Genomic DNA, 41,666 nt, shown 5'->3' with positions numbered 1-41,666 from the left:
CCGCAATCCGGGCTACCTCGAAGGCCACGCCCAGCGTGTCCTGCGCCATCGCGCCATCCTCCGACTCCCGGCCCCCTCCGACCACCGATCGGCGGCACCGAACGACAAGGGTTCACGCAGGCACAGCCAGTCGAGGGGACACCCAGCTGGCTGAGCCAGTCGTGGGTCAGCCGCTCCACTCCGCCGCCCTTCAGCCCGACCACTGCGCCGCTGTCGCCAGCACTGCGATATCGAGATTCCGGGCGCGTCGGCGGAGGAGGAGGACCGCAGGCGATGACGCCCACCACCACAGCGGCCAAGCTCCCCGCCAAGGACTGGACGCCGCGAGAGCTACGGCACAGCTTCGTGTCGCTGCTCTCCGACGGCGGCATGCCCATCGAACAGATCTCACGCCTCGTCGGTCACAGCGGGACCTCAGTCACCGAGCTGATCTACCGCAAACAGATCCGTCCGGTGGTCGAGAACGGGGCGACGGCCATGGACCTCATCTTCCCGACCGCAGGGACATAGTCACTCAGATAGTCACGCACAACGCCAGAGGCCCTGTCCGATGATCTCGGACAGGGCCTCTGACCTGCGTGGGCGATACTGGGATCGAACCAGTGACCTCTTCGGTGTGAACGCGGATGCAGCGTCTTAGCCGCGGCCGGCTGGTGTCAGCTCGTGTCGTCTGATCTGCGGTTTCCTGACATCTAGTGTCAGCTGGCGTCGGCCGGGCCCATCAGGCCCGCTCCGGAAATGCTCCGCGCCCAGGCTCGCTGACGACGTCGGCACCACTCGGCCGAGATGCCCTGAAGATGGTCGTCTACCGAAACCACCTACCCGAACGGCAAGATCTACATCGGCCAGGCTTGGACCGTGAAGCTGAACTATGTCGGGAGCGCGGACAGCGTGGAGTGATAGCCCGCTCGGGGATCGTCGAGGTGGCGCACCACGCCCCCAACCTAGGAATCGCACCAGCCCCCGACCTTGCACCTCTTGCAGACCTGCCGCCGGGCGGGGCATGCCCTGGTCGTCCAGAACTGTCGGACCCCGTCACTACGCTCTGGCACGTGCCGTCGACAACATCAGCGATGCCTACCGCGGCGTTCGTTCTCGCCCTGATCAGCCTTGTGGTGGCGGTCGCGGCTCTGACCTGGAACGTCGTGCAGTTCTTGCTCACGGGCAGCCGCCCCCGAGTGCTCCTGCTGGTGGGCGCGATCACCGGCAATGGAACAGGACTAGTCACGTGGCCACCCTCTAAGGGAGGCGCAAGCAACATCAGGCACCTAGCAGAGCAGGGTATGAAGCCTACGCCAGCCTTAGCGGTCAAGGTCGTGAATCACGGACGGGCGCCCCTCCGGGTTGAACGCTGGTCTGTCAAAGAGGAGCCCTCCGGCATCAAGTACACGCCCCTCGCTGGAGGGTTCGTCGGCCCAGAACTGCCGCATGATCTGCCGGCAGGTGCCAATGCCATTTTCGCCCTCGATATGGAGGTGGTCCAGAGAGGCGCGTACGCGTCGGCGGCGACCTTTGGTACCAAGAACGCATCAGTTGTCGTGCAGGTCGAACTGGGCACTGGAAAGATGTTGACCGCCAAAGGACGGCTTCCAGTAGGACTGCCGGCCGCAACATCGTAAATGGCGCGCTCGGGTGTCTGCGGCGCCGCGAACCGTTCCCACCGTGCCCTCCGCCAAGGAACAGTGCAGCCCGCCGGTCACCAACGGTCGATCACGGCCCTGAGCAGCCGCTGTCGTTCGGCTACGGTCGGGCACGGACGGCACGGTTGCTGTACTTCGCTGCTGTACAGCAGCAGTCGCCACCTGCGCTCCGAGTGCCATCCCGTCGACCTGCTGCAAGCCGACCGCGCGGGCGTCCGTGGGCGGCCCTCGACGCCACCGCCGGCTGACCTACGCCCGCTCCGCCCACGGGCGTCCGTGCGGTAGCCCTCCGGGAGGTCGGCGGGATGGCACGGGCCGCCATCCTGTTGATCTGCCCGCCCGGCGAGGGCATATCAGTTTGCTTCTCGACTCCAAAGTGCGCGCATTGGGGCGAGATCCTCTTCTGACATACCCGTCGACCCGTTCATTGCAAATAGAGTTGTATCCCACCGGCGCCCGTCATTCCGGCGAGGTGTCAATATTAACGCAACGGTCCATTTTTCGCTCTTCGCTACGTTGCCCGCTTCGACAAAATCATGATGCCTGACGATGGTGCGCTGTCTAAACGCTTCGCGGTGGAGGTCCGTAAACTCGGAGCATGCGCCAAATCCGAGCTGTAGCAATCCACCGTCCTGGACAACCCACCGAAACTTCCAGAGTGTCGTTCCCGATTCAGCGCTGGAAGCATCTTCTAGGTGAGCCATCAGTAGCCGACCCAGCTCGGACCGGTAGCCCACGCTGAAGCGATCAATCAGGCTCAGGATGCGAAGCCGGTCTTCTTCAGCCCCTCCGAATTGACTTAGGGCTATGTCGTCGAGCAGAACCCTGAAGATGGCGTGGCCCGCCTCGTCCGCGCTCGAAACCGGGGCTTTCGGTAGAAGCGGATGAGAGAAGTGCTGACCTTCTAGCCCATCCATCCATTCTGGACTGGCTCCGCCAGTTGAGAGTTCGTCGGCGTCAGCCAGCTCGAAATATCGAACGGGCTCGTCACCCAGCTCGCATGCCTCCTCCCGAGCGACTCGATGGAGATAGTCGGTAACGGCTGAGACTGAACGCAGCTGATCGAACAGAAAGTCCCAATCTCGGCGGAGTATCGCTACAACGGGAGGATCGACAGAGTCGAACTCAGGAGTGACTCCATTGGGAGGCGAGTCGTGATCTATAACAACAACTCTCGTCCAGTCAATTGACTCACCAGCCAGCGAGATGGAGCGGCCGCGGCCATTCTTCAGAGACGCCCCGACTCTCGTGATCGTGCGAATAGTTCCGGACGCTTGGCGCGCCGCTTTAGCCACCCTCTTCTTGATCCAAGTGCGCTCACGATCAGGGTCGGCGCCCGGCGCATCTCGCGATTTGACCTGAATAGCAAGGCCTCGTTGCCCTACAACGATCGTGCCGTCTCCAATCTCACGATTCCTCGATGCCTCCGAAACCTTTTCCGGATAGAGGACAAAATCCGGAAGGCCCCAGATCTCGGCCGACTTCAGCGTCGCATCCTCCGCCGCCTCACCCCGCCCACGAGTCAGATCGAGTCCGGACGCCGGAGCAACAGTGCGACCAAAGATCTCAGACCCGCCAGCGCCCTTGACAAGCAGCATCATGTTGCCGTCGTCGTCCCTGTAAACTGCAAGACCAATGTCCGATCCTGCCATAGCCTCTTGCACTTGGTCCCGCAATATGCTGTCAGGAATTTCGAGCGGCGCCCAGGTTGGCTCCGAATCATCGAGCTGGATTGTGAATTGATCGCGCGCACCTTCATCTAGGGGCGCTCGGAGCCCTACGGACCGCTCGCAGCCTCGAATGAATTCCGATGCCAACGCCACGAGCAGGGCTGATCTGCTGGCGAAATTGTCATCAGGATTGACCGGCTCGGGAGACACATCCAAGGCCAGGTCGAACGCAACGTTCGGGTTGGTTGTTATCTGATCGTCAGGCTCCGCATCAACGATCGCAAACCTTGCTAGCTCCACAGCGTCCCTTAGATAGCAATCCTGTTCCCATGAGATGTCTTGTATCGATCTTGGCGGGTCCGTACGCACCTCAGGCGACGCAGAGTGCATCCAGACTGCAACACGATTCGCTGAACCTGGCTCAACTTCTTCCACTCCAATAAGGCCGCCCAATTGTGTCATCGATCGTGCGATCTCTTGTGAGAATTCTCCAGGCGCCTCAGCGCGAGTGAACGGCTGGAAAAACCTCACCATCTCAACATGGTCCGGCCTGACTCCTTGAAAATTACGCCGCGAATGCCGCTCAAACTCGGCTGCACTCTGAAGTATAGGCATTCGGTAGTCCTCCATCCGGAGGGAAATGATCACTCCGGATGTAAGCTCTGCGACTCGATGCAATGCGCTACTAAACGCGCCTATAATGCTCTGCCCGAACTGCAATGCGCTAGCTTCTGCACGCCGCCGGAGTTCACTAGGCCAAGACACCTCGACCCAGATTGATCCGCCGCTGCGGTCGTCACGGAGACTGGTATAGCTGGAAAACGCTTCCGAGCCGCACAGTTCGGTCCATATTTGTGCGAGTTCGCTCCTTGTTCGCTTGGCGTCCTCGATATGCTGCCACGCTTCTGCAAACTCGGCTGTTGGCCCGACGCTATCGGAATCCGGTGACACCAGATGGATGTTGCCGGACCGTGGACCGTGTTGCAGCCGACTGATCCCGTCCCTGCGGTTAGCGGCTGCAGTTGCGCGGGGACCGGCCGGAGGCCGCAGCCCCGCGCAGCCGGCGCCGCAGGCGCCCTTGATCAGGAATAGAAAGTCTGAACACGCTGGCTACGGCGGACAGTGTCGAGTCCCGACTGATGCTTGACGTGGCGGCGGACAGGCTGCGGCGGTCAGCGGGCCGTGAGGTGGACTCCGTCGTGCGCTCGGGAGGCCACGGAGTTCGTGTCGAGGGCGTCGAGGATGCGGATCGCGAAGGCCGGTGCCATGCGGGCGCGGACCTGGTCGGCGGTCCACCACTCAACTCGCTGCGACTCGTCGGTCGGGTGGGGCTCACCGGCCACCGGTCGGCAGCGGTAGACAAGGGCGACAACGCCGCGGGTGAGGTTCTTGTAGACGCCGGTGAGGCGCTCTACCTCGACGGTCACGCCGGTCTCCTCGGCTACCTCGCGGCGGACGCCGGCTTCGAAGGTCTCGTCGAGTTCGAGCACTCCCCCGGGCGCCTCCCACCGCCCGTTGTCCCGGCGTTGCACGACCAGGACCCGACCGTCGTCACGCACGGCGACTCCGGCCACGGCGACGTGATGAGAGGGCTGCGGTCGTGGTGTCATGCCGGTGTGGTCGAGCGAGGATGCGGGCTGACGTAGCAGTAGGCGGGCACGGTTTGCCCCTTGCCGTTGTCGTGGTCGGCGGTGCCGATGCGTTGCCAGCCGAGTCGTTCGTAGAGCGTGATCGCTGTGTGGTCCTTGGTCATGACGTCCAGGACGAGGCGTAGTCCGTGTTGCTGGGCGTACTCGGTCGCGGCGGCCATCAGCCGCTTGGCGAGGGCGTGGCCACGGGCCGTCGACACGACGAACAGCCGCCCGAGCACGGCGACGTCCTCGCCGTTGTAGTCCGGGTTCGCCTTCCACATCGCTGCGGCGGCGTCGTCGGGCTGGGGGGCACCGATGGCGACGTGTCCGACGATCTGGCCGTCGCGGTCGGCGACCCAGGCGCGGAGCTGCTGGGAGTTGGTCAGCCAGCCGGTGGGGTCGTCGACGCCTTCGACCGGGTATCCGTCGGTGCGGTGGACGTCGAGGAGCGCGGCAGCGGCCCCGGGGAGATCAGCCGGGGTGCGTTCGCGGATGACGACGGCCGGCTCGGGGTGCGGGTTGGTCATCACTGCTCCACGGGCATGCGGTAGTCCAGGCCGTTGAGGTCGGCCCGCATGACGAATCGGGTCACCTCGAACGCTCGGCCGTCCTGGTCGATGCCGGTGTGCAGGACATCGAGCACCGGGACGCCGTCGGGGACGGCGAGCCCGCGGGTCTCCTCGGGCGTCGGCATGCGCGCGGTGACCTCCTCGCGGACGGTCGTGATGGCGTGGCCCAGCTCCTCGAACCGGGCGTAGAGGCTGCCCTTGCCCATCTGGGCCGAGGTGGCGAGCACCGAGCCGCCGGCGATCTCCCACGGGATGTAGGTGATGCCGACCTGCACCGGCTCGTCGTCGGCGTAGTACCAGTTCTCCCGGCGGACGACCGACTCCGACTCCGGGTCCACACCCAGGCGCTCGGCGACGTCGACCGGTGGGACGGTTCGCGTGATCGAGGTGCACTCGACGCGGGCGGTACGCCCCTGCCTGGCCACCTCGGCGCGGTAGGGCGACAGGCCGGTCGACTCCCGAGTCGTGCGGGAGTAGCGCTCGCTGCCGAACCGCAGCAACCGCCGCTTCTCGCGAACGAACACGCCGCGACCGTGCGACGCCGTCACCAGCCCCTCTTCGGCGAGCAAGCGGATCGCTTCGCGAGCGGTGTTGCGGGCAACGCCGTGCTCTGCGGCCAGGACGCGCTCGGAGGGCAGCTTGGCACCGGGCGGGAGCTCGCCGGAGGTGATGGCCTCGCGCAACTGGTGGGCGAGTCGCCGGCTCGGGAGCTGCGCGTCAGTGGGTTGCAACGGGGCGTGCCTCGATCGGTTCGGCTGGTCAAGCGGCTCTCGCGAGCCTACCGGCAACTGGTCCAAGCCAGTAGTTGACCACCGACCACCTTCGTGGTCTACTGGCTTAAGCCACCAAGTGGCTCAAGCCAGTAGACCGAGAGGACCAGACTCATGCGAGACATTCCGGTGAACCTGGGCGGCTACAAGCTGACGGTGGTGGAGCCGCCGGCGCCGAAGACGCGCGATGACGGCAACGGCGGGCTGGTGCCGGTGACCGACCAGCAGGGCGTGACGCAGTTCGTGGTGGCACTGTTCGCGAAGCTGCGCGTCGGGCCCGGAGAGAAGGCGCCCAAGGGCGAGGAGATCAAGGTGACGCTGGCGTCCGACCCGGGCGAGGGCTTCACCGAGGACGTCAAGGTGGAGTTGATCGACGCCCGGCTCAACCCGTACCAGATCGACAACGGTGCTGGCCGGGTCACCTCCGGGGTGGCGTTCAAGGCGATGGGCCTCAAGGCCGTGCACGTCCGCGGCGACAAGTCCTAGCCGCACCGCGCCGCCAGGGCGCGTGAGGGTGGCCGGGCCCGCATTCCCGGCCGGTAGCGATTCCTTTCCGGTATTCGGACGTGGCTACCCCCATGCCCGAAACCGGCCCGGATCAGTGAGTGGGAGGTGGGCGAGATGCAGCGGTGCAGCGAGTGTTCGGGATCGGGCGCGTGCGACCCGTGCGACGGCTACGGCTGTTTCCCGGATTCGTTTCCGAACGCCGGTGACGGCCCGGACTGCGACGTGTGCGCCGGGGACGGGATCTGCGCCGAGTGCGGCGGGTCCGGCGAGATGAGCAACGACGGCAATGACGGCAGTGGCGATGACGGTGCGGTGCTTTCGAGAGTGGGTGCGTGATGGGCGCGATGGTCAAGGGCCGGGTCCGGCAGAGCGCGGGTGTCGGCCGGTTGGTGCGGCGGTTGGAGTGCGAGCGGCGCCGCTGGTCCCGCTGGGACGACACCTCCGTGCCGACCGAGCGGGCGTGGCGGGCCGGGGTCGCGGAGGGCCTGCGGCTGGCGCAGGCGGCGATCCGGAAGGGGGTCTGAGGTCATGGCCTCGGTGAACCTCACGCCGGTGAACCGCCGCGCGCTGCGGCGCTACGGCGAGTTCTGGCGGTCGCTGCAGCTCGTCGCGGCCGCGCTGGCCCAGGCCGAGCTGGTGGCGCAGAAGGCCGCCGACACCCAACCCGCGCGGGCCGCGGCCGGTGCCACCGCGCACTGGTCGGCCCCCACCGCCCAGGAGCTGCGCTCATCGGCGAAGAAGGCCGGCCAGTCGCTACACGTGATGGCGACGGCGGCCAAGAAGTGGGAAGCCGAACTGGTCTCCCGCGAATGGCGCAGGTGATCGCGCCATGTCGCGGACGGTGGACCGCACGATCGAGGACATCGACGCGGCGATGCGGGAACTGCGCCGCTCGCTGTCCGGGATCCCGTTTCGCGCGGGCGGGTTCAAGAACACCCACGACAACCTGGCCCGCAATGTCGCCCATCTGACGGTGCTGCTGGATGCGGCCCGGTCGACCCTCAGCAAGTAGCGAGTTCGAGCAGTACGGGGCCCGCCGGGCTGAATCTTGGCGGAATCGACCGGCGGGCCCCCTTTCCTCACCACACCCCCCCCTTTTTCACAGGAAGGCGCGGCAATGCGCAACCCTACGCGTCACCGACCGGGCACCCGACCGCAGACGATGCGGGCCTCGTCCCGCCCGCAGGGGGCGGAGTGGCGGGCCCTGCTCTGGCTGGCCCGGCATCCACTGTTCGTCCTCGTCCCCGCCGCACTGGTGTGGGCGATGACCGCCTGCGGTCCGGCGGCCGTCGCGCTCGCGGCCGGCTCGCTGGCCCTGGGCCTGCTGGTCTGGTCGCGGGTGCACCCGGCCACCTTCGACCGCCTCGCCGCCCCGACCCTCCGGGCGCAACGGCGGCGCTGGACCGCCTACGCCGGGCGCCGCTGGGCGGCCACGCTGGCCGACTGCGACCTGGTCCGGGAGAACCGGCGCACCGGCCGGGCCGCCGTGCCCCGGGTGCTGCGGGTCCGCTCGGCCAGCCCGTCGATCGACACCCTCTACGTGCGGATGGTCCGCGGGCAGGACCTGCGCACCTGGACCGAACGCGCCGACGCCCTCGCCGAAGCGCTGATCGCGCACCGGGTGGCGATCACCCGCATCCGCCCCGCCGTGCTGGCCATCGTGGTGGAGCGGGAGCTGCCCTTCGACCACGTCATCCCCGCCCCGGAGATCCCGTCCGATCCGGCCGATGTGGACCTGGGGGCGCTCGACGTCGGGGACAACGAGCACGGCCAGCCGTTCACGATCCGCGTCCGCGGCACGCACGGCCTGGTGGCCGGCGCCTCCGGCGCGGGCAAGAGCTCGCTGATCTGGTCCCCGCTACGGGCGATGGGCCCGCTGATCCGCGACCGGCTGGTGCGGGCGTCGATGATCGACCTCAAGGGCGGGGCGGAGACCCAGCGCGGCGCCCGGCTGTTCTCCCGCTACGCCACCACCGCGGCCGAGGCGCTGCGGCTGCTGGCCGAAGTCCGGGACGAGATGAAGCGCCGCCAGGACCACATGCGCGAGCACGGCCTGCGCACGCTGGACGTGTGCGCGGAGTCGCCGTTGGAGCTGGTGCAGATCGACGAGATGGCGATGCTCACCGCCTACGGCGACCGCGCCGACGTCCGCGAGGCGCTGCGGCTGCTGGCGGAGATTCTCACCCAGGGCCGGGCCTGCGGGATCTCGGTGTGGGGGTATGTGCAGGAGCCGTCCAAGGACGTCGTCGACGTGCGGGAGTTGTTCCCCACCCGGATCTGCCTGGGCGTCACCGCCGCCTCCCACGTGGACATGGTCCTCGGTGACGGCGCCCGCGAGCGGGGTGCGCTGGCCGACGAGATCCCCGGCGACCCGAGGCACGCCGGGATCGGGTTCGTCATCGACACCGGATCACGGCTGCCGGTCCGGTTCCGCGCCGCCTATGTGGACGACCGGGAGATCGACGAGTTGGTCGAGCGCTGCGCGATCCACCCGCCGCCCGCCCAGGTGCTGCCGCTGCACCCGGAGCGCGACGCGGACGAGGGGGCGGCGTGATGTGGGCCGTCACCGGATGGGCGCTCGCTACCTGGCTCAAAATCACCGCCGCCCTCGCCCTGCTCGTCGCAGGCTGCTGGGCATGGCTCGGCACCTCGTCGGGCTGGTTCTGGGTCGCCGCGGTCGCCGCGGCCTGGATTGACCTGTGGGCCGCCCGCGCGCTGGCCACCGAATGGGAGTCCGAGGCCCGCGCCTCGTGGTGGTGGACCCGATGACCCGCACCAACGCTCGTCGACCGCGGGTGCCGGTGCAGGCGGCCGGCCAAGGGCTGCTGTTCGACGACCCGGTCACCGACCGCGTCCTGCGGTTGGCCCGCGACCCCGGCTACGTCCTGCTCGGCCCGGCCGACACCGTCTACCAGCGCGCCGTCCACACCCGCGAAGCCGCACGCGCGATGCCGGTCGCCGCGGACGAGGCCACCACGGTGCACCACCTGCTCACCGCCGGGCGGCTCACCCTGGGCCACCGCATCCCGGTGGTGGCCGATCAGCCGGAACCGCAGATGGCCACCGTCGTCGAACCCGCCCCCACCGGGCGCGCTGTGACTGAGCCTGAGGGTCCTCGGTCGGTCCGGGTCCTGGTCGACGTGGTCTCCCCCGGCAAAGGGCTGGTCACCTGCGGGGACGGCGACTGGTCCGGCTCCATCCTCCGCGACGGCACCTCCTACCTGGTCGAGACCGAGGTCGGGGAGGTGATCGGCCGGGCCCGCTCCTACCGCCACGGCGCCGAACGCCTCGCCCGCCACCACGGCCACCGCGCCACCTCCGTCGAGATCGAACACGAACGGGAGTTCTGGTGACCACCCATACGATCACTGACCCTGAGGCCGCCGTGGCCGCGATGATCTCCGACCGGCTCCGCTCGCCCGACTACCGGACGTGGCGGGCCAACGTGGAAGCCTCCGGCGGCTGCGCGCACCCGGTCCGGCTCCGCGGCTCCTCCCGCATCCTCGACCGCGACGGCCAAGTTCTCGTCGAGGACGCCGGGGAGATCTTCGCCCCCTGCGGCAACCGCCGCGAAACCATCTGCCCGGCCTGCTCCGACCGCTACGCCGCCGACGCCTTCCACCTCATCCGCGCCGGACTCGCCGGCGGCGACAAAGGCGTCCCGGAAGCCGTCACCGGCAAGCCGCGGCTGTTCCTCACCCTCACCGCGCCCTCGTTCGGACCGGTGCACTCCCGCCGGCTCTCGGCCCGCGGCCGGGTCATCCCCTGCCGGTGCGGGGCGCACCACCGCGAGCACGACCCCGCGCTGGGCACCCCGGTCGACCCGGACACCTACGACTACGTCGGCGCGGTGCTCTGGCAGGCCCACGCCGGGGCGCTGTGGGCCCGCTTCGCCATCGCGCTACGCCGCGCCCTGGCCGCGATCCTCGGCGTCCGGGCCCGCCAGTTCCGCGACGTCGCCCGGCTGTCCTACGCCAAGGTCGCCGAGTACCAGCGGCGCGGCCTGGTGCACTTCCACGCCGCCCTGCGCGTCGACGGCCCCGACGGCCCACACGACCCGGCCCCGCCCGGGCTCACCTGCGACGCGCTCCGGGATGCGGTACTCACGGCGGCCCGGGCGGTCTGCCTCGAGGTCACCCGCCCCGACGACACCCCGCTCGTGCTTGGCTGGGGCACCCAGATCGACGTCCGCCAGATCACCCCCGCCCGCGCGGCGACGGTGGAGGACCAGAACGGCGAGATCACCGATGCGTCGCTGGCCGGCTACATCGCCAAGTACGCCACCAAGGGCACCGGCAAGACCGACGGCCACCCCGACCGCCCGATCCGCGCGATCGAGCACGTGGCCTACCTCGACGTGTCCGACCACCACCGGCGGCTGATCGAGACGGTGTGGGAGCTCGGCGGCCTGGAGCGCTACGAGGCGCTGAACCTGCGCAAATGGGCGCACATGCTCGGGTTCCGCGGCCACTTCCTCACCAAATCCCAGCGCTACTCCACCACCTTCCGCGAGATCCGCGGCGAACGGCGCACCTGGCGGCTGGCCGACACCCTCGACCGGCTCGCAGCCGACACCGACGACCCCAACGGCATCCCGCCGGACCTCGACACCATCACCGTGATCAACAACTGGCAGCTCGTCGGCATCGGCCACCGCAACGAAGGCGAACGCGAACTGGCCCTGGCCATCGCCGAACGCAAGCAGCAGCAACGACAGGCTCGCCGCACCCTGAAGGAGGCCCGGTCATGACCACCCCGACGAGCACGCAGGCGCTGACCTACAGCGTGGACGAGGTGGCCGCACTGCTCGGCATCGCCCGCGGTGTCGCCTACGAGAGCGTGCGCAACGGCTCGATCCCGGCCATGCGGGTCGGGCGCCGCTGGCTGGTGCCCCGCCGCCGCTTCCACGCCTGGCTCGACGGCACCGACACCCGCGAGGTCGCGTGATGGGCTTCATCGACAAGACCCCCGAAGGCCGCTACCGCGCCTACTTCCGCGACCCGGCCGGACGGCAGCGGTCCAAGACCTTCCGGCTCAAGAAGGACGCCGCATCCTTCCTCGCCGAGGTCGAGACGGCCAAGAGCCGCGGTGCCTACGTCGCGCCGAACGCCGGCCGGATGCTGTTCGGCGAGCACGCCCAGCAGTGGATGGCGACCTGGAACACCGAGGCCACCACCGCCGCCCGGGACCTGTCGGTCATGCGCACGCACGTTCTGCCGCAGTGGAGCGCGGTGCAGCTCGGCAAGATCGACCACCTCGGGTTGCAGGCCTGGGCCACCGAACTCGGCAAGCAGCGCTCCCGGGCCACCGTCGTGGAGGCGCTGCGGCTCACCTCGGCAGTGCTGCGTTCAGCGGTGCGCAACCGGCTGATCCCGTTCAATCCCGCCGAGGACGTCCGCGTGCCGCGCACCCGGCGCCGGGACACCGACGAGCGGGTCATCAGCCGCGCCGACCTCCGTGGCCGGCTCCTCCCGGCGGTGCCCGAGCGGTACCGGGGCATCGTCGCGACCGCCGCCGGTGCGGGCTTGCGCTGGGGCGAGGCCGCCGGGCTCCGGGTCGACGCGCTCGATCTCGACGCCGCCCGGCTGCACGTGATCCGCACCGTGATCGAGGTCTCCGGGCACACCTCGTTCAAGCCGTTCCCCAAGTCCCGGGCCGGACGGCGCACCGTGCCCCTGCCCGCCTGGCTGGTCACGACCATCCGAGCCCACCTCGACCGGTGGCCGACCCAGCCCAGTGCGCCGATCTTCGCCAACGAGGTGGGCGGGGCGCTGCGCCGGACGCTGTTCCGAACGCGGGTCTGGCGGCCGTCGCTGGTGCGTGCGGGGATGCTCGGCGCGGTGGTCGCCGTCGACGGCGGCTTCGAGGCGCAGTGGTCGGATGCGGACGGGACCAAGCACACCGAGCGGCTGCCGACCGAGACTGCGGCCGTGCACCACGTCGCGCGGAACCAGGCGGGCGGGCTGCGCTTCCACGATCTGCGCCACTCCTACGCCACCTGGCTCGTCGATGACGGCGTCCCGCCCAACATGGTCCAGCGGGTCATGGGCCACGAGCGCTCGTCCACGACGCTCGACCTCTACACCCGCCGCACCGACAACAGCGATCGCATCCTCGAAGCACTGGACGACGAGGACGACCCGGACGACGGGAGAGGCATGCACGCTCCGACCTGAATCGGATGCTCCGGAAATGCTCCGGGAACGTCCCCTAACAACGCCGAACGGCCTGGTCGTCAGGCTCTCTGTGAGCCTCTGACCAGGCCGTTCGGCTGCGTGGGCGATACTGGGATCGAACCAGTGACCTCTTCGGTGTGAACGAAGCGCTCTCCCCCTGAGCTAATCGCCCGCTGCCGTCGAAGACATTACTACATCGACTCCGCCCCTCTCCGGCACCCCCGGGTAGGCCACGCACCGGCCCCTCACCAGCACCAAGCACGATCGGTCCGGCACCGAGACGGGGCTCGGGGCGTGCAGAGGGCCGCCGTCCGGGAGAGCCACCCTCGGGTGGAGGTTCACCCACAACGAGCTGATCTCCTGCGGCGTTTCGATCGCCGCACTCGGCGCGGTTCCCCTGGCACCCGAAGATGTCGATCTACCCGCTCGCGGCGCTCGACTCCCCGGGGAAGCGGGTCGTGGCACGGGTCGTCGCCGTCCAGCCGATCCCTGCTCGTCGGCTGACCGAGCTCAGAGGACCCCGCCGAGCGGAGACTCCAGCACGGCCCAGTCGATTCCGATCCAGCCGCCGACCACGGCGAACGCCCCGAACAGCCAGCCGCAGGTTGCGACGAGCAGCAGCACAGCCGTCGACACGGCCAGTCGCACGGACGCGCGCTGCCGTCCGAGCCAGGCGATCCACGCCTGGTACTTGCGCCGGGTGTAGAGCAGGACCTTCCGCGCGGACTCGAACTCGGTCGCGAGGATGCCGAGTCCCAGGAAGATGACCGCCCACCCGGGCCCCGGAGCCGGCAACAGCACGATTCCGATCACGATGACGGTCAGTCCGACGAGCCCGACGAGAAGGCGGTACACCACGTCGAGCATCGGGTAACGGCCGAGCGACCGACGAGCCCGCCGGCATCGCGCCACTGCGCGACGGGCCGCAAGCCGGACGCCGCCGGCCTGCTCACCCTCGACCGAGTCGGCCGGCCCTCCGTCCCCTCGGTCGCGACCAACGCCACACCGTGCAGCGTGGGCTGTTCCTGGGTGCGTCGATCGAGACCGGGCGGAGCCGGTCCGCTGCTCCTCGTCGGTGTTGCTCAGGTCTCCACCTGCCCGCTCGCGACCACCGTGGACGGTGAGGCCGGAGCGGTCCGACCGGGCTCGATCGAGATCGCGTAACCGGAGAAACCGCCCACCTCGGGCGCGGATCCTACGTTGTGCGGGCCGGACTGGGTAGGAGTGACGTCGAACGTTCCGATTGCCTGCGGCGTTCCGTCGTGCATCCCCCAGAGCACGTAGACGTCCCGGTCGGTGGCGTTGGGCGGCAGGCCGACCGTCACGACCTGCTGTTCGATGCCGTTGACCATCACCGCGGCCACCGGGGAGGCGCCGGGCCGGGTCGTGAGCCAGGCGTGCTTGGTGCCCGGCTTGTCGAACTGGGCGACCATGTCGAAGATGCTCTGCGCCTGGGCGGTCTGGGCGTCCCGCTCGGCCTGCAACTGCGCAGTGCGCACCGCGAGGCCGCCGATGCTGAGCGCCGCGACCAGCGCGATCGACGCCGCCACGAGTTTGCGGCTCCGTGACGAGAGCCACCCGCCCCCGGCTGGCCGCGCCGCCGCAGCCGGGAAACGCGTCGGCTCGCCGCCCTGCGGCACCCGGGCACCGGCCCCGCCGGCCGGCTCGTCCTCGGGCGTCACCTGCGGCAGCGGGGCGGGTCGCTCCTGCGGAGTCTCCTCGGCCGCGGAGAGCAGGCTGTCGCGCAGCCCGGCCGGCGGGTCGACCTGTTCGACCGACGCTCCGAGACCGGACAGCAGCTCCTCGGCCTCGCGCACCGCCGCCTGGCACGTCGGGCACGTCGGCAGGTGCCGGAGCACCTCCAGCTCCTCACCGGGTTCCAGGGCGTGCAACGCCCAGCCGACGGCCTGCTCGGTCACCGGGCAGGTCTGGGAACGGGGCGCGTTCACCGCGCTCCCCCACTGGCATCCGTGGCGAACTCGCCCAGCAGCGGGCCGAGCACACTGCGCAAACGCTGCACTCCCGTGAACATCCTCGACTTGACCGTGCCCAACGGCACACCGGTGAGCGCCGCGACCTCGCGCTGGGTGTAGCCGCCGAAGTAGGCGAGCGTGAGCGCCTGACGCTGCTCGTCCGGCAGCCGGCCGAGTGCGTCGCGGACCTGGCCGGCGACGACGGCGCCGAGCGCCGCCTGGTCCGCTCCCGGGCCGGGCTGGGCCGACCACTCCTCGCCGTCCTCGGCCGCCGGGACCGTGCGCCGGCGGATCGTGCTCTCCCGGCGGACCGCGTCGACCGCCTTGTGGTGCACGAGGGTCAGCAGCCAGGTGCCGAACGCGCCACGCTCGGGATCGAAGCGCTGCGGGTCGCGCCAGAACGCGAGGAACGCCTCCTGGACGACGTCCTCGGCGATGCCGTCGTCGGCGCAGATGCGGCGGGCCAGCGAGTAGGCGGGCCGCCCGTAACGGTCGTACAGCGCACCCAGCGCCGTCGAGTCGCCGTCGACGATCCGGCGGACGAGTTGGTCGTCCGCGGGATCGTGACCACGCGCACCCGGTTTCGAGCGAGCCGGCGGCCGTCCACGCCGGTCTGGCGTGCCCGGTGCGTCGGCTACATCGGCCACCAGCGGGATCCTCACGTCAGCGTCTTCGCTGCAGCGCAGCGACTGGTTCAGGTTAGTCCCCACCGGCAATCCGGCTCATCGCCGGCACGGCGCGCCCACCCCTGTTCGCGGGTGCGACACCAACCGTGTGGGTGATGCCGAGCGGGCAACCGAGCGGAGTTTCGTCCCCCGACCCGTCACATCTTGGCGACACGCTCGTTTTCTGGATGACGGACCACGCGGGCACACGAAAGAGGATGCAGGATGCGCGACGAGCACACGATCATCTGCTCACCGGCGATGTTCGAATTGATCGCCCCCGACGCCCCGGTCGTGCCCGTCAAGGTGGAGCTGACCTATTCCAGCCGTGATCCGTACGCCGTGCAGGCCTCCTTCCGCACCGGCCACAGCAGCGCCGTGGACTGGGTCTTCGCCCGCGATCTGCTCGCCGACGGACTGCTCGGGCCGGCCGGTACCGGAGACGTCCGTGTCCAGCCGGTGCCGCACGACCCGGGCCGCATCGAGCTCGAGCTGACCTCCCCGTCCGGCCACGCGGTCTTCACGACGTGCGCTGCGACGCTCGCCGACTTCCTCGACCGCACGTTCGAGGCGGTGCCCCCCACCACCGAGTACTCGTGGCTCGACTTCGACGAGGCCCTGTCCGGCCTGCTGGACAACGACCGCGCCCGTGACTGACACGAGCACCGGGACAACCCGGGCGCGCGGCACCCGGGGGGCCGATTTGGAGGCTCCGGAGGGGCTGCGCTAGGGTTCTCCCATCGCACCGACACGGTGCGTATGCGGACGTAGCGCAGCTGGTAGCGCATCACCTTGCCAAGGTGAGGGTCGCGGGTTCGAATCCCGTCGTCCGCTCGGAGGAACCTCGGGTCTACGCCGGACCTCCAGGTCTCGAAGCCTACGGAACGCGTCCGGAGGAATCGGGCGGAGTGGCCGAGTGGCTTAGGCAAGGGCCTGCAAAGCCCTGTACGCGGGTTCGATTCCCGCCTCCGCCTCGGGCGATTAGCTCAGTGGGAGAGCGCTTCCTTGACACGGAAGAGGTCACTGGTTCAATCCCAGTATCGCCCACCATGGAGGAAAGGCCTCCGACCTTCTCGGTCGGGGGCCTTTCGCCATTCCCGGCGTTGTCGAGCGTGATTGCCCGACGAGACGCAGGACACACCAGCTGGGTCCACCCGAAAGGACGGGCCGGCACCGCGAGCGATGTCGCAACAGGGTCCGGCACCCCATTCCGGGACGCCGGACCCGATGCGCTCGTGCCGACGCTCACACTCCCGGCGACCGGAAGGTGAACGGCCACCGCGGGAACGCGGCCATCACCCGGTCAGGTGGTAGACCGTCTGCCCGCCGACCGTGGTCGCCGGGAAGTTCGCCGCCACCCAGGCTGCGATCTCGGCGCTGGAAGTGCCGGATCCGCCACCGGGACCACCACCCTGGCCGCCGCCGAGGTAGTAGTGGATCGCACCGGCGGCGACGTAGGCCTGGAACTGCTCCAGCGTGACCGCCGGGTCCGAGCCGCTCCAGCCGCCGGTGGACATCACCGCGGTACCTGTGGCCAACTCGAGCGCGGCCGCGCTCTGGGACGTCGACACCGCGGCCGACCAGGTGCTGGCGGTGGCGTGCAGCAGCGCGGCCAGTTCGGTGTTCACACCCGTGCCACCACCCGGCCCGCCGCCCGGTCCGCTCGCGCCGGACCCGCCGAACGGCGCACCGGCCGGGAAACTCGGCGGCGCACCGGTCGCGCCGGGCATCGACAGAGGCTGGGCGCCAGGGCGGCCACCCGTCGATCCGCCGCGCCCGTCCGGCCCGGGCCCCATCGGGCCCCCGCCGGCGCTCGCGGTGATGCCGACGCTCGGGATGCTGCCCCCGTGCGCGGTGGATGCGGTCGCGACCGCGTAGGCGCCGCTGCCTGCGATCCCGGTCAGTGCGGCGACCGCAGCAGCGACGACCGCGACCCGGCGCAGCCGCCCGGCCCCGGCCGGCAGCCCGAGCACCGCGGGGACCGCCGCGACGAGGATCACCCAGCGGATCCAGGCGTAGGACTCGGCGCTACCCGCGAGCAGCGCGAAGCTCCAGGCTGCGGTCACCGCCGCCATCACGGCCAGCGCGACACGAGCCGTGAGCGACTCCCGGCGCCGCCACAGCTCCCGGCCGGCCGACGCGACCAGGGCGGCGATCGCCGGAGCCAGCGCCACCGTGTAGTAGGGGTGGATGGTGCCGCTCATGTAGCTGAACACCAGGCCGCTGACGAGCAGCCAGCCGCCCCACAGCAGCATCCCGGCGCGCAGCCGGTCGGTGCGCGGGGCCCGGCGGCTCAGCCACAGCCCGGCGACCAGCGAGACGAGCGCGGCGGGCAGCAGCCAGGAAATCTCCAGCCCCATCTCCGAACCGAACAGCCGGGTCAGGCCGGTGGCGCCGCCGAAGCTGCTGCCGGCCGCTCCTCCGAACCCGCCACCGCCTCCACCGCCGTTGCCGTTCCCGCCGAGCAGCCGGCCCAGGCCGTTGTAGCCCAGCGCCAGCTCGAGCAGCGAATTGGTCGTCGAGCCGCCGATGTACGGCCGGTCCGTGGCCGGCCACAGCTCGACCAGCAGGACGTACCAGCCGGCCGCCGCGATCATCGAGCCGAGCGCGGCCAGCAGCTGCAGCAGCCGGGTGCGCAGCGGGGACGGCCCGGCGACCAGATAGACCAGCCCGAACGCCGGGACGACGAGCAGCGCCTGCCCCATCTTCGTGAGGAACCCGACGCCGATCGCGGCGCCGGCCCAGACCAGCCAGCGGGTCGAGGCGCGCGTGGACCCGGCGTCGACCGCGCGGACGACGGCGTAGCCGCCGGCCACCAGCAGCAGGGTGAGCAGTGCGTCGGGGTTGTCGAAGCCGAACATCAGCGCGGCGGCCGGGGTCAGCGCGAGGACCGCGCCGGCGACGAGCCCCGCGGCCGGGCCGGCCCAGCGCCGCACCGCCCCGTACAGCAGGGCCACCGCGGCGACGCCCTGCAGCGCCTGCGGTGCCAGCAGGCTCCACGAACCGAACCCGAAGATCCGCGCGGACAGTCCCATGATCCACAGCGCCGCGGGTGGCTTGTCGACCGTGATCACGTTGCCGGAGTCGAGCGAGCCGAACAGCCAGGCCTTCCAGGACCGGGTACCGGCCTGCACGGCGGCTGCGTAGTACTCGTTGGCGAAACCGGACGCCGGCAGGCTCCACAGGTAGAGCAGTGCGGTCCCGGCCAGCACTGCGATCAGCGCGGGCCGGGCCCAGCGCGGCTGGTCGGCCGGTCCGCGCCAGAGCCGGGCCAGGCGGCCTGGCCCCGCATGGGGCGGCCGGTGCCGGCCGGGATCGGGCGCGGCTCCGGTGGCGCGGGTCGAGGGCGACTGCGTCGCGGTGCTCACGAGGATCTCCAGGGGGTCGGCCGCAGATACCCCGTCACGTTCGGCGGCCTCGCTGTCGCCGCGTTGTGCCGTCCCTGTGTGTCCGCTGTGCACCTTTCATCCGCAGATGTGACGCCTGCGACCCGATGGTCAGTTCGTCGGAGCTGCGACGGCTCGCTGGTAGACCTCCAGCAGGCGCCCGGGCAGCAGTACCGGGTCGAACCGGCCCCGGCGGAGCCAGCACTCAAGCTCCCGGACGTCGGCCGCACTGCGCAGCGGGCCGACGTGCACCGCCGGTCCCATCGGGCGGCGCTCCGCGTCGCAGGGCTGCACCAGGACGAGGGGCGCCGCGGTGCGGAGCCGGCACGTGGTCGGACCGAGCAGACAGCCCGTCGACACCAGGACGCCGTGCCGGCTGCTGCGGACGACGGCACGCAGCATCTCGGCGGTGCGGTCCGCCTCGGTGGCGTCGGCGGGACCGGCGGAGTCGGTGCGGAACCCGCAGCCGCCCGCCCCGCACAGCACGGCGGTGAAGCCCGCGGTGGCGGGGTACACGTCGCGGACGGTCATGACCACACCTCCTGCTAACGACAACCGTTATCGTTTAGACTGACGCTAGCAGACCGATCCACCTCCACAACCCCACGAGGACTCGCCGTGCGCCCCGATATCCACCCCGCCTACGCCCCCGTCGTCTACCAGGACCGCTCCACCGGGGACATGTTCCTGACCCGATCGACCGCCACGTCGTCGGAGACCGTCGAGTGGAGCGACGGCAACACCTATCCGCTCATCCGCGTCGACATCACCGCCTACTCGCACCCGTTCTGGACCGGCGCGGCCCGCGTGCTCGACTCCGCGGGCGCGGTCGAGAAGTTCCGCCGCCGCTACGGCGACCGCAGCCGGGGCTGACGGCGTAGCGTCGACGGCACAGCGCCTCGACGGGAGGTCGCCGTGCACCGTCCCCGCCGCCCCGAGCCCGCGGTCGTCACCGACCTGGCCGAACCGCTCGCCGCCGTGCACCGGCGGATGATCCGGATCCGGACCGTGCTGATGGTGATCTGGATCCTCGGCTGGGCCGCGACCGGTTTCGTCTGGCGCACCGGCTGGCTGGCGATGCTGATCGTGATCGTCACCGGGCCTGTGCTGTGGGCGGCGGTGTTCGTCCATGGAACGCGCCGGCCCCCCGGCCGGCGGGTGCCGGTCGATCTCCGCCGGCGCGCGATCACCGGTCCGGGACGGGCAGCACCTGGCGGGGCAGCGGGTCCACGGTGATCCCCCGTGCGTCGCGGGAACGCCGCTCCCGCGGGTAGCCCAGCGACGCCTCGACGAAGCGGACGTCGTCCTCCCACGTGACCCGCGGGATGTGCAGGTGACCGTAGACCACCAAGGTGGCCCGGAACCGGACGTGCCAGTCGGCGGTGCGTTCGGTACCGCACCACAGCGCGAACTCCGGGTAGCGCAGCACCTGCGTCGGGAACCGGGTGAGCGGCCAGTGGTTGACCAGCACGGTCGGCATCGACGGGTCGATGGCGGTCAGCCGCTTCTCGGCGTCGGCGACCCGCGCGTCGCACCAGGCCGCACGGGTCGGATAGGGATCGGGGTGCAGCAGGTGCTCGTCGGTGCACACGACGCCCGCCCGGTAGGCCGCAGCCATGGCCTCGGCGGTCGAGGACGTGCCGGCGGGCCGGAACGAGTAGTCGTAGAGCAGGAACAGCGGCGCGATCGTCACCGGGCCGCCGTCCCCGGTCCAGACCGGGAACGGGTCCTCCGGCGTGACCACGTCGATCGTGCGGCACTGCTCGACGAGGTGGCGGTAGCGGTGCTCGCCGCGCAGCTGGACCGGGTCCTTGCCGCGGGTCCAGAGCTCATGGTTGCCCGGCACCCAGATCACCCGGGCGAACCGCTCGCGCAACAGCCCGAGCGTGGAGATCACATCGTCGACCCGCTCCGCGACATCGCCGGCGACGATCAGCCAGTCCCCATCGGAGCCCGCACGGAGGTCGTGGGCGATCGTTCGGTTCTCGGGGTAGCGCACGTGCAGATCGCTGACGGCGAGAAGGCGCGGTGCGGACGAGGAGGATCGGGACGTCACCGACACGTCCTACCCGGCCGCTCGTCGCGACGCACGCCCGGCCCGCGCTGAGTACCGGCTGAGGAACGGGGCTGGCCCGAATAAGTTACCGGCGGTAGCTTCAGGATCGAGCGGCACGAGCACAGGAGGTCGGGCATGGCCGGTTCGAGGGGCGTTCGGCGCAGGATCCGGTGGGCACTGCGGCACGGGATCATCCGCCGGGTGGTCGGCAAGCGCGCCCGCGAGGGCGACCTCGGCGCCCGGCTGATGGTCGACCCGCAGGTCCTCGCCGAACCGTTCCCCTACTACGACACCCTGCGGACGCAGGGCAAGCTGGTGAACTCCGGGATCGCGCTCGCGTCCGCGCACCATGACGTCACCACCGCTGTGCTGCGCAGCCAGGACTTCGGGGTCGGCATGCGGATGCCGGAGAACCTGCCCGGCGTGATCGGGCTGGCGCTCAAGGCCGGCGGGCGGTGGACGCTGGGGCCGGTGCAACCGCCGTCGATGCTCGCGGTCGACCCGCCGGACCACACCCGCTACCGCAAGCTCGTGACCCGGGCCTTCAGCGCCCGCGCGGTCGCGGCGCTGCGCAGCCGCACCGAGGAGATCGCCGCCGAGTTGCTCGACGCCATGGTCGCCCGTGCCCGCATCGGGAACCGCGCCGACCTGATCGAGGACTACGCGAGCCTGCTGCCGGCCACGGTGATCGCGGAGATGCTCGGCGCGCCGGTCGAGATGAGCCGGCAGTTCCTGGAGTGGGGCGCCGGTGGCGCACTGTCGCTGGACGCAGGCCTGAGCTACCGCGACTTCCGGCGCTCCGAACTCGACCTCGACGCGCTGCACAGCTGGATGCTCGGCCACTTCGAGACGACCCGCCGCAAGCCCGGCGACGACATCCTCAGCGTGCTCGTCACCGCACACGACGAGGGCGACCGGCTCACCGAGGACGAGCTGAGCAGCATCGCGATGCTGCTGCTCGCCGCCGGGTTCGAGACCACGGTCAACCTGATCGGCAGTGGCGCGGCGCTGCTCATGGAACACCCCGACCAGCTCGCGGTGCTGCAGGCCGATCCGCAGCTGTGGCCCAACGCGGTCGAGGAGACGCTGCGCTTCGAGTCACCGGTGCAGCGCACCGGCCGGATCGCGCGCCGCGACACCGAGGTGTGCGGCATCCCGGTGAAGGCCGGCACGGTGGTGGTGCTGCTGATCGGCGGGGCCAACCGGGATCCGGCGGTGTTCCCCGACCCGCACCGCTTCGACGTCACCCGGCCCGAGGCCAAGGACAACATCGCCTTCTCCACCGGCATCCACTACTGCCTCGGTGCCGGGTTGGCCCGGATGGAGGGCGAGGTGGCGCTGCGCGCGCTGTTCGAGCGCTTCCCCGACCTGGCCCCCGCCGGGCCGGGGCACCGGCGCCCGACCCGGGTACTGCGCGGTTACGAGACGCTGCCGGTGGCCCTGGACCGGGCGGCGGTGCCGGCGTGATCGCGCTCGGTGCAGCGTCCTCGACCGGTGCCGACGCCGATGGCTGACCCGACCGCTCGACTCGGCGCCGCCCGGTACGCCGTGCTCACCACGTTCCGCCGGGACGGCGCCCCGGTCCCGACGGCGGTCTGGGTCGCCCCGATCGACGGCGCGATCGGCGTCTGGACGACCACGGACTCGGGCAAGGTCAAGCGGATCCGCCGCGACGGCCACATCGAGCTCGCCGAGTCCGACTCGCGCGGCCGGCCACTCGGCCCGGCGGTCGCGGGTACCGCGCGGGTCCTGGACCGGGCCGGCACGGAACAGGTGCTGGCCGCGATCCGCCGCAAGTACGGCCTGCTCGGCCGGCTGCTCACCACGCTGAGCGGGTGGCGCCGCGGGAAGGCCGGCACCACCGGGCTGGCCGTCACCCTGGAATGAGCGGCGCCGTGCCCATTGCGCGGCAGCCGTATCCGAGTGACACAGGAACGTCACAGTTTCAGGACCGGACTTGACAGAGATGTGACAACCGAGCGTGTAAAGCCTGCCGGCGCTCCTGCCGGGTAGCGATCAGTCCAGTCGCCCGTGGGCGGCTCCTGCACGCTACGAGGAGGAGTAATGAAACGGTACAAGCGCGCTTGCGAGCGCATCGGGGTGGCCTCGGCGGCTGCCCTGATCATGGTCGGTTGTGGGAGCGCCGCAGCCAATGCGGCCGCATTCCATGATCAGATCGAGAACCCGCACACCCAGGGAACCGCGACCCCGTCGCCGGGTCCCGGAGGAACCGACACCCCGGCCCCGAGCCCGGGCCCGGGCCCGACCGGCAGCGACACCGGCACCCCGAACCCTGCACCACCCACCAGTGCGGGACCCGCCCCCAATCCCGGCGGGACCACGAACGGCCAGGAGGCGCCGGGAACGCCCCCGGCCGGGACCGCCCAGAACTCGCTCACGCTCCGGCTCACCTCGATCCGGCCGCACGACACCAACCTCGACGACACCGAGTTGAAGAGCGTGGACTACTGCTTCAACTCGCCGCTGGTCGATGTGCCGGGGCCCACGAGCTTCTACCTGCAGGGCTACAACTCGCACGCCGACGCGCAGTCGAGCCAGGCGAAGCTGTCCGAGACCGACAGCTCCTGCGTGACCGCCCGCTTCCAGGCCGGGACACCGGTCCTGGCCTACTCGGTCGCCACCGTGGGCAACCAGGCGGTCCGCAACGTCCAGGAGAAGTCCAACATGCAGGGCTCGCTGGTCATCCCCAACAACACCTCGCGCACCGGCCGCACCAGCGCGCCTGAGCTCATCTCGATCACGCCGGACAAGACCCTGGACAAGGCCACCTACACGTTCGACAAGCCCGTCGACTCCAAGGGCGCCGACGCCATGGGCGGCGGCGCAGGCGCCAACTCGGGCACCCAGTCCGGCGCCAACCCGGCCAGCCCGCCGAGCAACGCGCCGAACGCCAACCCACCGGCCCCGCAGGGTAACCAGCTCGGCTCCACCACTCCGAGCACCGGCACCAGCGGCATCACCGCCCCGAGCCAGGTCGACCCCTCGAAGTTCGGCTTCTACACCGTGAACGGTGACGCCGTGATGGCCAACGGAGTGGTCTCCAAGCAGGGCAACGCCGTTCAGGTGAGCTTCGCGAGCGGCAGCAAGATCGACGAGGCCGTGCGCTGGTTCGTCCAGGAAGGTGGCGTCAGCGACCTGCAGGGCCAGCAGAACGTGCTGACCTCCCAGGGCGGGACCACCAGCGTCCCCGACCTGACCGGTGTCACGCCGGCCGGCCCGGCGGTGTTCGACTTCACCTTCGACAAGTCGGTGAAGAACCCCGTCGCGCAGGACTTCGTCATCTACACCGACGGCGGGACGCCGATCCATGCGACCGCGGCAAACACCACGGACCAGGGTGCTACCGTCCGCGCCGACTTCCAGCGCGCCGAGGACTACTCCTACAAGATCCGCGGGGCGGCCGTGGCACCGCAGGCGGTGGCTCTGAACGACGTCCAGGGCAAGACCAACACCGTCGGCTTCGTGCCGGTCGACACCCCCAACACCGGCGCCCTGGGCACCGGCCCGACCAGTGGTCCCGACCTGCTGAACGTCAACAACGACGCGGCGGCCGGGCAGGCCACGTTCGCCTTCGACGAGAAACTGGCCCCGCAGGGTCCGACCGGCAGCCAGCCGGCGTTCTACCTCGTCACCTCGGACGGCACCCTGGTGCAGGCTCGCAGCTACGTCTCCGTCACCGGCGGCACGGAGACCTCGAACCAGATCGTCGTGCTGTTCAACCAGGCGGACCTGCGGTCCGCGGCAGCCTTCACCGTGAACGCCAACACGGTGACCGACACCCTCGGCGATCCCAACCCGATCGCCACGATCTACACCTCGAACAGCTGAGATCGGCAGCTCATCGGGTGGAGAGAATCGGATCGGGCGTCGGCCGGGACGGTTCACCGTCCCGGCCGACGTCGTCGGGCAGGGTCACACCGCCAGGCGGTAGCCCTGCCCGCGCACCGTGACCACGACCTTCGGGACCTGCGGGTCGGGCTCCACCTTGCGTCGCAGCCGGGCGACGTTCACGTCGACCACCCGCGGGTCGCCGAAGTAGCCGTAACCCCACACCCGCTCGAGCAACTCAGCCCGGCTGAGCACCCGGCCCGGCACCACGGCCAGCTCGCAGAGCAGCCGGAGCTCGGTCGGGGTCAGGTCGAGCGGCTCACCATCGCGCAACGCCAGCCCGTCGCGGGCAACGATCTCCAGGTCGCCCACGTGGACGCTGCCGCGCAGCCCGGTTCCCTCCGCACGGCGCAGGAGGGCCCGGATGCGCGCGCAGAGTTCCTGCACCCGGAAGGGTTTGCTGATGCAGTCGTCCGCGCCGGCCTCGAGGCCGCCGACGACGTCATGGCTGTCGACCCGCGCACCGACCGCGATGATCGGAACCGTACTGGTGCGCCTGATGTCCCGGCAGACCTGGAACCCGTCGCAGCCGGGCAGCACGAGATCGACGCAGATCACGTCGAACCCATGGTCCCTCAAGGCGGCCAGCCCCTCCTCACCGCTGGCCGCCTCCCCGACGACGAACCCCTCTCGCGACAGCGCGAGTGCCACCATCCGGCGGATCCGCGCGTCATCGTCGATGACTAGGATCGAGCGGCGCATGGCCGTAGGGTTCCCCGGCCCACCTCCGGTATGCGCTCCCCCGGGTCCGGCACCCGGTACGTCACGATCGAAGCGCAGGCGCATCTCGAGCCGTGTGAGCAGTGGCCGGGGAGGTCGGCATCGTGCAGGACAGCGGGTTTCACCTCGAGTTCAGCCTCAGCGAGCACCGGCAGATCGTGGCCTGGATGCTGGGCGCGTTCCTGGTGACCTTCCTGGTCACCAGGGCGATCACCATCGCGATCCACACCGGGCGCGGCCCGTTCCGCAACGCGAGCGTCGGCGGGGTGCACGTGCACCACCAGGTCTACGGGATCTTCCTGCTGCTCGTCTCGGGGACCGTGGAACTCACCTACCGCCCCGGCCCCCCGTGGCTGCAGGTGATCGCCGTGTTGTTCGGCATCGGCGCGGCCCTCACCCTCGACGAGTTCGCGCTGTGGCTGCACCTCGACGACGTGTACTGGTCCGCGGAGGGCCGCCGCTCGGTGGACGCCGTCCTCATCGCGCTGGTGATCGGGTTCCTGCTGCTGCTCGGGGCGAACCCGGTGAACGGCGAGAGTGGGCAGGGCGCAGCGGTCGTCGCCGTGACGATCACGGTGGACCTGCTGTGCGCGATGATCGCGATCGTCAAGGGCCGGACCCTGCTCGGCGTGATCGGGGTGTTCATCCCGGTGCTGGCGTGGGTCGCCGCGGCACGACTGGCCCGGCCCGGCTCGCCGTGGGCGCGGCGGATGTACCGGCCCGGGTCCCGGCGGCTGGCCCGATCGTTGCGGCGGTTCCCACCGGGAAGGCGCACCCGGTGGGACCGACTGGTCGACCGGTTCGCCACGCCCCGGATGCTGAGCGGGCCGCCGCAGTCCTGAGCGGATGGCCGTACCGCGGGTGACCGCCTAGCGCCGGCCGCCCGTCGCCGAGACTGCCGCACCGGTCACCAGGCTGCCGATGGCCAGCCCGATGACCAGGTGGATGACCGCGGTGGCCAGCCGGACGGTCAGCGGTTCGGTGTCGAGGAACGGCAGCACGACGGCGACCGCGGTGACCAGGCCGACGATCCAGCCGAAGTAGGCCATCGGCGACGGCGTGCTGACCAGCAACAGGTGGGCCAGCCCCGTCGCGGCCAGCGCCGCGATCGCCGCGCAGACGCACAGCACGATCGTCCGCGAGTCGCCCAGCGCCCCGGCCCGGACCGGCGCCAGGTACGGGATCTGCAGCAGGGCGCGGGCGATCAGCAGGCCGACGAGCCCGATCAGCGCCGCGACCACCGCCGTCGCCACCCCGCCGGACCACAGCCGGCCCGCGTTGACGACGGGTGCCCGCGACGACGCCGGCGGCCGGGACAGTTGCCGGGTGGGCTCGGGATACTCCGGATAGCCCCCGCCGCCCGGCTCGTTGTACCCGTTCGCCATCGTCTCTCTACCCCATCCTGCCGAGAACCCGGTTCCGCACCCGGACCGCGAACGGCCACAGGTGCCGCGCGATTCTGGCGCAGTCGACGCCGCGACGCCGCACGGCGACACCCAAACCCCCCGTCAGGGTGACATGCGGTCAGGACTCAATTACTGCGCGTTACGTAGCGGGCGGAGAGTCGGGACCCAGCGCACCAACTCGTCCAGCATCTTCTGCGCGCCGGCCTCCACCTCGGTGCTGGGCTCGAACCGGCGGTCGTCACCCTCCCCGGTGATGAACTGCGTGACGAACGGGATCGGCACCGTCTCGGCCAGCGGCACCAGCTTGAGCACCGAGCACACCGGCTTGAGCGCCTGCATGGCCCGGGCCCCCGCCGCCACACCGCCGTACCCGACGAGCCCGACCGGCTTGTAGGCCCATTCCTGGTGCAGGTAGTCGATCGCGTTCTTCAACACGGCCGTCATGCTGTGGTTGTACTCGGGGTGCACGAACACGAACGCGTCGGCGCGCTCCACCGTGGCACTCCAGCGCTTGGTGTGGTCGTGGACGTACCTGCGCAGCCGGGGGTGGTAGGGCTCGTCGAACAGCGGCAGCCCCACCTCGGCCAGGTCGATCAGCTCCGCCGTGAACCCACCGTGGGCCGCGGCGCGCTCGTGCACCCACTGCGCCACCGGCAGCGCGACCCGCCCCGGACGTGTGCTGCCCACCACGACCTGCAGGACCGGCCGATCTGCGTCGTGCGCGCTCATGTTCGTCCCCGTCTCCTGCCGCGGGCGCGGCATCTCCCCGGATCGTGCCCCTGTGGTGGAGCGCTCAACGACCCGGGTGGGCCGGGCAGGTCGGCGCATCAGGTACCCGGTCCGGCCGGTGCGATGCGCACCGGCCTGCACCGGCCGCGGTGCGAGCCCGGTTCAGCCGCCCAGCGCCGCCAGCGCCGCCCGGGCCTGCGCCTGCACCGATTCCAGCCGGGCGACGGCGACATCGCCCATATCGGCGGCGTCGGAGCCCATCACCCCGGCCGCGTACCGGGTGTACACGCCGGCCCCGATGCACGCCGAGCGCCATCGGGCGAAAGCCAGGTAGTAGGGCAGGTCGGCGAGGTCGCGGCCGGAGCGGGCGGCGTAGCGGGCGATCAGTTCGTCCCGCTCGGGAAATCCGTCGAGCGCGGTGGGCCCCGGGGTGGTCGGCGCCTCGGTGTCGCCCGGCCGGGCCCACGACGCGAGCACCCAGCCGAGGTCGGCGAGTGGGTCACCCAGGGTGGCCAGCTCCCAGTCGAAGACGGCGCCGATGCTGCCGTCCGCAGAGAACGACAGGTTCCCCGGACGGAAGTCCCCGTGCGCGATCCGCACCTGCGAGTACGGCAGCGTCGCCGGCATCCGCTCCACCAGCCGCTCGTGCACCGCGTCGACCACCGACAGATCCGGCACCGCCGATGCGTGCACCTGCCGGTGCCAGCGGCGCAGCTGGCGCTCCAGGTAGCTGCCGGGCCGGCGCAGCTCACCCAGCCCGACCGCGTCCGGGTCGACGGCGTGCAGGTCGGCGAGGACGTCGACGACGGCCAGCCCGGCCGCGTGCCGGTGCTCGACGGCCAGTTCCTCCCCCGCCGCCTCGTCGCCCAGCACCGTACCCTCGACGAAACCCATCACGTAGAACTCGGCGCCGATCACGCCGGCGTCCGCGCAGTAGGCCACCGGGCGCGGCACCGGCACCGGGGTCGGCGCGAGCGCGGCGATGAACCGCCACTCCCGGCTCATGTCGTGCGCGGTGGCCAGCACCCCTCCGGTGGGCGGGCGACGCAGCGCCCAGCCGACACCGGCCGCGTCCACGATCCGGTACGTCAGGTTCGAGTGACCGCCGGAGATCCGGTGGACGGTCACCGGCCCGGAGCCGACCGCCACCTCGGGCACCTCGGCGGCCAGCCACCCGGACAGTGCGTCGGCGGGCACCGGATCGTCGATCTCCGTTGATCGGCTCTGCGTCATGGGGCCATTCAAGCGCTGCGCGCTCGTGCGCGGAAAGTGGTGCCCGAGCGACCACTCACCGCGCACAGCCGCGGAGCGGGAGCACGAGCTCGCGGAGCAGCCGGTCGGTCTCTGCTTCCGGGTCGGCGGTGAGCCCGGTGTGCACCGGCCCGGGCTGGACGACGGTGCTGCGCGGCGCGGTCAGCCGCCGGAACCGGCGCCCGATGTCCTCCCCGGCCGCCGGCCCGTCCGCGGCCAGCGCGCCGTCGGTGCGCCGGTCCGAACGCGGCGGCGCCGCCACCGCGCAGACGTCGGCCACGGCGTCGAGGGCGCGGGCGATGGCCTCGTGGTCGGCGTCCGGGTCGAGCGCGTGCAGCCGCGCGACGTCCAGGTGGACGCGCGCGCCCAGGTAGTCCACGCCCCGGCAGTACACGATCACCCCGGCGTTGACGGCTTCGCCGCGCTCCACCCGGGGGACCACCCGCAGCAGCGCGTACTCGAACACGTGGCGGGTCATGAGCGCGGCAGCCAGGACAGCCACGAAGGCGGGTTCGGCGCGCGCGTCACCGGGCGGTTCCCGCCTGCCGCCGCGGCGGCCGCGCGGATCCCGGGCAGCCACGCATCGCGGGCGTCGAGGCGCGCGGTGAGCTGCCGGACGTACGCCTCGCGCACCCGGCCGGGACCGTCGAACCCGGGCTCCCCGGTGAGCCACTCGTCGGGGACGGCGGCGACGGCGGCGCGCAGCAGCTCACCGCTGACCCGCGGCGTGAGCGCGGCGTCGGCGGCGTCGAGATCCGGCTCCGCGGCGAGCAGCACGTGGTCAGCGGCCTCGTAGGGCCGGGTCGCGAACGCCGACGGGTCGACCAGCGCGGCGGCCCAGTTGTGGTGGAAGGTGAGCGTGGCGCCGTGGTCGATCAGGTAGGGCGCCCGGTGCCACAGCAGCATGTTGGCGTTGCGCCAGGACCGGTCGACGTTGCCCACCAGCCCGTCGAACCACAGCACCCGGCCGGCGAACTCGGGGCCCGGCGCGAAGGCGACCGGGTCGAAGTCCAGGGCTCCGGGCAGGAAGTCCAGCCCGAGGTTGAGCCCCGGGGAGTTGCGGAGCAGCTCCTGGACCTCCTGGTCGGGCTCGGCCCGGCCGAGTTCGGGGTCCAGGTCGACGGTCGCCAGGTCGGGCACCGGCAGCCCCAGCCCGCGGGCCAGCTCACCGCTGATGATCTCTGCGACGAGCACCTTGCGGCCCTGCCCCGCGCCGTGGAACTTCACCACGTAGGTGCCCAGGTCGTCGGCCTCCATCAGGCCGGGCAGCGAACCGCCCTCGCGCAGCGGCGTGACGTAGCGGATCGCCGTCACGTGTCGCAGCACCGTCACACCTCCCGTCGGCCCCCGCAGGATCGATCTGCTCATCCTGCCCCGGGCCCGGGCAGGCTCAGGCGGGGGCCCGGTCCAGCCCCACCTCGCCGCGTACCACGAGCCGTACCTGCTGGCCCACCACCGGCAGCGCGTATCCCGGGCAGCGCGCGGCGACCGCGGTGCCGCCGCCGAGCTCGAGCCGCACGACGGCGTCGTGGCCGTAGTACTCGATCTCCAGGACCTGGGCCGTGACGCCGCCGGCGTCGATGCCGTGGATTCCGATCTGCTCCGGGCGCAGCAGCACGGTCGCGGGCCCGTCGGGGTGCCCGCCCCCGACGGGCAGCCTCCCGAGCACGCACTCGGCGACCCCGCCGTGCACAGTCGCGGGCAGCCCGACGACGTCACCGACGAACCCGGCGACGCCGCGGTCCACCGGGTGCCGGTACAGCTCGGCGGGGCTCGCGACCTGGACGATCGCACCGTCGCGCATCACCGCGACCCGCGACGCCAGCGACAGCGCCTCGGCCTGGTCGTGGGTGACCAGCACGGTCGTGGTGCCGGCGGCGGCGAGCACGTCGACGACAGCCCGCCGCGTGCTCTCCCGCAGCTCCACGTCGAGGGAGGAGAACGGCTCGTCGAGCAGCACGATCCCGGGCTCGGGGGCGAGCGCGCGGGCCAGCGCGATCCGCTGCTGCTGGCCGCCGGACAGCTCGTGGGGGTGACGACGGGCGTAGCCGGCGTCGAGCCCGACCATCTCCAGCAGCTCGACCACCCGGTGCGGGGCCCGCCGCGCCCGCCGCGGCAGCCCGAACGCGATGTTGGCGGCCACCGTCAGGTGTGGGAAGAGGTTGCCCTCCTGGGTCACGTAGCCGATCCGGCGTTCCTCCGGCGGCAGCGCCAGCCCGGGTCCGGCGACCGGCTGGCCGGCGATGTCGATCGTGCCGGCGTCGGGCCGGTCGAAGCCCGCGATGAGCCGCAGCAGCGTGGTCTTCCCGCACCCGGAGCGGCCGAGCACGGCGGTGAGGCTGCCCGCCTGCACATCGAGGTCCACCCCGTGCAACACGGGGACGTCGCCGTAGGACTTGCGCACGCCGAGCACCGACAGCCCCGGGGGCTCGCGGTCCGGGGCGTCCTCCATCGACGGTGTGTCGGACACTCGGAGCAAGCTCATCTGCGGGCCTCCCGGGTCAACAGGTATGCCGCCGGCGCCGAGATGAGGATCATCAGGACGGCGTACGGAGCGGCGGCACCGTACTTGATGCTGTAGCTGTAGCTCCAGAACTCGGTGGCCAGGGTCTGGGTGCCGATCGGCGCGAGCAGCAGCGTCGAGGTCAGTTCGGTGACCACGGCCAGGAACACCAGCGCCGCCCCGGATCCGAGCCCGCGGGCGATGAGCGGCACCGTGACCCGCCACAGCACGCCCGCCGGGCGGGCGCCGAGCGCGCGGGCCGCGTCGTCGAGTTCGGGAGGCAGCTGGGTCAGCGCGGCGCGCAGGCTGACCATGGCGCGCGGCATGAACAGGATCGCGTAGGCGGCCACGAGCATGACCGTGGTCTGGTACAGACCGGGCAGCACGTTGATGGCCAGCGTGATCAGCGCCAGCGCCACCACGATGCCGGGCAGCGAGTTGCCGATGTAGGTGCTCCGCTCGATCACCCGGCTCAGCCGGCCGAGGTGGCGCACCGACAACCAGGCCACCGGGAACGCGAGCGCCGTGGTGGCCACGGCACCGAGCAGCCCCAGCCCGATCGAGGTGCCCGCCGTCTGGGCCAGCGCACCCAGCGGGAACGCCGTCGAGGTGCCGGTGACCAGCCAGTACCCGAGGCTGAACAACGGCACCCCGAGCGCGAGCAGCACGAGCAGGACCATCGCCGCGATCGCCGGCACGGCCCAGCGGCCGAGCGGGTGCGCGACGAGGCGGCGGGCCGCGCCTGCCCCGACCCGCGCCACCCGGGCGCGCCCGGCCAGCCGCAGTTCGGCGAGCAGCAGGAGCAGGCAGCCGAGCACCAGCACGCCGGCCAGCATGGTCGCGGCACCGCCGTTGAAGGTCGACTTGAACGAGTCGTAGATCGCCGTCGTGAACGTCTCGAAGCGCAGCGACTGCAGCGCCCCGAACTCGGCGAGCAGGTGCAGCCCGACGAGCAGCACGCCGCCGAGCAGCGCCGGCCGCAACTGCGGCAGCACGACCCGGAAGAACGTGCGCCACGGGCCGTTGCCCAGCGCCCGGGACATCTCCTCGAACGCCGGGTCGACGCCGCGCAGCACTGCGGCCACCGGCAGGTAGACCAGCGGGAAGTAGGACAGCGTGGTGATCAGGACCGCGCCGCCGAGGCCTTCCACGGCCGGGGTCAGCGAGTACCAGCCGAAGCTGTTGACGAACGCCGGGACGGCCAGCGGCGCGGCCATCAGGCCGGTCCAGACGCCACGGCCGGGGAGGCTGGTCCGCTCGACCAGCCATGCGGCGCCGGTGCCGATGATCGCGCTGGCCACCATGCCCAGCACGGTGAGGGTCACGGTGTTGACGAGCAGCTCGCCGACCCGCGGCCGCCACACCAGCGCGACGGCCTCGTCCCAGCCGAGCTCGATGGTGCCGATGACCACGTAGAGCAGCGGGACGAGGCTGAGCAGGGCCACCGCGAACGCGGCGGCCAGGCGAAGCGGTGGGTAGCGGAGCCGGCGCCCGCTACCCACCGCCACGGCCCGGGTCACAGCAGACCGACCCGCTGCATCTCCTCGATGACCTTGGGGCCGTTGAGGGAGTTGAGGTCGACATCGGGCGGGCTGAGCTCCGACATCGGCTTGAGCGCGGGGTTGGCCGGGACGTTCGACCCGACGGTGTACTCGAGCGCGTTGCCGTCGGCGAGCGTCTTCTGCCCCTCGGCGCTGGTCATGTAGGCCAGCAACTGCTGGGCCTGCGCGGCGTGCTTGCTGGATTTGAGCACCCCACCGCCGGACACGCTGACGAACGCGCCGGGGTCGGCGTTGCCGAAGTACTCCAGCTCGGTGTTCTTGCTGTTGACGCCGGATTCGGCGCGGTCGCCGTACCAGTAGTAATGGTAGATGACGCCGCCCGGGACCTCACCCGAGTTCGCCGCCTTCATGATGGTGCTGTTGCCCTTGTAGATCTTGGCGTTGTTCTTGATGCCCTGCAGCCAGGCCGCGCCGGCGGCGTCACCCTCCACGGCGTAGACCGCGCTGACGATGGCCTGGAAGTCCGCGCCGCTCGGCGAGATCGCGAACTTGTCCTTCCACTCCGGCTTGGCCAGATCCATGATCGACTTCGGCAGCTGCCCGGCCGGCAGCAGGGCCGGGTTGTAGACGAACACCGTCGACCGGGCCGCGACGCCGACCCAGTCACCCTTGCTCGACGAGAACCGCGCCGGGACCTGCGCCTTCGTCGCCGCGTCGACCGGCGCGAACAGGTCCTTGCTGGAGACCAGCGACATCGCCGGCGAGTTCTCGGTGATGAACACGTCCGCGGGCGACGCGGCGCCCTCGGAGATGATCTGGTTCGCGAGCTCGAAGTCGTCCCCGTTGCGCACCTCGACCTTGATCCCGGTCTTCTTGGTGAAGCCGTCGGCCCAGGCCTGGCCCACCTCTTGGTGCTGGGCGTTGTAGAGCACGAGGGTGTCCGCCGCGGAGTCGGCGGAACCGCTTGCGTTTCCTCCGCACGCGGCGGTCAACGCGAGAACGGCGAGCGTAGCGGCGGCGGCCAGCGGGCCGCGTCGGGTCAGACGCACAAGGGCTCCTCGACGATCCGGAAAGAACGGTCAGAGGTTAGCATCACCTACCACTCGGATAGGTAACGTTATCTCGCGGAACGGGACGTTATGCGGACATCTCGTCATGCATCGCCCGAGGTTCGAGCCATCTCCGCACTCGATCGCGTGCTCACCGTCACCACAACGGCGCAGCAGGCAGTGACGCCCTCACGCACCACGCGTCAACGGGCCGCGGCCGCGTCCCGGCGGACGACCAGGACGCGGTCGAGACCGAACCTCCCGGGCCCGACGGCGGCCGCCGCCGGTGCGGCGGCGCCGATCACCCCGACGAACTCCCGGCCGGCGATCCGCACTCGCAGGCCGCCGCCCACCCGGTACCCGGGAATCGGAGGGATGCGGGAGGAATGTCGCGGACGCGCGGGTGTCAGACCGCCGTCGCGGCGTGCACCGGCTGCCGGCGCGAGGCGATCAGGTGGTCGAGGCTGAACCGGCCGGCGCCGGCCGCCGCCAGCGCGAGGGCGGCGGCCGCGATCACACCGACCAGTTCCCAGCCGCCGTTGGTCACGAAGATCCCGTGGGTGAGGTGCACGAAGAGCGCGGCGCCGAGCATGTCCAGCACGACGAGAAGCCCGACGACCGCGGTCACCGCCCCCGCCACCAGCATGACGCCGCCCACGAGTTCGACGGCCGCGGCGAAGACCGCCGACACCGGGGCGACCGGCACTCCCATGCCCGCGAACGCGTCCGTGGTCGCGCCGATCCCGTTGGTGACCACCTTCTGCCAGCCGTGGGCGATCAGGTCGACACCCAGCACCACGCGGGCGACGAGCAGGGTGATGTCGCGGGCTGCACCGGACAGCGAGCGGCTCATGCTGGACGACCTCCGATAGATGAATGTTGAACCAAACTCTCGCCCAGGCTATACAGACCGCCCGCGGCCGCCGCGAGCCGACCGCCACGCGTCGCCACAACGCCGGGCGCCGGTCGACCCGCGCTCAGCGCTGACGGATCGAGTCGAATGGCCCGGGGTGATACGGCTCCGGGATCGGCACCGGGGCCGGGGCCGGGGCCTTGCGGGTGTGCAGCAGGTGATCGAGGCTCAGCCGACCCGGACCGAAGGCGGCGATCGCGAGCACCCCGGCGATGAGGACCGCGACGAGCTCCCAACCGCCGTCGGCCGCGAAGATGCCGTGCGAGCCGTGCACGAAGTAGATCGCACCCAGCATCACGAAGGTGATGAACGCGCTGGCGACCGGTACCAGGACACCGAGGATCAGCAGGGTGCCGCCGACGAACTCGACGCACACCGTGAACGAGGAGGCCACGATCGCCAGCGGGATGCCGAAGTTGTGGAACAGCACGGCGGTGTCGGAGATGCCGTTCAACACCAGCTTCTGCCACCCGTGCGCGTAGAACACGACACCGATCACGAGGCGCGCGACGAGCAGCGCGATGTCGCGGGACGGAGCAGGTAGCGAACGGGTCATCGAGTTCCTCCAGAACGGCCAGTGCCGAAGACACCGAGCGGCTGAATGACGCTAAACCGGCAAGGGGGGACGACTGGCCCGATCAGACCAATGCGCGCCGACGCATCATTCCCGTGCGACGAACGACACGCTCCGTCACGCACACCGTTACCGGCGATTCATCGAACGGGCTACAGCGCGCGCCCAGCGGTGATCCGTGCCACGTCAACAATCTGCATCGCACCTCACCGCAAGGGTCGGCTCACCCGACCGGGCGATTCGACGTCGACGAGGCGTCGCCGACGCCGGGGTGGACCTGCTGGAGCGGCTGGTCCGGCGCATCGTCCGACCGGCGCCGGCGGACAAACATGCCGGACGGCCCTGCGGATGCCGCATGCAGCGGCCTCCGACTGGGCATGATGAACCCGTGTCCGAGACCAGCACCACAGCCGGTAGCGCCCCGAGCGACATCACCGCGACCCCCGAGTGGGCCGCGCTCGCCGCGCACCACGAGGCCGTCGCGCCGCTCCACCTGCGGCAATTGTTCGCCGACGACCCGGGTCGGGTCGACGCGCTGACCGTCTCCGCCGCGGACCTCGTCCTGGACCACTCCAAGCACCGGATCACCCGCGAGACGATCCCGCTGCTGGTGGCGCTGGCCCGCGCGGCCGGGTTGCCCGAGCGGATCGAGGCGATGTTCCGCGGCGAGCACATCAACACCAGCGAGGACCGCCCGGTGCTGCACGTCGCGCTGCGGCTGCCGCGCGACGCGAAGCTCGTCGTGGACGGCCAGGACGTGGTCGCCGATGTGCACGCGGTCCTGGACCGGATGGGCGGGTTCTCCGACCGGATCCGCTCCGGGGAGTGGACCGGCTACACCGGGCAGCGGATCCGCACCGTCGTCAACATCGGGATCGGTGGCTCCGACCTCGGCCCGGTGATGGCCTACGAGGCGCTCAAGGCCTACTCCGACCCGGACCTGCAGTTCCGGTTCGTCTCCAACATCGACCCGACCGACCTGGCCGAGGCCGTCCGCGACCTCGACCCGGCGACGACGCTGTTCATCGTCGCGTCGAAGACGTTCAGCACGCTGGAGACGCTGACCAACGCCCGCAACGCGCGGCAGTGGCTGCTCGACGGGCTCGGCGCGGGCCCGGAGGCGGTGGCGAAGCACTTCGTCGCGGTGTCCACCAACGCCGAGAAGGTCCGCGAGTTCGGCATCGACGAGGCCAACATGTTCGGCTTCTGGGACTGGGTCGGCGGGCGGTACTCGCTGCCGTCGGCGATCGGGCTGTCGCTCATGATCGCCATCGGCAAGGAGCAGTTCGGCGAGTTCCTCGCGGGCATGCACGCGATCGACGAGCACTTCCGCACCGCTGCGCTGGAGCAGAACCTGCCGGTGATCGCCGGGCTGCTCGGCGTCTGGTACGACGACTTCTTCGGTGCGGAGACCCACGCGGTGCTCCCCTACGCCCAGTACCTGCACCGGTTGCCGGCCTACCTGCAGCAGCTGACCATGGAGAGCAACGGCAAGTCCGTCCGCGCCGACGGCGGCCCGGTCACCACCGACACCGGCGAGATCTACTGGGGTGAGCCGGGTACCAACGGCCAGCACGCGTTCTTCCAGTTGCTGCACCAGGGCACCCGGCTGGTGCCGGCCGACTTCATCGGGTTCGCCGAGCCGATCCACGAACTACCGGGGGACGGGCCGGCCGACATGCACGACCTGCTCACCGCCAACCTGTTCGCCCAGACCTCGGCGCTGGCCTTCGGCAAGACCGCCGAGGAGATCGCCGCCGAGGGCACCCCGCCGCATCTGGTCCCGCACAAGGTGATGCCGGGCAACCGGCCGTCGTCGACGATCCTGGCGCCCAGGCTGACCCCGTCGACGCTCGGCCAGCTGATCGCGCTCTACGAGCACATCACGTTCACCGAGGGCACGATCTGGGGCGTCGACTCCTTCGACCAGTGGGGCGTCGAGCTGGGCAAGGTGCTGGCCAAGCAGCTGGTCCCGGTGCTCAGCGAGGACCGGGCCGACACCTCCGGGCTCGACCCCTCGACGGCGGCGCTGGTGGCCCGGTACCGGAAGCTGCGCGGCCGGGCCACGGGCTGACCGCCGCGCAATGGTCGGGAGTGGGGAGATGAGCGAAGGCGGTGCCCGGGCCGTCGGGGTCGGCGCCGCGATGGTCCTCGTGCTCGCCGTGGTCGCCGCCTTCGTCATCCGTGCCGGGCTGACCGGGACCGGGCCGGGCGCCGCCGACGGCGCGGTCCTGGACTGGTTCCTGGCCCACCGCTCCGCCGGGTGGACCGCGGTGGCGGTGGTGGTGACCAACGTCGGCAGCACGCTGGCGATGGCCGCCGTCGCGGTCGTCGTCGGCATCGCGCTGTGGCTGCGCGGCCGGCGCGCCGACGCGGTCTTCCTGGTCGGGGTCATGGCGGTCGCGAGCGCGGTGTTCCGGCTGCTCAAGATGAGCTTCGACCGGCCGCGGCCACCTGCGATCGACCGGCTGGTCAACGAGACCAACGAGTCCATGCCGTCCGGGCACGCGACCATGTCGGTCGCCGTCATCGGGGCCCTGGTGGCGGTGTTCTGGGCCGGGCGGACGGTGGTGGCCCGGGTGGCGATGGTGGCCGCCGCGGCGCTGTGGGTCCTCGCCGTCGGCGTCACCCGCATGTATCTCGGGGTGCACTGGTTCAGCGACGTGCTGGCCGGCTGGTTCGTCGGGGCCGCGGTGCTGGCCGTGGCGTGCACGCTGCGCGCCCGGTGGCGGCACCGGGCGACGCCGCACCCGGCCGCCACCGCGGCCGACGCCTCCTGAGCCGGGGCCGGTCAGGCCTGCTCGGCCGAGCACCACCAGGTCGAGCGGCCGCCGACCGTGCCGTGCGCCATCGGTGCGCCGCAGCGGGGGCAGGCGCCGTCGGCGTTGCGCTCGCCGATCATCTCGCCGGTGTGCACCCCGCCGTTGCGGACCGCCGCGGCCAGCGAACGCTCCAGCGCGCGGTACAGGCGGTCCAGCTCGGCGGCATCGAGCTCGTCGACCGGCTTCGACGGCCGGATCCTCGCCTGCCACAGCGTCTCGTCGGCCAGCAGGTTGCCCACGCCGGCCAGCACGCCCTGGTCCAGCAACCGGGCCTTGACCGCGGAGCGCCCGCGGGTGATCCGCTCGCGGAACTCGGCCGGCGTGATGTCCTCGGCATCCGGGCCGAGGGCGTCGAGGTCGGGCTCGAGGCGGACCCGGCCGAGCCGGCGCTTGTCGAACAGCCGCAGCCGGCCGCCGTCGGCGAAGCTCACGGTGAACCGGTCCCACTCGGGTTTGCGCGGTGAACGGTCGGGGCGATCGGGCTCTCCCCCGGCTCGCTCACCGTCGCCGCCCGTGACGATCAGTCGTCCGCCCATGCCGAGGTGGATCCCGAGCCGCGGTCCGGCGGTGCCGTCCGAGATCACGGTCTCGCACCACATCGTCTTGCCGCGCCGGTGCGCCTCGGTGAGCCGCCCGCCGGCCAGCGCCTTGGCGATGTCGCCGGGCCGGTGCGGGCGGCACACCCAGTCGTCGGTGTCGTCGATGTCGGCGATCTCGCGGTCCAGCGCGCCCTCCAGGACCCGGCGCGCGCTCTCCACCTCGGGCAGTTCCGGCACGATCCCAGTCTCGCGCCGGTGCGGAACAGCCGCGCGGCGAAAGCGGTTGATCGCTGGCGTGAGTACGGGACGCATGCGGGTACGGGCACCGGAGCTGCGCGGACGGCGCTGGCTGAACACCGGTGGCGAGGATCTGTCGCTGGCACAGCTGCGCGGCAAGATCGTGCTGCTGGATTTCTGGACGTTCTGCTGCGTCAACTGCCTGCACGTGCTCGACGAGCTGCGCCCGCTCGAGGAGCGGTTCGCCGACGTGCTGGTGACCGTCGGGGTGCACTCACCGAAGTTCGTGCACGAGGCCGACCCGGCCGCAGTCGAGGCCGCCGTCGAGCGCTACGCGGTGCACCACCCGGTGCTCGACGATCCCGACCTGGCCACCTGGGACGCCTACGCCGCGCGGGCCTGGCCGACGCTCGTGGTGATCGACCCGCGGGGCTACGTGGTCGGGCAGCTCGCCGGTGAGGGGCACGCGCACGGGCTGGGTGTGCTCATCGAGCAGCTCGTCGCCACGCACGGGGCCGACGGGACGCTGCACCGCGGCGACGGCCCCTACGTCGCGCCGCCGGAGCCGGACACCGCGCTGCGCTTCCCCGGCAAGGTGATCGCCCTGCCCGGCGGGACGTTCCTGGTCTCCGACACCGCGCACCACCAGCTCGTCGAGCTCGACGCCGACCTGGTCACCGAGCGGCGCCGGATCGGTTCCGGCGAACGTGGCCTGCTCGACGGGCCGGACCCGCGGTTCTCCGAGCCGCAGGGGCTGGTCGCGTTGCCGGCCGACGTCGCCGCCGAGGCAGGCTACGACGTGGTCGTCGCCGACAGCGTGAACCACGCACTGCGCGGCCTGCGGCTGGCCGACGGGAACGTGACCACGGTGGCGGGGACCGGCGAGCAGCTGCGGGAGCGGATCGAGGTCGGCACGCCGGGCACCGAGCTGTCCACCCCGTGGGACGTCGCGTGGTGGGACGGCCGGGTCGTCGTCGCGATGGCCGGAAGCCACCAGCTGTGGTCGTTCGACCCGCGGACCGGCGTCGCCACCGTGCTGGCGGGCACCACCAACGAGGGGCTGCGTGACGGCGCCCCCGGGGAGGCGTTCTTCGCCCAGCCGTCCGGGCTGGCCGTCGACGGCGCGGGCGCGCTGTGGGTCGCCGACTCGGAGACCTCCGCGGTGCGGTCGGTCGTCGCCGCGCCGCTGGTCGGCGCCGCGGTCAGCACCGCGGTCGGGCAGGGCCTGTTCGACTTCGGCTTCCGCGACGGCGCGGCCCCGGCCGAGGCGCTGCTGCAGCACCCGCTGGGCGTCGCGGTGCTGCCCGACGGGTCGATCGCGATCGCGGACACCTACAACGGCGCGGTCCGCCGCTACGCCCCCGAGAGCCGGGAGGTCACGACGCTCGCCCGGGACCTGCACGAGCCCAGCGACGTGCTGGTCGAGGGCCCGGACCTGATCGTCGTCGAGTCCGCGGCGCACCGGCTGGTCCGGGTGCCGATCCCGGCCGGGGCCCGGGTCGACGCCGGCGCGCACCGGGTCCGCCGATCCCGCACCGACCTGTCCCCCGGTGTGCTCGACCTGACGATCTCCTTCACCCCGCCGACCGGGCAGCACCTCGACGACCGCTTCGGCGACCCGACCTCGCTCACCGTCGCCGCATCCCCGCCGGAGCTGCTGCAGGACGGGGCCGGCACGGCCCCGGGCCTGGCCCGTTCGCTGCGGCTGGCCGACCCGGTCGCCGGCGGGCCGGCCGAAGGGGTGCTGCAGGTCAGCGTGGCCGCGGCCGCCTGCGACCACGACGGGGAGGACGGCGAGGCCGGCATCTTCGCAGCGTGCCACCGCTACCAGCAGGACTGGGGCATCCCGGTGCGGCTGGTGCCGGGCGCACCGGCCGAGCTCGTGCTCGACCTGCGCGCGGTCTGAACGGGACCCCACGGCGGAGTCCGACCGCGCCGTGGCGCACGACGCGGTCGGACGGTGGGGAGGGACGTGCCCGGTCAGGAGGCGGTGAGCACCCTGAAGCCGCCACCGGCGGCCGGGGCCACCACGACCACCTTCCCGCCGGTCAGCAGGGCCGGGACCTCGGCGGCCGTCGCCTCCCGCACGGCCGTGGTGGAGAACGCCGCGGTCGTCCCGTCGGAGTAGCTGACGATGACCGGCGACCCGGCCGCGGCGCCGCTCAGCAGGGCGGCCGACCCGAGGCGGACCACGATCCGGCTGCTGCGGCTCGTGGCCTTCACCGGCACCGACCCCGCGGGCAGGGTCACCGAGATCGGGTGCACCGTGGCGGCCGCCGGGGTGGCCGCTGTCCCGGTCGACGCAGGTGTGCTGGTCGCGGGCCGGGTCGTGGTGGCCGGCCGGGACGTCGGCGCGGGCGCGACCGGCTTCGGCGTGGCGGTCGTGGCCGGCGGGACGGTGGTCGCAGGACTGCTGGTCGTCGGGGCCGTGGTCGGCGGGGTGGTCGTCGCCGGGGCGGTGGTCGGCGG

48 protein-coding genes and 4 tRNA genes are annotated in these 41,666 nt (G+C 71.4%); 27 read left to right on the top strand and 25 right to left on the bottom strand.

Going from position 1 to position 41,666, the window contains the following annotated elements; genetic code table 11:
- Positions 1 to 273 precede the first annotated feature (273 nt).
- Positions 274 to 510 (top strand): tyrosine-type recombinase/integrase, encoded by a 237-nt coding sequence (locus HF526_RS26705; protein ID WP_211177837.1) that lies wholly within the window; start codon positions 274 to 276, stop codon positions 508 to 510.
- Positions 511 to 1,052: 542 nt separating this feature from the next.
- The gene (locus HF526_RS26700) at positions 1,053 to 1,619 is read left to right on the top strand and encodes a hypothetical protein (protein WP_169384327.1); all 567 of its coding nucleotides are present in this window, start codon (positions 1,053 to 1,055) and stop codon (positions 1,617 to 1,619) included.
- A gap of 374 nt (positions 1,620 to 1,993) precedes the next feature.
- Here the strand turns inward: HF526_RS26700 and HF526_RS26695 are convergent, their stop codons facing one another.
- The 4 genes from HF526_RS26695 to HF526_RS26680 all read right to left on the bottom strand — a co-directional run bounded on the left by HF526_RS26695 (position 1,994) and on the right by HF526_RS26680 (position 6,241).
- Positions 1,994 to 4,261, bottom strand: a complete 2,268-nt coding sequence (locus HF526_RS26695) for a hypothetical protein (RefSeq protein WP_169384326.1) — start codon at positions 4,259 to 4,261, stop codon at positions 1,994 to 1,996.
- 221 nt (positions 4,262 to 4,482) lie between these two features.
- Entirely contained in the window at positions 4,483 to 4,920 is a 438-nt protein-coding gene (locus tag HF526_RS26690; protein WP_169384325.1) for an NUDIX hydrolase, read from the bottom strand.
- Entirely contained in the window at positions 4,917 to 5,468 is a 552-nt protein-coding gene (locus HF526_RS26685) for a GNAT family N-acetyltransferase (RefSeq protein WP_169384324.1), read from the bottom strand. The genes HF526_RS26690 and HF526_RS26685 overlap by 4 nt, the downstream gene beginning before the upstream one ends.
- On the bottom strand, positions 5,468 to 6,241 hold the full coding sequence (locus HF526_RS26680; RefSeq protein WP_169384323.1) for a GntR family transcriptional regulator: 774 nt from the start codon (positions 6,239 to 6,241) through the stop codon (positions 5,468 to 5,470). The genes HF526_RS26685 and HF526_RS26680 overlap by 1 nt, the downstream gene beginning before the upstream one ends.
- Before the next feature lie 153 nt (positions 6,242 to 6,394).
- Here HF526_RS26680 and HF526_RS26675 point away from each other — a divergent pair, with 153 nt between their 5' ends.
- The 11 genes from HF526_RS26675 (at position 6,395) to HF526_RS26625 (ending at position 12,963) form a co-directional block, all read left to right on the top strand.
- Entirely contained in the window at positions 6,395 to 6,766 is a 372-nt protein-coding gene (locus tag HF526_RS26675; RefSeq protein WP_169384322.1) for a hypothetical protein, read from the top strand.
- 126 nt (positions 6,767 to 6,892) lie between these two features.
- Complete coding sequence (locus HF526_RS26670; protein WP_169384321.1) at positions 6,893 to 7,123, top strand: hypothetical protein; 231 nt, start codon at positions 6,893 to 6,895, stop codon at positions 7,121 to 7,123.
- Positions 7,123 to 7,311, top strand: coding sequence for a hypothetical protein (locus HF526_RS26665; protein WP_239029187.1), 189 nt, complete (start codon positions 7,123 to 7,125; stop codon positions 7,309 to 7,311). Before HF526_RS26670 ends, HF526_RS26665 begins: the two co-directional genes overlap by 1 nt.
- Before the next feature lie 4 nt (positions 7,312 to 7,315).
- A complete protein-coding gene (locus tag HF526_RS26660) occupies positions 7,316 to 7,609 on the top strand; it encodes a hypothetical protein (protein ID WP_169384320.1) in 294 nt (97 codons plus the stop codon).
- Positions 7,610 to 7,616: 7 nt separating this feature from the next.
- Positions 7,617 to 7,799, top strand: coding sequence for a hypothetical protein (locus tag HF526_RS26655; RefSeq protein WP_169384319.1), 183 nt, complete (start codon positions 7,617 to 7,619; stop codon positions 7,797 to 7,799).
- Positions 7,800 to 7,949: 150 nt separating this feature from the next.
- Positions 7,950 to 9,341: an FtsK/SpoIIIE domain-containing protein gene (locus tag HF526_RS26650; RefSeq protein ID WP_169384318.1), complete on the top strand. Its 1,392-nt coding sequence runs from the start codon at positions 7,950 to 7,952 to the stop codon at positions 9,339 to 9,341.
- Positions 9,338 to 9,556 (top strand): hypothetical protein, encoded by a 219-nt coding sequence (locus HF526_RS26645; RefSeq protein WP_169384317.1) that lies wholly within the window; start codon positions 9,338 to 9,340, stop codon positions 9,554 to 9,556. Before HF526_RS26650 ends, HF526_RS26645 begins: the two co-directional genes overlap by 4 nt.
- Positions 9,553 to 10,140 (top strand): hypothetical protein, encoded by a 588-nt coding sequence (locus HF526_RS26640; RefSeq protein ID WP_169384316.1) that lies wholly within the window; start codon positions 9,553 to 9,555, stop codon positions 10,138 to 10,140. The genes HF526_RS26645 and HF526_RS26640 overlap by 4 nt, the downstream gene beginning before the upstream one ends.
- A gap of 41 nt (positions 10,141 to 10,181) precedes the next feature.
- The gene (locus HF526_RS26635; RefSeq protein WP_169384334.1) at positions 10,182 to 11,537 is read left to right on the top strand and encodes a replication initiator; all 1,356 of its coding nucleotides are present in this window, start codon (positions 10,182 to 10,184) and stop codon (positions 11,535 to 11,537) included.
- A complete protein-coding gene (locus tag HF526_RS26630) occupies positions 11,534 to 11,734 on the top strand; it encodes a helix-turn-helix domain-containing protein (RefSeq protein WP_169384315.1) in 201 nt (66 codons plus the stop codon). Before HF526_RS26635 ends, HF526_RS26630 begins: the two co-directional genes overlap by 4 nt.
- Positions 11,734 to 12,963 carry a tyrosine-type recombinase/integrase gene (locus HF526_RS26625; protein WP_169384314.1) on the top strand — a complete coding sequence of 410 codons (1,230 nt, stop codon included), beginning with the start codon at positions 11,734 to 11,736 and terminating at the stop codon, positions 12,961 to 12,963. Before HF526_RS26630 ends, HF526_RS26625 begins: the two co-directional genes overlap by 1 nt.
- Before the next feature lie 100 nt (positions 12,964 to 13,063).
- On the opposite strand, the gene HF526_RS26620 is transcribed toward HF526_RS26625, so the two are convergent.
- From HF526_RS26620 to HF526_RS26605, 4 genes are all read right to left on the bottom strand, one after another.
- Positions 13,064 to 13,135, bottom strand: a tRNA-Val gene (locus tag HF526_RS26620).
- 338 nt (positions 13,136 to 13,473) lie between these two features.
- Positions 13,474 to 13,830 (bottom strand): TIGR02611 family protein, encoded by a 357-nt coding sequence (locus HF526_RS26615; protein ID WP_169384313.1) that lies wholly within the window; start codon positions 13,828 to 13,830, stop codon positions 13,474 to 13,476.
- A 215-nt stretch (positions 13,831 to 14,045) separates the two neighbouring features.
- Positions 14,046 to 14,912 (bottom strand): anti-sigma factor domain-containing protein, encoded by an 867-nt coding sequence (locus HF526_RS26610; RefSeq protein WP_169384312.1) that lies wholly within the window; start codon positions 14,910 to 14,912, stop codon positions 14,046 to 14,048.
- Positions 14,909 to 15,583 (bottom strand): sigma-70 family RNA polymerase sigma factor, encoded by a 675-nt coding sequence (locus HF526_RS26605; RefSeq protein ID WP_169384311.1) that lies wholly within the window; start codon positions 15,581 to 15,583, stop codon positions 14,909 to 14,911. Before HF526_RS26605 ends, HF526_RS26610 begins: the two co-directional genes overlap by 4 nt.
- A gap of 243 nt (positions 15,584 to 15,826) precedes the next feature.
- Here HF526_RS26605 and HF526_RS26600 point away from each other — a divergent pair, with 243 nt between their 5' ends.
- The 4 genes from HF526_RS26600 (at position 15,827) to HF526_RS26585 (ending at position 16,651) form a co-directional block, all read left to right on the top strand.
- The gene (locus HF526_RS26600; RefSeq protein ID WP_169384310.1) at positions 15,827 to 16,258 is read left to right on the top strand and encodes an SsgA family sporulation/cell division regulator; all 432 of its coding nucleotides are present in this window, start codon (positions 15,827 to 15,829) and stop codon (positions 16,256 to 16,258) included.
- A gap of 104 nt (positions 16,259 to 16,362) precedes the next feature.
- Positions 16,363 to 16,435, top strand: a tRNA-Gly gene (locus tag HF526_RS26595).
- A gap of 68 nt (positions 16,436 to 16,503) precedes the next feature.
- Positions 16,504 to 16,575, top strand: a tRNA-Cys gene (locus tag HF526_RS26590).
- 1 nt (position 16,576) lies between these two features.
- Positions 16,577 to 16,651: transfer RNA gene (locus HF526_RS26585), tRNA-Val, on the top strand.
- A 245-nt stretch (positions 16,652 to 16,896) separates the two neighbouring features.
- Here HF526_RS26585 and HF526_RS26580 read toward each other — a convergent pair.
- Together HF526_RS26580 and HF526_RS26575 are read right to left on the bottom strand one after the other, a co-directional pair.
- Positions 16,897 to 18,876, bottom strand: a complete 1,980-nt coding sequence (locus HF526_RS26580; protein ID WP_211177840.1) for a glycosyltransferase family 39 protein — start codon at positions 18,874 to 18,876, stop codon at positions 16,897 to 16,899.
- 222 nt (positions 18,877 to 19,098) lie between these two features.
- Positions 19,099 to 19,518 carry a hypothetical protein gene (locus HF526_RS26575; RefSeq protein ID WP_169384309.1) on the bottom strand — a complete coding sequence of 140 codons (420 nt, stop codon included), beginning with the start codon at positions 19,516 to 19,518 and terminating at the stop codon, positions 19,099 to 19,101.
- An 87-nt stretch (positions 19,519 to 19,605) separates the two neighbouring features.
- On the opposite strand from HF526_RS26575, the gene HF526_RS26570 reads away from it, so the two are divergent.
- Both HF526_RS26570 and HF526_RS26565 read left to right on the top strand, forming a co-directional pair.
- Positions 19,606 to 19,860, top strand: coding sequence for a type B 50S ribosomal protein L31 (locus tag HF526_RS26570; RefSeq protein WP_169384308.1), 255 nt, complete (start codon positions 19,606 to 19,608; stop codon positions 19,858 to 19,860).
- Positions 19,861 to 19,902: 42 nt separating this feature from the next.
- Positions 19,903 to 20,223 (top strand): hypothetical protein, encoded by a 321-nt coding sequence (locus HF526_RS26565; protein ID WP_169384307.1) that lies wholly within the window; start codon positions 19,903 to 19,905, stop codon positions 20,221 to 20,223.
- Here HF526_RS26565 and HF526_RS26560 read toward each other — a convergent pair.
- Positions 20,174 to 21,049: a metallophosphoesterase family protein gene (locus HF526_RS26560; protein ID WP_420821659.1), complete on the bottom strand. Its 876-nt coding sequence runs from the start codon at positions 21,047 to 21,049 to the stop codon at positions 20,174 to 20,176. The two genes, HF526_RS26565 and HF526_RS26560, sit on opposite strands and share 50 nt — an antisense overlap.
- A gap of 129 nt (positions 21,050 to 21,178) precedes the next feature.
- On the opposite strand from HF526_RS26560, the gene HF526_RS26555 reads away from it, so the two are divergent.
- The 3 genes from HF526_RS26555 to HF526_RS26545 all read left to right on the top strand — a co-directional run bounded on the left by HF526_RS26555 (position 21,179) and on the right by HF526_RS26545 (position 24,892).
- Positions 21,179 to 22,510: a cytochrome P450 gene (locus HF526_RS26555; RefSeq protein ID WP_169384305.1), complete on the top strand. Its 1,332-nt coding sequence runs from the start codon at positions 21,179 to 21,181 to the stop codon at positions 22,508 to 22,510.
- Between the two features lie 39 nt (positions 22,511 to 22,549).
- Positions 22,550 to 22,930 (top strand): PPOX class F420-dependent oxidoreductase, encoded by a 381-nt coding sequence (locus HF526_RS26550; protein WP_169384304.1) that lies wholly within the window; start codon positions 22,550 to 22,552, stop codon positions 22,928 to 22,930.
- Positions 22,931 to 23,107: 177 nt separating this feature from the next.
- Complete coding sequence (locus HF526_RS26545) at positions 23,108 to 24,892, top strand: hypothetical protein (protein ID WP_169384303.1); 1,785 nt, start codon at positions 23,108 to 23,110, stop codon at positions 24,890 to 24,892.
- 84 nt (positions 24,893 to 24,976) lie between these two features.
- Here the strand turns inward: HF526_RS26545 and HF526_RS26540 are convergent, their stop codons facing one another.
- On the bottom strand, positions 24,977 to 25,654 hold the full coding sequence (locus tag HF526_RS26540; RefSeq protein WP_169384302.1) for a response regulator transcription factor: 678 nt from the start codon (positions 25,652 to 25,654) through the stop codon (positions 24,977 to 24,979).
- Positions 25,655 to 25,755: 101 nt separating this feature from the next.
- Between HF526_RS26540 and HF526_RS26535 the strand changes: the two genes are divergently transcribed.
- Entirely contained in the window at positions 25,756 to 26,514 is a 759-nt protein-coding gene (locus HF526_RS26535; protein WP_338051770.1) for a hypothetical protein, read from the top strand.
- Between the two features lie 27 nt (positions 26,515 to 26,541).
- Here the strand turns inward: HF526_RS26535 and HF526_RS26530 are convergent, their stop codons facing one another.
- From HF526_RS26530 to HF526_RS26480, 11 genes are all read right to left on the bottom strand, one after another.
- Positions 26,542 to 27,057, bottom strand: a complete 516-nt coding sequence (locus HF526_RS26530; RefSeq protein ID WP_239029181.1) for a DUF6069 family protein — start codon at positions 27,055 to 27,057, stop codon at positions 26,542 to 26,544.
- A gap of 150 nt (positions 27,058 to 27,207) precedes the next feature.
- Positions 27,208 to 27,807 (bottom strand): NADPH-dependent FMN reductase, encoded by a 600-nt coding sequence (locus tag HF526_RS26525; RefSeq protein WP_169384301.1) that lies wholly within the window; start codon positions 27,805 to 27,807, stop codon positions 27,208 to 27,210.
- A gap of 162 nt (positions 27,808 to 27,969) precedes the next feature.
- Positions 27,970 to 29,040 carry a phosphotransferase family protein gene (locus HF526_RS26520; protein ID WP_169384300.1) on the bottom strand — a complete coding sequence of 357 codons (1,071 nt, stop codon included), beginning with the start codon at positions 29,038 to 29,040 and terminating at the stop codon, positions 27,970 to 27,972.
- A 55-nt stretch (positions 29,041 to 29,095) separates the two neighbouring features.
- A complete protein-coding gene (locus tag HF526_RS26515) occupies positions 29,096 to 29,560 on the bottom strand; it encodes a DUF3037 domain-containing protein (protein ID WP_338051769.1) in 465 nt (154 codons plus the stop codon).
- Positions 29,533 to 30,384, bottom strand: coding sequence for a HipA family kinase (locus HF526_RS26510; RefSeq protein WP_338051768.1), 852 nt, complete (start codon positions 30,382 to 30,384; stop codon positions 29,533 to 29,535). Before HF526_RS26510 ends, HF526_RS26515 begins: the two co-directional genes overlap by 28 nt.
- Positions 30,385 to 30,448: 64 nt before the next feature.
- Positions 30,449 to 31,543 carry an ABC transporter ATP-binding protein gene (locus HF526_RS26505; RefSeq protein ID WP_211177836.1) on the bottom strand — a complete coding sequence of 365 codons (1,095 nt, stop codon included), beginning with the start codon at positions 31,541 to 31,543 and terminating at the stop codon, positions 30,449 to 30,451.
- Complete coding sequence (locus HF526_RS26500; RefSeq protein ID WP_169384298.1) at positions 31,540 to 33,081, bottom strand: ABC transporter permease subunit; 1,542 nt, start codon at positions 33,079 to 33,081, stop codon at positions 31,540 to 31,542. The genes HF526_RS26505 and HF526_RS26500 overlap by 4 nt, the downstream gene beginning before the upstream one ends.
- On the bottom strand, positions 33,078 to 34,112 hold the full coding sequence (locus tag HF526_RS26495; protein WP_169384297.1) for an extracellular solute-binding protein: 1,035 nt from the start codon (positions 34,110 to 34,112) through the stop codon (positions 33,078 to 33,080). Before HF526_RS26495 ends, HF526_RS26500 begins: the two co-directional genes overlap by 4 nt.
- 203 nt (positions 34,113 to 34,315) lie before the next feature.
- Entirely contained in the window at positions 34,316 to 34,465 is a 150-nt protein-coding gene (locus HF526_RS26490; RefSeq protein ID WP_169384296.1) for a hypothetical protein, read from the bottom strand.
- A 53-nt stretch (positions 34,466 to 34,518) separates the two neighbouring features.
- On the bottom strand, positions 34,519 to 34,965 hold the full coding sequence (locus HF526_RS26485; RefSeq protein WP_169384295.1) for a DoxX family protein: 447 nt from the start codon (positions 34,963 to 34,965) through the stop codon (positions 34,519 to 34,521).
- A gap of 124 nt (positions 34,966 to 35,089) precedes the next feature.
- On the bottom strand, positions 35,090 to 35,581 hold the full coding sequence (locus HF526_RS26480; RefSeq protein WP_169384294.1) for a DoxX family protein: 492 nt from the start codon (positions 35,579 to 35,581) through the stop codon (positions 35,090 to 35,092).
- A 406-nt stretch (positions 35,582 to 35,987) separates the two neighbouring features.
- Here HF526_RS26480 and pgi point away from each other — a divergent pair, with 406 nt between their 5' ends.
- Together pgi and HF526_RS26470 are read left to right on the top strand one after the other, a co-directional pair.
- Positions 35,988 to 37,673, top strand: coding sequence for a glucose-6-phosphate isomerase (gene pgi, locus HF526_RS26475; RefSeq protein ID WP_338051767.1), 1,686 nt, complete (start codon positions 35,988 to 35,990; stop codon positions 37,671 to 37,673).
- A 28-nt stretch (positions 37,674 to 37,701) separates the two neighbouring features.
- Positions 37,702 to 38,379, top strand: coding sequence for a phosphatase PAP2 family protein (locus tag HF526_RS26470; RefSeq protein WP_169384292.1), 678 nt, complete (start codon positions 37,702 to 37,704; stop codon positions 38,377 to 38,379).
- An 11-nt stretch (positions 38,380 to 38,390) separates the two neighbouring features.
- Here HF526_RS26470 and HF526_RS26465 read toward each other — a convergent pair whose 3' ends face one another.
- Complete coding sequence (locus HF526_RS26465) at positions 38,391 to 39,197, bottom strand: DNA-formamidopyrimidine glycosylase family protein (RefSeq protein ID WP_169384291.1); 807 nt, start codon at positions 39,195 to 39,197, stop codon at positions 38,391 to 38,393.
- 73 nt (positions 39,198 to 39,270) lie between these two features.
- Here HF526_RS26465 and HF526_RS26460 point away from each other — a divergent pair, with 73 nt between their 5' ends.
- Positions 39,271 to 41,103: an NHL domain-containing thioredoxin family protein gene (locus tag HF526_RS26460; RefSeq protein ID WP_169384328.1), complete on the top strand. Its 1,833-nt coding sequence runs from the start codon at positions 39,271 to 39,273 to the stop codon at positions 41,101 to 41,103.
- 74 nt (positions 41,104 to 41,177) lie between these two features.
- On the opposite strand, the gene HF526_RS26455 is transcribed toward HF526_RS26460, so the two are convergent.
- Positions 41,178 to 41,420 carry a hypothetical protein gene (locus HF526_RS26455; RefSeq protein ID WP_169384290.1) on the bottom strand — a complete coding sequence of 81 codons (243 nt, stop codon included), beginning with the start codon at positions 41,418 to 41,420 and terminating at the stop codon, positions 41,178 to 41,180.
- On the opposite strand from HF526_RS26455, the gene HF526_RS26450 reads away from it, so the two are divergent.
- Positions 41,410 to 41,666: hypothetical protein (locus HF526_RS26450; protein ID WP_211177834.1), on the top strand; the 257-nt coding region annotated here is incomplete at its 3' end. The genes HF526_RS26455 and HF526_RS26450 overlap by 11 nt on opposite strands.

The sequence above is a fragment of the Pseudonocardia acidicola genome (genome assembly GCF_012911935.1).
GTDB classification, from domain to species: Bacteria; Actinomycetota; Actinomycetes; order Mycobacteriales; family Pseudonocardiaceae; genus Pseudonocardia; species Pseudonocardia acidicola.
The sequence above is the reverse complement of the archived record's forward strand: the minus strand, read 5'-3'. Positions and strand labels throughout refer to the sequence as shown.

What these genes read in the sequence shown, in the direction of transcription:
- HF526_RS26705 (WP_211177837.1), top strand. Translation starts at nt 274, where the DNA reads ATGACGCCCACCACCACAGCGGCCAAGCTCCCCGCCAAGGACTGGACG.
- HF526_RS26690 (WP_169384325.1), bottom strand. Translation starts at nt 4,920, where the DNA reads ATGACACCACGACCGCAGCCCTCTCATCACGTCGCCGTGGCCGGAGTC.
- HF526_RS26685 (WP_169384324.1), bottom strand. Translation starts at nt 5,468, where the DNA reads ATGACCAACCCGCACCCCGAGCCGGCCGTCGTCATCCGCGAACGCACC.
- HF526_RS26675 (WP_169384322.1), top strand. Translation starts at nt 6,395, where the DNA reads ATGCGAGACATTCCGGTGAACCTGGGCGGCTACAAGCTGACGGTGGTG.
- HF526_RS26665 (WP_239029187.1), top strand. Translation starts at nt 7,123, where the DNA reads ATGGGCGCGATGGTCAAGGGCCGGGTCCGGCAGAGCGCGGGTGTCGGC.
- HF526_RS26660 (WP_169384320.1), top strand. Translation starts at nt 7,316, where the DNA reads ATGGCCTCGGTGAACCTCACGCCGGTGAACCGCCGCGCGCTGCGGCGC.
- HF526_RS26655 (WP_169384319.1), top strand. Translation starts at nt 7,617, where the DNA reads ATGTCGCGGACGGTGGACCGCACGATCGAGGACATCGACGCGGCGATG.
- HF526_RS26650 (WP_169384318.1), top strand. Translation starts at nt 7,950, where the DNA reads ATGCGGGCCTCGTCCCGCCCGCAGGGGGCGGAGTGGCGGGCCCTGCTC.
- HF526_RS26640 (WP_169384316.1), top strand. Translation starts at nt 9,553, where the DNA reads ATGACCCGCACCAACGCTCGTCGACCGCGGGTGCCGGTGCAGGCGGCC.
- HF526_RS26635 (WP_169384334.1), top strand. Translation starts at nt 10,182, where the DNA reads ATGATCTCCGACCGGCTCCGCTCGCCCGACTACCGGACGTGGCGGGCC.
- HF526_RS26630 (WP_169384315.1), top strand. Translation starts at nt 11,534, where the DNA reads ATGACCACCCCGACGAGCACGCAGGCGCTGACCTACAGCGTGGACGAG.
- HF526_RS26625 (WP_169384314.1), top strand. Translation starts at nt 11,734, where the DNA reads ATGGGCTTCATCGACAAGACCCCCGAAGGCCGCTACCGCGCCTACTTC.
- HF526_RS26615 (WP_169384313.1), bottom strand. Translation starts at nt 13,830, where the DNA reads ATGCTCGACGTGGTGTACCGCCTTCTCGTCGGGCTCGTCGGACTGACC.
- HF526_RS26600 (WP_169384310.1), top strand. Translation starts at nt 15,827, where the DNA reads ATGCGCGACGAGCACACGATCATCTGCTCACCGGCGATGTTCGAATTG.
- HF526_RS26575 (WP_169384309.1), bottom strand. Translation starts at nt 19,518, where the DNA reads ATGACCGTCCGCGACGTGTACCCCGCCACCGCGGGCTTCACCGCCGTG.
- HF526_RS26555 (WP_169384305.1), top strand. Translation starts at nt 21,179, where the DNA reads ATGGCCGGTTCGAGGGGCGTTCGGCGCAGGATCCGGTGGGCACTGCGG.
- HF526_RS26550 (WP_169384304.1), top strand. Translation starts at nt 22,550, where the DNA reads ATGGCTGACCCGACCGCTCGACTCGGCGCCGCCCGGTACGCCGTGCTC.
- HF526_RS26545 (WP_169384303.1), top strand. Translation starts at nt 23,108, where the DNA reads ATGAAACGGTACAAGCGCGCTTGCGAGCGCATCGGGGTGGCCTCGGCG.
- HF526_RS26540 (WP_169384302.1), bottom strand. Translation starts at nt 25,654, where the DNA reads ATGCGCCGCTCGATCCTAGTCATCGACGATGACGCGCGGATCCGCCGG.
- HF526_RS26530 (WP_239029181.1), bottom strand. Translation starts at nt 27,057, where the DNA reads ATGGCGAACGGGTACAACGAGCCGGGCGGCGGGGGCTATCCGGAGTAT.
- HF526_RS26525 (WP_169384301.1), bottom strand. Translation starts at nt 27,807, where the DNA reads ATGAGCGCGCACGACGCAGATCGGCCGGTCCTGCAGGTCGTGGTGGGC.
- HF526_RS26520 (WP_169384300.1), bottom strand. Translation starts at nt 29,040, where the DNA reads ATGACGCAGAGCCGATCAACGGAGATCGACGATCCGGTGCCCGCCGAC.
- HF526_RS26505 (WP_211177836.1), bottom strand. Translation starts at nt 31,543, where the DNA reads ATGAGCTTGCTCCGAGTGTCCGACACACCGTCGATGGAGGACGCCCCG.
- HF526_RS26485 (WP_169384295.1), bottom strand. Translation starts at nt 34,965, where the DNA reads ATGAGCCGCTCGCTGTCCGGTGCAGCCCGCGACATCACCCTGCTCGTC.
- HF526_RS26480 (WP_169384294.1), bottom strand. Translation starts at nt 35,581, where the DNA reads ATGACCCGTTCGCTACCTGCTCCGTCCCGCGACATCGCGCTGCTCGTC.
- HF526_RS26470 (WP_169384292.1), top strand. Translation starts at nt 37,702, where the DNA reads ATGAGCGAAGGCGGTGCCCGGGCCGTCGGGGTCGGCGCCGCGATGGTC.
- HF526_RS26460 (WP_169384328.1), top strand. Translation starts at nt 39,271, where the DNA reads ATGCGGGTACGGGCACCGGAGCTGCGCGGACGGCGCTGGCTGAACACC.